At 29.8% G+C, this 57,671-nt stretch carries 52 protein-coding genes, 1 tRNA gene, 2 rRNA genes, 2 pseudogenes and 1 riboswitch (1 of these 58 running past the window's edge); of the genes and pseudogenes, 33 read left to right on the plus strand and 24 right to left on the minus strand.

Annotated features, from left to right (window positions below; translation table 11 throughout):
* Positions 1-125: 125 nt before the first annotated feature.
* Positions 126-902: a ComEC/Rec2 family competence protein gene (locus B2694_RS10795; protein WP_346885741.1), complete on the minus strand. Its 777-nt coding sequence runs from the start codon at positions 900-902 to the stop codon at positions 126-128.
* A 229-nt stretch (positions 903-1,131) separates the two neighbouring features.
* Here B2694_RS10795 and B2694_RS10800 point away from each other — a divergent pair, with 229 nt between their 5' ends.
* Complete coding sequence (locus tag B2694_RS10800; protein ID WP_346885742.1) at positions 1,132-1,833, plus strand: lysophospholipid acyltransferase family protein; 702 nt, start codon at positions 1,132-1,134, stop codon at positions 1,831-1,833.
* 65 nt (positions 1,834-1,898) lie between these two features.
* Here B2694_RS10800 and B2694_RS10805 read toward each other — a convergent pair whose 3' ends face one another.
* The 3 genes from B2694_RS10805 to B2694_RS10815 all read right to left on the minus strand — a co-directional run bounded on the left by B2694_RS10805 (position 1,899) and on the right by B2694_RS10815 (position 4,479).
* Positions 1,899-3,344, minus strand: coding sequence for an NADP-dependent glyceraldehyde-3-phosphate dehydrogenase (locus B2694_RS10805; protein ID WP_346885743.1), 1,446 nt, complete (start codon positions 3,342-3,344; stop codon positions 1,899-1,901).
* An 89-nt stretch (positions 3,345-3,433) separates the two neighbouring features.
* Positions 3,434-4,072, minus strand: coding sequence for a DUF2284 domain-containing protein (locus tag B2694_RS10810; protein WP_346885744.1), 639 nt, complete (start codon positions 4,070-4,072; stop codon positions 3,434-3,436).
* Between the two features lie 182 nt (positions 4,073-4,254).
* Positions 4,255-4,479 (minus strand): DUF378 domain-containing protein, encoded by a 225-nt coding sequence (locus tag B2694_RS10815; RefSeq protein WP_035134290.1) that lies wholly within the window; start codon positions 4,477-4,479, stop codon positions 4,255-4,257.
* A gap of 193 nt (positions 4,480-4,672) precedes the next feature.
* Here B2694_RS10815 and B2694_RS10820 point away from each other — a divergent pair, with 193 nt between their 5' ends.
* Positions 4,673-5,050 carry a hypothetical protein gene (locus tag B2694_RS10820; protein WP_346885745.1) on the plus strand — a complete coding sequence of 126 codons (378 nt, stop codon included), beginning with the start codon at positions 4,673-4,675 and terminating at the stop codon, positions 5,048-5,050.
* An 81-nt stretch (positions 5,051-5,131) separates the two neighbouring features.
* Here the strand turns inward: B2694_RS10820 and B2694_RS10825 are convergent, their stop codons facing one another.
* A complete protein-coding gene (locus B2694_RS10825) occupies positions 5,132-6,736 on the minus strand; it encodes an amidohydrolase (protein ID WP_346885746.1) in 1,605 nt (534 codons plus the stop codon).
* A gap of 483 nt (positions 6,737-7,219) precedes the next feature.
* Between B2694_RS10825 and cysS the strand changes: the two genes are divergently transcribed.
* Complete coding sequence (gene cysS / locus B2694_RS10830; RefSeq protein WP_346885747.1) at positions 7,220-8,626, plus strand: cysteine--tRNA ligase; 1,407 nt, start codon at positions 7,220-7,222, stop codon at positions 8,624-8,626.
* Between the two features lie 51 nt (positions 8,627-8,677).
* Here the strand turns inward: cysS and B2694_RS10835 are convergent, their stop codons facing one another.
* The gene (locus B2694_RS10835) at positions 8,678-9,142 is read right to left on the minus strand and encodes a hypothetical protein (RefSeq protein WP_346885748.1); all 465 of its coding nucleotides are present in this window, start codon (positions 9,140-9,142) and stop codon (positions 8,678-8,680) included.
* A gap of 384 nt (positions 9,143-9,526) precedes the next feature.
* On the opposite strand from B2694_RS10835, the gene rrf (B2694_RS10840) reads away from it, so the two are divergent.
* The 9 genes from rrf (B2694_RS10840) to B2694_RS10880 all read left to right on the plus strand — a co-directional run bounded on the left by rrf (B2694_RS10840) (position 9,527) and on the right by B2694_RS10880 (position 15,854).
* A 5S ribosomal RNA gene (rrf, locus tag B2694_RS10840) occupies positions 9,527-9,643 on the plus strand.
* Between the two features lie 5 nt (positions 9,644-9,648).
* A tRNA-Lys gene (locus B2694_RS10845) sits at positions 9,649-9,724 on the plus strand.
* Positions 9,725-10,135: 411 nt separating this feature from the next.
* Positions 10,136-10,235: riboswitch (glycine riboswitch) on the plus strand.
* 90 nt (positions 10,236-10,325) lie between these two features.
* Positions 10,326-11,063 (plus strand): trimeric intracellular cation channel family protein, encoded by a 738-nt coding sequence (locus tag B2694_RS10850; RefSeq protein ID WP_346885749.1) that lies wholly within the window; start codon positions 10,326-10,328, stop codon positions 11,061-11,063.
* Positions 11,064-11,339: 276 nt separating this feature from the next.
* Positions 11,340-11,672: a hypothetical protein gene (locus B2694_RS10855; protein ID WP_346885750.1), complete on the plus strand. Its 333-nt coding sequence runs from the start codon at positions 11,340-11,342 to the stop codon at positions 11,670-11,672.
* 136 nt (positions 11,673-11,808) lie between these two features.
* Entirely contained in the window at positions 11,809-12,156 is a 348-nt protein-coding gene (locus B2694_RS10860) for a PH domain-containing protein (RefSeq protein WP_346885751.1), read from the plus strand.
* Between the two features lie 79 nt (positions 12,157-12,235).
* A 5S ribosomal RNA gene (gene rrf, locus B2694_RS10865) occupies positions 12,236-12,353 on the plus strand.
* A 348-nt stretch (positions 12,354-12,701) separates the two neighbouring features.
* The gene (locus tag B2694_RS10870) at positions 12,702-13,388 is read left to right on the plus strand and encodes a polyphosphate polymerase domain-containing protein (protein WP_346885752.1); all 687 of its coding nucleotides are present in this window, start codon (positions 12,702-12,704) and stop codon (positions 13,386-13,388) included.
* A gap of 26 nt (positions 13,389-13,414) precedes the next feature.
* Positions 13,415-14,101, plus strand: a complete 687-nt coding sequence (locus tag B2694_RS10875) for a DUF4956 domain-containing protein (RefSeq protein WP_346885753.1) — start codon at positions 13,415-13,417, stop codon at positions 14,099-14,101.
* Positions 14,102-14,120: 19 nt separating this feature from the next.
* Positions 14,121-15,854, plus strand: a complete 1,734-nt coding sequence (locus B2694_RS10880) for a CotH kinase family protein (RefSeq protein WP_346885754.1) — start codon at positions 14,121-14,123, stop codon at positions 15,852-15,854.
* A gap of 96 nt (positions 15,855-15,950) precedes the next feature.
* On the opposite strand, the gene B2694_RS10885 is transcribed toward B2694_RS10880, so the two are convergent.
* The gene (locus tag B2694_RS10885) at positions 15,951-17,159 is read right to left on the minus strand and encodes a HAMP domain-containing sensor histidine kinase (protein WP_346885755.1); all 1,209 of its coding nucleotides are present in this window, start codon (positions 17,157-17,159) and stop codon (positions 15,951-15,953) included.
* Position 17,160: 1 nt separating this feature from the next.
* Entirely contained in the window at positions 17,161-17,832 is a 672-nt protein-coding gene (locus B2694_RS10890) for a response regulator transcription factor (protein ID WP_346885756.1), read from the minus strand.
* Positions 17,833-18,057: 225 nt separating this feature from the next.
* Here B2694_RS10890 and B2694_RS10895 point away from each other — a divergent pair, with 225 nt between their 5' ends.
* The 4 genes from B2694_RS10895 (at position 18,058) to B2694_RS10910 (ending at position 22,775) form a co-directional block, all read left to right on the plus strand.
* Positions 18,058-20,118, plus strand: a complete 2,061-nt coding sequence (locus B2694_RS10895; protein ID WP_346885757.1) for a methyl-accepting chemotaxis protein — start codon at positions 18,058-18,060, stop codon at positions 20,116-20,118.
* Positions 20,119-20,271: 153 nt separating this feature from the next.
* Entirely contained in the window at positions 20,272-20,901 is a 630-nt protein-coding gene (locus B2694_RS10900; protein ID WP_346885758.1) for a lytic transglycosylase domain-containing protein, read from the plus strand.
* Between the two features lie 151 nt (positions 20,902-21,052).
* Positions 21,053-21,496 carry a DUF805 domain-containing protein gene (locus B2694_RS10905; RefSeq protein WP_346885759.1) on the plus strand — a complete coding sequence of 148 codons (444 nt, stop codon included), beginning with the start codon at positions 21,053-21,055 and terminating at the stop codon, positions 21,494-21,496.
* A 166-nt stretch (positions 21,497-21,662) separates the two neighbouring features.
* On the plus strand, positions 21,663-22,775 hold the full coding sequence (locus B2694_RS10910; protein WP_346885760.1) for a sensor histidine kinase: 1,113 nt from the start codon (positions 21,663-21,665) through the stop codon (positions 22,773-22,775).
* 66 nt (positions 22,776-22,841) lie between these two features.
* Here B2694_RS10910 and B2694_RS10915 read toward each other — a convergent pair whose 3' ends face one another.
* The 8 genes from B2694_RS10915 to B2694_RS10950 form a co-directional block, all read right to left on the minus strand.
* Positions 22,842-23,588, minus strand: a complete 747-nt coding sequence (locus B2694_RS10915) for an ABC transporter permease (protein WP_346885761.1) — start codon at positions 23,586-23,588, stop codon at positions 22,842-22,844.
* Positions 23,588-24,241 carry an ABC transporter ATP-binding protein gene (locus B2694_RS10920; RefSeq protein ID WP_346885762.1) on the minus strand — a complete coding sequence of 218 codons (654 nt, stop codon included), beginning with the start codon at positions 24,239-24,241 and terminating at the stop codon, positions 23,588-23,590. The genes B2694_RS10915 and B2694_RS10920 overlap by 1 nt, the downstream gene beginning before the upstream one ends.
* Positions 24,242-24,410: 169 nt before the next feature.
* Positions 24,411-25,535: an ABC transporter permease gene (locus tag B2694_RS10925; RefSeq protein ID WP_346885763.1), complete on the minus strand. Its 1,125-nt coding sequence runs from the start codon at positions 25,533-25,535 to the stop codon at positions 24,411-24,413.
* Positions 25,535-26,644, minus strand: a complete 1,110-nt coding sequence (locus B2694_RS10930; protein WP_346885764.1) for an ABC transporter permease — start codon at positions 26,642-26,644, stop codon at positions 25,535-25,537. The genes B2694_RS10925 and B2694_RS10930 overlap by 1 nt, the downstream gene beginning before the upstream one ends.
* A 9-nt stretch (positions 26,645-26,653) precedes the next feature.
* Positions 26,654-27,586, minus strand: coding sequence for an ABC transporter ATP-binding protein (locus B2694_RS10935; RefSeq protein ID WP_346885765.1), 933 nt, complete (start codon positions 27,584-27,586; stop codon positions 26,654-26,656).
* Between the two features lie 173 nt (positions 27,587-27,759).
* The gene (locus B2694_RS10940; RefSeq protein WP_346885766.1) at positions 27,760-28,386 is read right to left on the minus strand and encodes a response regulator transcription factor; all 627 of its coding nucleotides are present in this window, start codon (positions 28,384-28,386) and stop codon (positions 27,760-27,762) included.
* Between the two features lie 212 nt (positions 28,387-28,598).
* Positions 28,599-29,138, minus strand: a complete 540-nt coding sequence (locus B2694_RS10945; RefSeq protein WP_346885767.1) for a rubrerythrin family protein — start codon at positions 29,136-29,138, stop codon at positions 28,599-28,601.
* Positions 29,139-29,293: 155 nt separating this feature from the next.
* A complete protein-coding gene (locus B2694_RS10950) occupies positions 29,294-29,665 on the minus strand; it encodes a hypothetical protein (protein WP_346885768.1) in 372 nt (123 codons plus the stop codon).
* Between the two features lie 204 nt (positions 29,666-29,869).
* On the opposite strand from B2694_RS10950, the pseudogene B2694_RS17820 reads away from it, so the two are divergent.
* From B2694_RS17820 to B2694_RS10970, 4 genes and pseudogenes are all read left to right on the plus strand, one after another.
* Positions 29,870-29,974, plus strand: a pseudogene (locus tag B2694_RS17820) (CPC_1213 family protein); the annotation flags it as partial.
* Between the two features lie 404 nt (positions 29,975-30,378).
* Positions 30,379-32,310: a cell wall-binding repeat-containing protein gene (locus B2694_RS10960; RefSeq protein WP_346885769.1), complete on the plus strand. Its 1,932-nt coding sequence runs from the start codon at positions 30,379-30,381 to the stop codon at positions 32,308-32,310.
* A 142-nt stretch (positions 32,311-32,452) separates the two neighbouring features.
* Positions 32,453-33,601 (plus strand): DUF3298 and DUF4163 domain-containing protein, encoded by a 1,149-nt coding sequence (locus B2694_RS10965; RefSeq protein WP_346885770.1) that lies wholly within the window; start codon positions 32,453-32,455, stop codon positions 33,599-33,601.
* A gap of 136 nt (positions 33,602-33,737) precedes the next feature.
* Positions 33,738-34,673: pseudogene (locus B2694_RS10970) on the plus strand (glycoside hydrolase family 25 protein); the annotation flags it as partial.
* A gap of 918 nt (positions 34,674-35,591) precedes the next feature.
* Here B2694_RS10970 and B2694_RS10975 read toward each other — a convergent pair.
* From B2694_RS10975 to B2694_RS11000, 6 genes are all read right to left on the minus strand, one after another.
* Positions 35,592-35,942, minus strand: coding sequence for a hypothetical protein (locus B2694_RS10975; RefSeq protein WP_346885771.1), 351 nt, complete (start codon positions 35,940-35,942; stop codon positions 35,592-35,594).
* 92 nt (positions 35,943-36,034) lie between these two features.
* Positions 36,035-36,358, minus strand: a complete 324-nt coding sequence (locus B2694_RS10980) for a hypothetical protein (RefSeq protein ID WP_346885772.1) — start codon at positions 36,356-36,358, stop codon at positions 36,035-36,037.
* Between the two features lie 96 nt (positions 36,359-36,454).
* Positions 36,455-37,210 (minus strand): TSUP family transporter, encoded by a 756-nt coding sequence (locus B2694_RS10985; protein ID WP_346885773.1) that lies wholly within the window; start codon positions 37,208-37,210, stop codon positions 36,455-36,457.
* A 181-nt stretch (positions 37,211-37,391) separates the two neighbouring features.
* A complete protein-coding gene (locus B2694_RS10990) occupies positions 37,392-38,747 on the minus strand; it encodes a radical SAM protein (protein WP_346885774.1) in 1,356 nt (451 codons plus the stop codon).
* A 15-nt stretch (positions 38,748-38,762) separates the two neighbouring features.
* Complete coding sequence (locus B2694_RS10995) at positions 38,763-39,341, minus strand: manganese efflux pump MntP family protein (RefSeq protein ID WP_346879339.1); 579 nt, start codon at positions 39,339-39,341, stop codon at positions 38,763-38,765.
* Between the two features lie 187 nt (positions 39,342-39,528).
* Positions 39,529-40,095 carry a TetR/AcrR family transcriptional regulator C-terminal domain-containing protein gene (locus tag B2694_RS11000; RefSeq protein WP_346885775.1) on the minus strand — a complete coding sequence of 189 codons (567 nt, stop codon included), beginning with the start codon at positions 40,093-40,095 and terminating at the stop codon, positions 39,529-39,531.
* Between the two features lie 564 nt (positions 40,096-40,659).
* Here B2694_RS11000 and rlmD point away from each other — a divergent pair.
* From rlmD to B2694_RS11055, 11 genes are all read left to right on the plus strand, one after another.
* Positions 40,660-42,024 (plus strand): 23S rRNA (uracil(1939)-C(5))-methyltransferase RlmD, encoded by a 1,365-nt coding sequence (gene rlmD / locus B2694_RS11005; protein WP_346885776.1) that lies wholly within the window; start codon positions 40,660-40,662, stop codon positions 42,022-42,024.
* 579 nt (positions 42,025-42,603) lie between these two features.
* Positions 42,604-42,795, plus strand: coding sequence for a helix-turn-helix domain-containing protein (locus tag B2694_RS11010; RefSeq protein ID WP_346885777.1), 192 nt, complete (start codon positions 42,604-42,606; stop codon positions 42,793-42,795).
* 290 nt (positions 42,796-43,085) lie between these two features.
* Positions 43,086-44,636, plus strand: coding sequence for a type I restriction-modification system subunit M (locus B2694_RS11015; RefSeq protein ID WP_346885778.1), 1,551 nt, complete (start codon positions 43,086-43,088; stop codon positions 44,634-44,636).
* The gene (locus tag B2694_RS11020; RefSeq protein WP_346885779.1) at positions 44,637-45,791 is read left to right on the plus strand and encodes a restriction endonuclease subunit S; all 1,155 of its coding nucleotides are present in this window, start codon (positions 44,637-44,639) and stop codon (positions 45,789-45,791) included.
* A gap of 1 nt (position 45,792) precedes the next feature.
* Positions 45,793-46,899 (plus strand): AAA family ATPase, encoded by a 1,107-nt coding sequence (locus B2694_RS11025; RefSeq protein WP_346885780.1) that lies wholly within the window; start codon positions 45,793-45,795, stop codon positions 46,897-46,899.
* A gap of 2 nt (positions 46,900-46,901) precedes the next feature.
* Positions 46,902-50,009 (plus strand): type I restriction endonuclease subunit R, encoded by a 3,108-nt coding sequence (locus B2694_RS11030; RefSeq protein ID WP_346885781.1) that lies wholly within the window; start codon positions 46,902-46,904, stop codon positions 50,007-50,009.
* Positions 50,010-50,241: 232 nt separating this feature from the next.
* Positions 50,242-50,403, plus strand: a complete 162-nt coding sequence (locus B2694_RS11035; protein ID WP_346885782.1) for a type I restriction enzyme endonuclease domain-containing protein — start codon at positions 50,242-50,244, stop codon at positions 50,401-50,403.
* A 30-nt stretch (positions 50,404-50,433) separates the two neighbouring features.
* Complete coding sequence (locus B2694_RS11040) at positions 50,434-50,661, plus strand: YdbC family protein (RefSeq protein WP_346885783.1); 228 nt, start codon at positions 50,434-50,436, stop codon at positions 50,659-50,661.
* Positions 50,658-50,882, plus strand: a complete 225-nt coding sequence (locus B2694_RS11045; RefSeq protein ID WP_346885784.1) for an HTH-like domain-containing protein — start codon at positions 50,658-50,660, stop codon at positions 50,880-50,882. Before B2694_RS11040 ends, B2694_RS11045 begins: the two co-directional genes overlap by 4 nt.
* A 49-nt stretch (positions 50,883-50,931) precedes the next feature.
* Complete coding sequence (locus tag B2694_RS11050; RefSeq protein WP_346885785.1) at positions 50,932-51,942, plus strand: hypothetical protein; 1,011 nt, start codon at positions 50,932-50,934, stop codon at positions 51,940-51,942.
* A 425-nt stretch (positions 51,943-52,367) separates the two neighbouring features.
* A complete protein-coding gene (locus tag B2694_RS11055; protein ID WP_346885786.1) occupies positions 52,368-52,886 on the plus strand; it encodes a hypothetical protein in 519 nt (172 codons plus the stop codon).
* Positions 52,887-53,020: 134 nt separating this feature from the next.
* Here B2694_RS11055 and B2694_RS11060 read toward each other — a convergent pair whose 3' ends face one another.
* A complete protein-coding gene (locus B2694_RS11060) occupies positions 53,021-53,983 on the minus strand; it encodes a hypothetical protein (RefSeq protein ID WP_346885787.1) in 963 nt (320 codons plus the stop codon).
* A gap of 237 nt (positions 53,984-54,220) precedes the next feature.
* Here B2694_RS11060 and B2694_RS11065 point away from each other — a divergent pair, with 237 nt between their 5' ends.
* Together B2694_RS11065 and B2694_RS11070 are read left to right on the plus strand one after the other, a co-directional pair.
* Positions 54,221-55,207 carry a DNA/RNA non-specific endonuclease gene (locus B2694_RS11065; protein WP_346885788.1) on the plus strand — a complete coding sequence of 329 codons (987 nt, stop codon included), beginning with the start codon at positions 54,221-54,223 and terminating at the stop codon, positions 55,205-55,207.
* Between the two features lie 216 nt (positions 55,208-55,423).
* Positions 55,424-56,749, plus strand: coding sequence for an erythromycin esterase family protein (locus B2694_RS11070; RefSeq protein WP_346885789.1), 1,326 nt, complete (start codon positions 55,424-55,426; stop codon positions 56,747-56,749).
* A 137-nt stretch (positions 56,750-56,886) separates the two neighbouring features.
* Here the strand turns inward: B2694_RS11070 and B2694_RS11075 are convergent, their stop codons facing one another.
* Positions 56,887-57,671: the 3' portion of a S8 family peptidase gene (locus B2694_RS11075; protein ID WP_346885790.1), read on the minus strand. 1,093 nt of this gene lie beyond the right edge of the window; the window shows 785 of its 1,878 coding nt (coding positions 1,094-1,878); its start codon lies beyond the right edge, outside the window — the gene reads right to left on this strand; its stop codon occupies positions 56,887-56,889.

The following is a 57,671-nucleotide window of genomic DNA, read 5'->3' on the forward strand; positions in this document are numbered from 1 at the left end:
AATCCTCTTCGCGGAGCCATTTTTAGTCTTACAAAGTAAGGCTTTTTTCATTTTTTGATAATATATTTGAAAAGTATGCAACATAGCTATTAATTAAATATTAGCTATGTTGCATACTTTTAATATTAGATACCTTCATGTTCAGTAGATATCATTAATTTATCATTATTTGTTTTTATTATAATGTTGCCATTTATATCAGTCCTAAGTATTTTAGAATTTAGATTTTCCAATGCTTTTAAAGTATTTTTATGAGGATGACCAAAATCATTTCCCATGCCACAACTTATTACAGCTATTCTAGGGTTTACTTTAGATAAAAATCCTTTGGAAGATGAAGTCTTACTTCCATGGTGTGCTACTTTTAATACAGTAGATTCTAAAGATTTTTTACTAGCTAATAAAATATTTTCAACTTCTTCTTCCATATCTCCAGTAAACAAAAATGAGGTATTTTTATTTGTATATTTAATCACTATAGAATGATTGTTTAAATTATCATCGGAGATATCACCAGTCCATAGAAAATCTATATAATTATCCTCAGAAAGTTGAATTTTAAGATTGTCATTAATATTTCTAATTGTAAGTCCTTTACTTTTAAGTGCGTTTACTAAGTTAGAAAAATTCTTATCTGTGGTTAAAACTTTAGGCATGATAAACTCTTCTATATAAAATTTATTAACTATATCATCCATAGAACCAATATGATCTTCGTGAGGATGAGATGCAATAAGGTAATCTAATTTTTTAATTTTATATTTTTTAAGATAAAAAATTAAAGTGTCTTTAGCGGTATTTGGTCCACTATCTATTAAAATATTAAAATTATTATTCTCAATAAGAATAGAATCTCCTTGGCCAACATTTATAAAATGTATCCTAGTTTCTGAATCTTTCAATTTAGTATTAATACTATTTTTGCTAGTATAACCTAGTAAAAAAAAGGAGACAAAAAATATTACGGATAATATAAATAGGGTTCTATTACTTTTATAAAGTTTTTTCATGAGACCTCCTTAAGTAGTACATGTAATATATAAAGTATTGACAAAATTTCAATATATACTTCACCAGAATACATATTATTGATATAATTAAATGTAAACATTAAAAAAGGACGTGAATTAGTTGAGAAAATTAAGATTTGGAATAAAATTTTCTTTTAAAATGCTTGAAATTGCCATTAAAAGAATTACATATTCAATATGTAAAAATAAATTAACAGAAGAAAAAAGGGAAGAATACCTATATAATTTAGAGAAGGACTGGGCTGCTACTACAATTAAATATTCTGAATTAAAAGTTCATGTTGTAGGTAGTGAAAACTTATTAAATCAAACATGTGTTTATGTTTCAAATCACCAAAGTATGCTAGATATACCTGTAATAATGATGAATATAAAAGATACTGCAGGAGCTGTGGCTAAAATTGAAATGAAGAAAGTACCGGTTATATCCTATTGGATGAAGGAATTAGGATGTGTATTTTTAGATAGAGAAAATGGACGGGAAGGTTTAAAGGCAATCCTTCAAGCTATAGAAATAATAAAAAGTGGCAGATCTATGCTTATATTTCCAGAAGGTACAAGGAATAGAGACAAGTGTGTAGGTGATTTTAAAAAGGGAAGCCTAAAACTTGCAGTTAAGGCTAATGTACCAGTGATACCAATTACGGTAAATGGAACCTATAAGGGGTTAGAGGGAGAGGCAGAAGATTTAAGAGCTCAAATTATTTTCCATAAACCAATTTATATGGAGGACTTGAGTAAAGAGGAAAAAGCTAATTTATCTGAGATATGTAGAGAGATAATAGCAAGACCACAAGATTAGAATGTATAAAATATAAATAAAAAGCTTCAAAGAAAATTTCTTTGAAGCTTTTTATTTAGTTAAATTTAGTCTATGGTTAGTACTATAGATTTAAGTCTAGTCATAGCTTCAATACTATATTTTATACCTTGAGTACCCATACCTGAAGCTTTAACACCAGAGAATGGGAAGTGATCTGGTCCTCTTTCAGATTTATTATTTATTTGAACAGCCCCCACCTCTAATTTGTTAGCTACATAGAAGGCATCATTAATATTTCTTGTAAATACACTAGATTGAAGTCCATATTGAGACTTATTAGCAATTTCAATTGCTTCATCTTTATCCTTTACTCTAATTATAGGTAGTACTGGACCAAAAGGTTCTTCCCATGCAATACGCATATCACTAGTTACCATATCAAAAAGAGTTGGGTGTAGTAAGTTACCCTCTCGCTTATTACCATATAGTAATTTTGCACCTTTACTTAAGGCGTCTTGAATAAGCTCTTCAACAAAATCAGCAGATTTTTTATCAATTAAAGGAGTGATTTTAGCTCCAGATTCAGGAGTACCGATGGTAAGTTTTTTTACTTGTTCCAAGATTTTAGAGGATAATTCATCGGAAACATCTTCTGTAACTAATACACGTTTAATAGCTGTACATCTTTGGCCAGAATAACTATATGCACCTGAAACAATTTCTCTAGCTGTATCATCTAAATCAGCATCTTTTAGTACAATGGCAGCATCCTTTCCACCAAGCTCCATAATCATAGGTACCATACCAGCAATTTTAGCTATATGTTTACCTACTTCTGTAGAACCGGTAAAGTTGATAAAGTTTATATTGTCGTTAGTAACCAGATAGTCACCTATTTCAGAAGATTTACCAGTAACAGAATTTATTACTCCATCAGGAACACCTGCTTCTTGAAATATCCTAATAAGATGAAGAGCACTTACAGCACCTTGTGTAGGAGGTTTAAGAATAACACTGTTACCACCAACTAAGGCAGGAGCAATTTTGGAAGCTGATAGGTTAATTGGATAGTTAAAAGGTGATATAGCAAGGACTAAGCCTATAGGTACTCTTTGAACTAGACTCATCTTATTTTTTTTAAATCCTGGGAAAGTATCAGCAGCTATTGTTTCTCCTTCTAGATTTTTACCAGCATCTGCAGTAAATCTTATAAAATCTGCAGTACGCTTTACTTCAGAAATAGAGGAATTAATATCTTTGCCTATTTCCATCATAAGAACTTTAGATAATTCATCACAATTTTCTTCAAGCAAAGTTGCTGCTTTATGTAAGATTTCAGAACGTTTACTTACAGGTACATCACTCCAGGAATTTTGGCTTTCTTTAGCAAAACTTATTATCTTATCCACATCGTCTTGACTCATTTGAGGTATAGTACCTATTAATGAGTTATCGCTAGGAGAAAAAATATCTATAGTATTTTCAGTTGTCATCCATTGACCATTTACTAAATTACAGTAATGATTTTCTTTCTTTACACATTTGAACAAAGAAAAACCACCTCTTTCATATTTTTTATTTATTAATAATATTATTATCAAAGAGGTAAGTTTAAATACTAGAAATAGAATATTAAGTTTTAATTATTATGTAATATTTGCAAAATTTTATCTTCAGAAATATCTAAATTGGAAAGAAATCCAGATACGCAGGTTACATATTCTGGTGTTGAGTTACTGCTCCATTGAATTTTATCATTAATAATATTTTCAACTATTCCGCATACATCAAAACCAAGACCTTCTAATGAATATCTTAATTTCCTTGGGAATATACAAGGCATGTTATTACTACGAGAGCAGTTGTTGCAAATTAGGCATCTTCCAGAAAATAGTGCAATGCTATCAGTATAATAAGATTCTAAGGAGAGTATTTTATTATCATTAAATTCTCTAAAACTATAATAAAGACCATTAAAAGTATTAGTAAATTCATCAGTGCTATTACTTATATCACTATATTTACTTAGAGAGTAGGTAACAATATTATTTAGTTCTTCCTTTGGAATTTGGTTTATATAGGTTTTACCACTAATTACATAACAATATTTGTATTTAGAAACATAATCTAAATCACTAAAAGAGAGTGGAGGACAAGACCATACCTTATTAAATTTATTACAGCTTTCGCAGTATTTATTTACTATCTTAGGAGAATAATACTTTAATAATTCATTTATACTACATTTTTTAACATTATAAGAAATATATTTTATCATTTTATAACACCTCAGCTAAGTTTTTCATAGGATATTTAAGCATAGAGCATTTTTATATAAGTTAAAAATTTTATTTAAATTATATTATGCTATTACGAACCTATCTAAACTATTATAAATTAAAAACAAAATAAATCATATAAAATTATAAAATAAAAAAGCCGCAATTGCGGCTTTAGAAATTATTCCACATCAGTATATTTACTCTTTGCAAAGAATGATATAGCATAAAGACCTGCTAATCCTACTATGGCATAAACAATTCTACTAAATGTGCTTATAGCACCGAAGGCACTAGAACCTGCAAATAAAATTGCAACTAAGTCAAATTGGAATAATCCTATTAGGCCCCAGTTTACCGCACCAACAATAACTAAAATTAGTGCAATTGAGTCTAATACTTTCATAAAAACATCTCCTTTTAAATAGATTACAGTTGATAGTATTACCATTAGTTTTAAATTTTAAACAAAAAATCATAAAAAATCCTATTATTAATATTTTGTGAACATATGAAAAATCGGTTATAGTAAGTACATTTTTATAAATATATATTATATAATACTATTTAGTTACAATATATTTGAAAGAAGGAATTTTATGAAAAATGTATTAATATTTTTAGGAAGTATTTTATTATTTTCAATTATAGTATTAGGTATATATGCTTTACTAAAGAAATTTGTATTTGACAAAATAAAAATAAACAAATGGTTAGTACTTATAATAGCTTTTATTGTGTTTGTAGTACCACCACTAGTATTTACAACATTACCAGTGTTAGTAACAAATTATGTAATACCAGGTATATTCGTTATATTATTTCTATGGTTTTGGGATTTGTGTGGCTTCATGTCTAAGACTCAAAATAAAATTGCCAAAGCTGCTTATAATAAACCTAAGAGTAAGAAAAATGATATAGTAATAAAGCCAAAGGCAAAACCTAATAGAGTTAAAAATAATCCTAATAATAAATAAAATATAATTGAATTAGATAAAGAAAAGGATGCATGTATAATTGGATACTTACATCCTTTTCTTTATTTTTTTATAAATATGCTATAAAACTTTTATTCCATTAACATAGGTTTCTAAAATTTTGGTTTCTTTAATTTTATTTTTAGGTACAGCAGTTATATCTTGAGATAAAACTACAAAATCAGCTAGATAATTTACTTTAATTTTGCCTTTTATATCTTCATCAAATGACATGTAACTAGGTCCTGTAGTATAAGCTTTTAAAGCATCTAAAGGGGTAACACTTTCATCAATATTAAATCCACCTGCAGGTTTATTATTTAAATCTGTCCTATTTACAGCTCCATGGATTCCCTCGATTATATTAAAACTTTCAATAGGAGCATCAGAGCTAAAGGCTACAGGAATGCCTTTCTGTATCATAGAATTAAAGGCATAACTACTTTTAGTTCTAGCTTTGCCTACAGCTTTTTCAACTATAGGATAATCGCTCATAATAAAAGCTGGTTGTACATTAGCTATTACATTGAGCTCCTTGAATCTATTTAATAAATCTTCATTAGTAAATTGACAGTGAACTATAACAGGTCTAAGATTATCCTCAGTATCTTTTGAAATTTTTTCATAGGAATTTAATATCATTTTACAAGCTCTATCTCCAATACCATGGATAATAATTTGAAATCCTTGTTTAAAACCCTTAGTAACAAAATTATCTAAATCCTCTTGAGAATAAATACTAATACCATTACCAGGAGTATCCTCATAGTTATCTATCATAGCTGCAGTACGAGCACCTAAAGAGCCATCTTGAAAAAGTTTAAGACCTCCAACCTTAAGAAAATCACTACCTACCTTTGACTTCAAACCAAAACTATTAGCTTCCTCTAATAATTCATCAGTATTAAGGCATAGCTGAAGAGTAATTCTTACAGGAAGGTTGCCTTCTTCTTCTAACTCTCTATAACTTTGAATTAAATTAGGTAAACTTCTACAGTGAGTTAAGTCTTCAGTTTGAACAGAGGTTATGCCACATTTAATTAAGTCATCAAAGGTGCTACGGAGAGAAGCTTTTATCCCTTCCACAGAAGTGGGAGGAACCTTACTAAATGCAATATTTAAAGCATTTTCACGAAGAATTCCAGTAGGAACTCCATTTTCTCTATCTATAGCACCACCAGTAGGATTTTCTTTCATTTTATCTATACCTAAGAGTTCAATAGCTTTTGAGTTAATTACCCCTATGTGACCACATATTCTAGAAAATATAATTGGATGATTACAGGAGATTTTATCCAGATCATATCTATTAGGAAGTCGTTGTTCTTTAAAATAGTTATCATTCCAACCTCTAGAAATTATGTATGTACCCTTTGGAATATTGTTTTTATTAATATAAGACTTCACAATACTAATCATTTCATCTATGGAGGATAAGTTATTTAGCCTTACTGCAGTCTTTTGAAATCCATAATTAAGTAGATGCATATGAGCATCATTAAAACCTGGAATTACAGTATTGCCTTTTAAATCTGTAACTTTGCAATTCTCTTTGGAAAATAATGACATCAAGTCTTCGTTACATCCTACTGCTAGAAACTTTCCATCTCTCACAGCAAAGGATTCATAAATCTTATTGTTATCCAAGGATACAACGTTTCCATTAACGTATATATCTATAGACATATAATCACCACCTATTATAATATAGTTACATAATATATATAGTTATTCTTTAGAATAATATAAAATCCTCTTTAAAACTTGTAAAGGTTATAGTTGTTGAGAAATTTTAAATAAATTGTAGGGTTATTTATACATATAACTTGTAAAATTATTATTATATGATAAAATTTAAATATAAATTATTTTAAAGGAGAGCATTATTATGTGTAGATGTTGTTGTTGCTGCTGTAACATATGTATAATTTAACAAGATACTACTGAGCTATAATAATGTAATTAATAATTGATATAAATTTTAATCGTTATTTAAGCTACAGTTGGTTCTGTAGTTTTTTATATTTTATACTAATATGATTTAGAATAAGAACAGTTTAATGTTATGTAAAGTATAAATATAGTTAAGCATATATTATATAGATAAGTTACAGAACAGTAATTATCATTAAAGCATTAGTTATAAGAAATATGTAAAGGAGACATGAGATGAGTTTTTATTTATACAACACCATGACTAGAAATAAAGAAGAATTTATTCCTGCCAATAAAAATAAAGTTGGAGTGTATACTTGTGGCCCTACTGTCTACAATTATGCCCATATAGGAAACTTAAGAACTTATATATTTGAGGATGCATTAAAAAAATCCTTAGAGTATGTAGGTTATAAAGTTAAGCATGTTATGAATGTAACAGATGTAGGTCATCTTCAATCAGATGGAGATGAAGGTGAAGATAAAATGGCTCTAGGTGCAAGTCGTGAGCATAAAACAGTATGGGAAATCGCAAAATTTTATGAAGATGCTTTTTTTGAAGATTGTAAAAAACTAAATGTAAAAAAACCAACAGTGGTATGTAGAGCAACAGAACACATAGAGGATATGATAAAATTTGTTCAAAAGCTTGAAGAACGTGGTTACACATATGAATCAAATGGAAATGTATATTTTGAAATAGATAAATTTGAAGATTATACAAAGCTTGCAAATCTCAGTATAGATGAGTTAGAAGCTGGTAGTAGAATAGAAATAGATCCAAATAAGAAGAATCCTTTAGATTTTGTACTATGGTTTACAAATTCTAAATTTTCCAATCAAATAATGCAATGGGATTCTCCTTGGGGTAGAGGATTTCCAGGATGGCACTTAGAGTGCTCAACCATGAGCATTAAATACTTAGGTGAGAATATTGATATTCACTGTGGTGGAATAGATCATATACCAGTTCACCATACAAATGAAATTGCTCAGTCAGAAGCAGCGTTAGGTCATAAATGGGTAAATTACTGGGTTCATGGAGAATTCTTAGTATTAGATGGAGGCAAAATGTCTAAATCAAGCGGAGACTTTTTAACAGTATCAAAACTTGAAGAAGAAGGATTTAGTCCTTTAGATTATAGATATTTCTGCTTACAATCTAAGTATAGAAAACAACTGGTATTTAGTTTTGAAAGTCTAAAAGATGCTCAAAATGGATATAAGGCATTAAAGAAAAAAATAGGAACTATTTTAACTAATATTGATGAAACCTATAATATGAATAAAGAACTTATTAGCGGATATCAAGAAAAGTTTAAAACTCAAATAAGTGATGATTTAAATATAGCCAATGCATTTACAGTGCTTAATGAGGTTATAAAAGATAGTGAATTAAATAATAAAGAGAAAGCATTTATAATTGAAGATTTTGATAAAGTTTTATCACTTAATTTAATGACTATTGAAAAAGAGGCTATTGAAGTTGATGAGAAGCTAATAAATCATCTTATTGAAGAAAGAAATATTGCAAGAAAAGAAAAAAACTATAAAAGATCAGACCAAATTAGAGCACAGTTATTAGATATGAATATAGAAGTGTTAGATAGTAAAGAAGGAACTTCTTGGAGAGTAAAGTAAATAAGATAAAAACACATGGGGTGAATTTGAAAGTAACTCCATGTGTTTTTGTTAATCCTCACAATTGCATATGTTATTAATAAAGTTATATATTCTAGATTCCAATACAGGATATACACAGTTAATTTGCTCTAGAATTTTATAGGCGGTTTTTTCAGCTTTTTTCAATTTAGAGGTTTTTCTTTTAGTGATAGTAGAATTATTTAATAGTTGTGTTGTGCCCATAGTTAGATAAGAAGTATTAGAAAGCTGAATTAATATTTGAAGCAAAGGCGATATACAATTAGCTACATATAAAACTTCATAATCATTAAGAGCTAATAAGTTAAGCTGAGTTTTTAGAACATTTAGGCTAGTAGTAATTTCAGTTAAAGAAAGCAACTCACTTTTAAGAGAAAGTAAAGTGCTGGGATCAGAAGCAGATTCTGAAGAACTTTCATTTATTTTATCTAGGCTAGATGATATTAGTGCTGTTAAATTATCTATGCTAGTAGATATTTTGCTTATATCCTCCATAAAATACTCCTTGGAAATTTAAAATTCATATATTAAGTATATTAAATAGAGTATATATATATTCATTTTACATGTGATTTCAACTATGGCAAAATATATATAGGCAGAAAAATGGGTAAAAATATAGATAATATTATTGACATGGGATAAATAATCGAGTAAAATGATAAAAGTCATTGAGAGTATTTGATGATAAAGAAAATAGTTATTTTCTTAACTGGGCGATGATATTGCAGACTTTTTCTATATGAGCAATATCCGTATATCAACAACTAAGTTAGTAGTATTATCGCAATGCTAATGAAAAATTTAAAAATTCTTCATTAAAGACAAACTTATTTAGTTTGTAGAAGTACAAAGATAATTATAATGTCTATGTACTTATCTGGTAAGCATATCTTGAAGGTAACACCCGTAACCATGCCGAACACGACGGTTAAGCTTCAAAGAGCCAAAAGTACTGCACGGGAGGCTGTGTGGAAGGATAGGTTATTGCCAGGTAGTTTGTTTCACTAGCTCAGTCGGTAGAGCACATGACTTTTAATTATGGTGTCCGGGGTTCGATCCCCCGGTGAGCCACCAAAACACCTTATTTTATAAGGTGTTTTTTTTATAGGATGATTACAAGCTCTTTACTCCTATCTCTTTCAAAGTGAGAGTAAAAAGGAGTTAGTACCCTAGATAACCGTTGCTCCTAAAGAACAACGAGTTCTAAGTATGGAAAAAGCTCTGTTGAAAATTACAGGGATATAATACATTGCTTTTAAATTTTGAAATCGTATAGATAATCAATTTAGTATTTAATATTATAAAATATCTTGATTTATATGAAAAATTGATATAAGTTAAGTAGGGAAGAAAATTAAACTTAATATTGTATGGATGAATGTTATTGAAGATACTTAATTTTTAAAAAGACTAAGTAACCGTAGGAGAAAGAGTTAATTACAAGCTTTTAATTAACTTGAAACTTTCAGGTTGAATACAATAGCAGGACATAACCCTGGAGAGACTCTTTACATTAATAATTAAAGAGCATCAACGAAGCAACCTTTATAGGGAATCTTTCAGATAAAAGGACAGGGAGTAAAAAGCATTTATTAATTATGTTTTTTACTCCTTTTATATTGCAAAATATTAAATTGGAATATTATTACATAAAAATAGGGAGGAGAATACAATTATGATATTAATTATTTTTGAAGTTGTTGGAACAGTTGCATTTGCAATTTCTGGAGCTTTAGTAGGAATGCAAAAGAAATTAGACTTATTTGGAGTTATATTTTTAGGAATTATTACAGCTATAGGGGGAGGAATATTTAGAGATATAACCTTAGGACAAACACCACCAGCTGCTTTTATAAATCCTACTTATTTTATTATAAGTATAGTGGTATCTATTTTGGCTTTTTACGGATATCCAAAATTATCTACCATGTACACTACATCTAAAAGAAAAGAAATTATTTCTGAATCTCATGGGAATAAATATATGAGTGAGGAACAAATACTTAAAATAGCTAATAGAAGAAAGCAAATAGCTATCTTAAAAAAAGTAATATTAATTTTAGATTCAATTGGACTTGCTACATTTACAATATTAGGTGCAAATCTAGCTTTTAAGCAAGTTCATAGCAATATATTTTTAGTAGTTTGCATGGGATTAATTACAGGTGTTGGAGGTGGAATTTTAAGGGATACCTTTGTTCAGGATACTCCAATGATCTTTAAAAAGGAGATTTATGCCGTGGCATCAATACTTGGAGCATCGGTATTTTACTTATTTAACTTTTATGGAGTGAATTACGATATAAATTTTTGGGTGTGCTTCACAATAATATTATTATGCAGAGCTGTATCTATAAGATTTAAATTAAATTTACCAATATTTAATTCAGACAAGTATGATATAAACTTATAGAGCAACATTTAAGGAAAGAATAAGATCATATAGATTTTGATAATATATTAGAGTATTAAAAATAGTAATTTTATTTCTAATAATTTTATAAGTATACATCACAAAATTATTATGATTACATATTATATTATTAAGAACAGCTTTGAAGCTAGTCTTTAATAGATACACATCATTATATTAGTTCTAAAAAAAATATTTTATATACTATAAGTTACTATAAAATGTTTAGAGATTAAAACTATTATAAAACTGATTAAAAAGTGGGGAGAATATAATATGTTAAATAATAATGAATTCTTTAATTATAATGAACAAGACTATTCAACAGAAATGTTTGCTCAAGATTTTAGATATGGACAACCGGATGGAGTAGATTTTGAACAAGAGTACTTTAGAGGTAAAGATGGAAACTGGGGACATGATTGTAAGCCATCACATCATAGACCATGTCCACCATGCCCACCATGTCCAAAACCATGTCCACCATGTCCAAAACCATGTCCAAGACCATGTCCACCATGCCATTGTCAATGCTCAAGCGGAGATGATTCGTGGATAATTTTAATACTATTATTCTGCATATGCCCATTTGGTGGATTTTTCTGGTAAAATATAGTATTATAAATAACTTAAATGCAAATATTTATAGATAAAATATTAAAATAAACATGTATCAAATATAGAAATGGTCATCACTGTATATTAATATATATAGTGATGACTATTATTTTAGGAGGATTGTAAGATGAATAGACAAGAAAAATTGATAAAACTAATTGAAGAGAGGCTTAATAAAAATGAAGTTATAGATTATTATGTGGAAGGTGCTTTTGAAAGTACTGTAAATAGGAGACAAAATACAATGACGGGGATACTAGTAACCACTAATGAAAAAATCAGATTTTGTGGTAAAAGATTTTTCTTAGTTTATGATGATATTATAGAATATAAAGATATTGAATATGTAGAGGCTAATGAAGAAAAACTTGGTCATAAAATTTTTATAGTTGGAAAAGAAAAATCTTATTCAATGAAATTTATCATAAGTAAAGATGTACATAGTTTTGTAGATAGTATAAATAAAAATTTATAATAAAATAAGTAGCCAAAAGAAACTTCAAGATATAATGATTATTATCTATAATTATAGTAAATAATAATAATAATTTTAATCTGGTGAGTATACTATTAGAGGCTACACCCGTATCCATTCCGAACACGTAAGTTAAGTTCTAATAGGCTATATATACTACATTAATGAAAATGTGGGAAAAGTAGTTATTGCCGGGTATAAAACAGAAGCTAAAAACTTTAAAGAAGCAAGATAAAAAGGATGTATAATGATTTATTATTACTATGCTTAACATATTTATTAATGAATCTATTATAATCTTGAATTAACTAAAGATATAATATATGGTGACTTTAAAATATAAAGAAGAAGAGATAGTTTTTTATCTCTTCTTTTTTGTGTAAAATTAGCTATTATTAGCCAAGTTTATGTTATTAGACAATGATTGGTAAATAAAGATTAAAAACTAAATATATAGGTAATGTAGATAAAAATAAATTTAAGATAAATTTAAGCTAAGTAATTTATTATAGGATTGTACTAGATGACACAAGGAGGTGATTTATATGAAAAAAGTTAAATTTAGACATGAGATAAAGCATTTAATAAATATTTCAGACTATTTGGCAATTAAAAACAGATTAAAAAATATTGCACAGTTAGATGAGAATGCAGGAGATAAGGGTACTTATACTATAAAGAGTCTATATTTTGACAATATTAATAATAAGGCATTAATGGAAAAAATTAATGGAGTAAATAATCGAGAAAAATTTAGATTAAGAATTTATAATGATAACCATTCTTTTATAAAATTAGAGAAAAAAAGTAAAGTTAATGGATTATGCAGTAAGATTTCAACAAGTATATCTATGAATCAATGTGAAGATATAATTAAAAATAATATTGATGACATATTTAAATATAAGGAGCCTATTTTAACAGAGTTATACTCAAAGATGAAATATGATTTATTACGTCCTAAGACTATAGTTGAATATACAAGGGAAGCATATGTATTCAAACCAGGAAATATTAGAATTACCTTTGATAGTAATATTAAGAGTGGTTTATATTCACAAAATTTTTTTAATGATAACCTTGCTACCATAGGAATGCCAGCAAGGAATCCTATAGTTTTAGAGGTTAAGTTTGATGAGTTTTTTCCAGAAATTATTAGAGATATAATTCAAACAAAAGATAGAGAAAGCTCTGCTTTTTCAAAATATGCAGCTTGCAGAATTTATGAATAAAATTAAGTTATTTGGAGGAGATAAAAATGGATAAAGCACTAAGTTTTAATGATATTTTAAAATCAAGTTTTTTAGAAAAGGCATCTAGTTTTTCAATTGTAGATGTGGCTATAGCCCTAGGACTAGCTCTTGCTATTGGACTATTCATATTTTTGGTATATAAGAAAACTTTTAAAGGCGTAATGTACTCAGAAAGTTTTGGTATTTCACTTATTGCAATGAGCTTAGTTACAACATTAATTATTCTTGCAATTACTTCTAATGTAGTACTTTCACTTGGTATGGTTGGTGCTTTATCAATTGTAAGGTTTCGTACAGCAGTTAAAGAACCTATGGATATTGCATTTTTATTTTGGTCAATAAGTGTAGGAATTGTTGTAGGAGCAGGATTAATACCTCTTGCGGTATTTGGCTCAGTATTTATAGGAATTATGATTATGGTGTTTGCAAATAAGAAAAGTACTGATAATCCTTATATCTTAGTTGTAAGTTGCAAGGGAGATAGCAGTGAGAATAATGCAATGGAGCATATTAATAAATATGTTAAAAAATATGTAGTTAAGTCTAAAACCGTTTCTGCAGGGAGCAATATTGAATTAACAGTAGAAATAAGATTAAAAGAAATGTCTACTCAATTTGTAAATGAAATTAGCAGTATATCAGGAGTAAACAATGCAGTGTTAGTAAGTTACAACGGAGAATACATGTCTTAATATTTAGGTGGTGTATGAAGTGATTTCAAATAAGTATATAAATATTTTTATAACAATGATTATGACATTAAGTCTAGCCTTGGCTGGAGTAATGGCAACTATTGATATGTCTACAGTTGAAGCAAATGCTACAGAGAAAACAACCCAACCAGAGTATATAACAAATCTTTTTAACAAAGATGATATTATGGAAATTGATATAGATATAGATGAGAAACTTTGGAATGAACTAGCAGATAATGCTATGGAAGAAGAATATTATAGTGCCAATATAACTATTAACGGAGAAATATACTATAATGTTGGGCTTCGAGCTAAGGGAAATACAACATTATCACAAATTGCTAATGATGATACTACAGATAGATATAGTTTTAAAGTTAAATTTGATGAATATATCGATGGACAAACTCTGAAAGGCCTTGAGAAATTAGCATTAAATAATATGATGCAGGATACAACTTATATGAAAGAATATCTTTCCTATGGTCTATTAAACAAAATGGGAGTTTCTACTCCAGCGTTTCAGTATGCGAGCATCACCTTAAATGGAGAGCCTTGGGGTTTATACTTAGCCCTTGAGGTTATGGAAGAAAGCTATATTGAAAGATACTATGGAACAACAGGTGGAAATTTATATAAACCTGAAACTACTAATATGGCAAAAAACAATATGCCTATGGAACAAGGCAAAGAAATCAATGGACCTATGGGAAGAAATACTGGTGGAGCAGACTTGGTATATTACGGAGATGAGCATTCTAATTATTCTACTATATTTGAAAATGCAATTTTGGATTATACAAATGAAGAAGACTACGATAAAATCATAGCCATGATAAAAAGCCTTAATGAAGATATTAATAACATAGAAAAACATTTAGATGTAGATGAAGTATTAAGATATTTTGCAGTAAATACTTTTGTTGTAAATTTAGATAGTTATGCATCGAATATGAAGCATAATTATTATCTATATGAACAGGATGGAATATGTTCAATACTTCCTTGGGATTACAATTTAGCCTTTGGAGCATTTCAAGGAGGAAGTGCAAGTAATGTTATAAACTTTCCCATTGATAATCCTGTAGGTGATAGTTTAGAAAGTAGCCCACTTATAGGAAAACTTCTGGAAGTAGAAGAGTATAAAGAAAAATATCATGAGTACCTTAATGAAATAGTTCAGGATTATGTAAATAGTGGAGTATTTACTGAAACAATTAATAATATAGATAATTTAATTGGTGACTATGTGAAAAATGATGCTACAGCCTTTTATATCTACGATGAATATGTAGCTTCTATTCCTGAGTTAATTACCTATGGAGTAGACAGAGCTAAGAGTATATCTGCTCAACTTTCTGGATCTCAGTCCTCTACTTCTACTGGAAATATGGCTACTAATTTAAATATATCTGCCCTTGGTAGTCAAGGTGGTGGAGGTAATAGAGAGGGAAATGATATTCCTAAAGATATAAAAGAGAATAATAATCCTGAAAGGGGAATGGGGATTGGAGAAAAACCCAACAATATGCAGAATAATCTTGAAAAAGGAGCTCCTCAGGGTACCTTTAAGCCAGGAAATAATCCAGGTGATATTAATAGAGAAAATTCTCTAAATAATATGAGGGGAAATACGTCAAATGATACAAACATTAAATCTAATTTGATAATATATTGCATATGTCTCCTAGGAATTATTTCAGCAATAATAGTAGCACTAAGGTTTAAAAGAAAAAAATATCATGTATAAAATACTAAAAGCTATCTAAGAGTATATATCTAAGATAGCTTTTAAACTTATATAATTTAGATTATAGTACGTTTCTGTGTTTAATTACAAATTCTCTTATTCTAAAATAGGAAGTTCAATAATAAAGGAAGTATCTTTTCCTGCATTACTTCTGGCATAAATCTTTCCTTTATGGCTTGTTACTATAGAATTTGCAATAGCTAAGCCTAAACCATAACCACCAGTTTTCCGTTGTCTAGACTCATCAGAACGATAAAACCTTTCGAAAATTTTTTCTAGGTCTTTATCAGGAATTCCTTCTCCAGTATTAGTAATAATGATTTCCATCTTAGATTTTAATTTACTTGAAGTGATGGTAATAGTTCCATTTGGGAAAGTGTGTTTAATAGCATTATCCATTAGAATATTAAAAAGCTTTTTAATTTCTTCTAAGTCACCATTTATAAAAAAATTATCCTTTAAATTGTTTTGTAATTCTATTTTATTTTCAAAGAAAACTGCTTCAAAGGACATAAGTAAATTTTCTAGTATTTTATTTATATTTATAGGTTGTAGGTTAAGTACTTTTTTATCTTCATCAAGCTTTGCTAAGGAAAGCATATCATCTATAAGATGGGACACTCTATCAGTTTGTAGATCTATATAATTCATCCATTTGCCTTGACTTTCAATAGTTTTATCTTTATTAGATGAAACTAAAGCTAAATTAGTTTTAATAATAGCAATAGGCGTTCTAAGCTCATGGGATGCATCTGCAATAAATTGTTTTTGTTTTTCGAATACCTCTTTAATTGGCGCTATGGTTTTATAAGCTAGGTAATAGCTTATAGTAAACAATATAATCAAACTGATAAAGCCAGTTATGAAAAAAGTCTTCAAAAGGTTTTTTAATAGATTTTGCTGAGGTGACTTATTTATTAAAGCAATTCTATTAATTTTACGATCTAAGCTTTTTAAGTATGCAAAATCAGTATCTTCAATTTTTACAACTCCTGATGAAGACTCTGTAGATAAAATGTTAACTGCTGATTCAATAAGAATATCTTTATCAACATTATATGGAGTCATAATATTTATCACGTTTAAATTATGGTCAAGATTTATTAGTATACCATTATTAAGGGGACCACCTTTACTGGGTCCACCATTGTTAGGTTCATGGATTAGTGCATTAAGAGAAAAGTTAATCTGTCTTTCTCCACTATTCCAAGTTATAAAGTATATGACTCCAAATATACAAAAAAATACAAAGGTTAAAAGAGACATATTTATAATAATAAATTTATATTTTAATTTTTTAAACATACTACTCCTCCAATTTATAACCAATACAACGAAGGGTGGATATTTTGGATTTAGAGCCCACATAGGATAATTTTTTTCTTAAAAAAGATATATAGACCTCGATATTATTATATTCAGCATCAGAGTCATAGCCCCAAACCTTTGTAATTAAATCATCTTTAGTAACTATTAAAATAGGCCTTTCTATAAAGTATTTTAGAATTTCAAATTCCTTTGAGGTAAGTCGGACAGAGTTACTATTTCCTTCAAGTTCATAGGTAGATAGATTTAAGGCAAAGTCACTAAAATGAAGAGAATTATCATTTATAACTTCAGCTTTTCTTCTACTAAGAGCTCTTAATCTAGCAAGAAGTTCTTCATGAGAGAAAGGTTTTACTAAGTAATCATCTGCTCCATAGTCTAATCCCTTAACTTTATCTTGAATTTCACCTTTAGCAGTGAGAAGAAGAATAGGAGTAGATACATTATTAGCTCTTAGTTCCTTTAAAATCTCTAATCCATTAACTTTGGGGAGCATTATATCTAATATAATCAAATCATATATTCCTGTAAGACCATAATCAAGACCTGCTTCACCATCATAAACGCTATCTACTATATATTTATTTTTACTGAGAATTTCTTTTAGAGCTTCAGCAAGGTGTATTTCATCTTCAACTAATAATAATTTCATAATTCATCACCCTTTAATTACAAATTTTTAGATAATATTACGTTTTTTTATTTAATTTTATCATACAAATCTTAAATTCATATTAAAATTATTATTTATTTTTAGAAAATAGTAAAAGTACCATATTGTGTAGTAAAGGATACTATTTTTTGTTTCGATTATATTTATGTACACAGTGTATATATAGCTGTAAATTTTTTTTGTATATAGTAAGGTGGGGAAGATATGAAAGTCAGGAAAAGGGCAAAGAATGAACTAAAAAGTAAGAAAATTAAAAATACTAAAAGAGGAAACCAGAAAAGGATTAGAGGAATAGGAATGCAACTTATGTTAAGTTTTACAGTAATCATAGTATTAGTTGCAGCATTTCTATCTGCTTTTTCTCTTTATATGAATAAAAAAATTATTACTGATAAATCAAAAAGTCTCCTAGAAAATGTAGCTGCATCTATGGCAGGAGAAATAAATCAATTGACAGATAGTTATGGAGTTATAGTAAATCAAATAGCAATAAATGATTTTTTAATAGATGATACAGTAGATATGAAAGAAAAGTTAACAAAATTAAAGAATATAGCTGAAAAAATAGAGTTAAAAGAAATTGCTATAGTAGATGCTGAAGGGAATTGTGTAGATACTTCAGGAGAAAGTACTAATATTAGTGATAAGGACTATTTTTCAAATGGATTAAGTGGGCTTACATTTGTTAGTGAACCATACTTAGGTACAACTGATAATATGCTAGAAATAGCTATAAGTACCCCTATAAAAGAAAATGGGAATATAAAGGGTGTTTTAATAGCTTACCTAGATGCTAGTAAATTATCAGCAATAATATCAAAGGTATCCATAGGTAAAAGTGGAAATGCTTATTTAATAAATAGGGAAGGAAATATAATAACTCATAATGATTCCTTGCTTATAGGAACTAAACTATTAGATACAGTAAAAGATAAAAATGGTTCTGAAAATATGAAACAGATTTTAGGAAAGATGACATCGGGAGAAAGAGGAGCGGGTGAGTATAGAGTAGGTGCTAATGAAAAATATATTGGATTCGCATTTATAGAATCAACAGGATGGTCTGTAGGTGTAGAAGTAAGTGGAAGTGAGCTATTAGCAGAAATACCAGAATTTCAAATAAAAGTAGTAATTGTATGTATTATTTTTATAGTGTTAGGTCTAATATTTGGATACCTAGTAGCTAAATCTATGACTAAAAGATTAGGCAGAATAGGTACTATTGTAGAAGATATGGCAAAGGGTAACTTCACTAAATCTAATATAGGCAAAATGAAAAATGATGAAATCAAATATATATATACGGCTGTAGAAAAAAGTAAGGAAATTATAGGTGGAATGATTCTAAATGTTAAAGATAGTTCCATGGTTATTGAAAGTGAGGCTTCATCTCTAGCTGCTTTGGCAGAAGAATTTGTATCAGGAGCTCAAAGCATAAGTGAAAGTATAGAAGAAACTGCTACAAGCTCACAAAGGCAGGCAGAAGAATTGGAAGATGTAACTAAAGAACTAGAGGAATTCGATAATAAACTATCTAACAATATAAGTGACATATATAATATTAGTGATATGGCAGAAAATATTAATAACAAAGCGGATAAGAGTAATGAGGATATGGAAAATTTAGCCATGGCCATGAATGAGTTAAGTAAATCCTTTAAAGAGTTTAACAGTTCTATATATAGTATGAAATCTAGTATGGAGACTGTAACAGAAATAACAGAAATTATTAATAGTATATCTGAACAGACAAATCTTCTAGCACTAAATGCGGCTATAGAGGCTGCAAGAGCTGGAGAGGCTGGAAGAGGTTTCTCAGTAGTAGCTGATGAAATTAGAAAGCTAGCAGAGCAAAGCAAGGAATCTACACAAAATATTTATAATGTAATAAATAATGCTATTAAAGAGAGTGAAACTATAGAAATTAAAAGCAATAAAATAAATGGTGAATTAAATAATGGATTAATTAGTGTAGATAATGCTATAGAGTCATTTAAAAATATTGCAGCATTAGTTTTAGATATGGTACCTAAAATAGAACATGTAGCAGTTAGCTCTAAAGAAATTATAGAAGAAAAAAATTCTATTACTGAAAATATAGAAAACTCAACGCAAATATCTTCTGAGGTTTCAGGAAATACACAACTAATAGCTGCATCTACAGAAGAACTTACAGCTTCTAGTGATGAAGTTGCAAATGCAGCAGAAAAATTACTTGGACTTACAGAAAATATGAAAGAGTTTATGGAACAATTTAAACTTTAGTATAAGGGTAGTCATCACATAGAATGAGACTTTAAAATAAATTAATTTTTATTTTAAAGTCTTTTTTGTTTATTTTATGCTAAAGGTGAAATACTAATTAATACATGAATTTTGATTTAAATAATAAAGTTATACATTGTTAGCGGAGGTATAATGGAAATATTAGAAGAAAAGCAGTTAAATCTTAAGTTTATTAGTATAACGGCTATTTTATTTATAGCAGGAATATGTATTAATTTATATTTTATGAATTTGCATGAAAATGAAAAAACTAAGGAAGTAGGTATTAATGAAAAAGATGTAGTAGAGAATCATATACAAGTACCATATAGTGAAAAGATTGAAGCATATAGTGAAATCTATGGATTAGATCCTTATTTAGTTGCAGCTATAATCAAAACAGAAAGTGGGTTTGATAAGGATATTGTTTCATCTATGGGAGCTGTAGGACTAATGCAGATAATGCCAAGTACAGGAGAATGGATAGCCAGGCAACTAAATATAGAAAACTTCTCTATAGAAATGCTGAAGAATGAAGATGTGAATATAGAAATGGGGTGTTGGTATCTAAATTACTTAAAAAATCAACTTAAATATACAAATGAAATGCTAGCAGCTTATAATGGTGGCATAGGGAATGTATGTAAATGGCTTCAGGATCCTAGATATTCCAAGGATGGAGAAGTAGTTCATACAATACCATTTAAAGAAACAGTAAATTATATAGAAAAAGTAGTTGTAGTTTATAAAGAATATGTAGACTTATATAAAAGTGAAAAGTAATATTTATATAGAACTGTGTTGTAGTGTTAAAATAAACCTCTGGAGATTATTAAAATAATTTCCAGAGGTTTATTGATTTTAGTTATAATATTTGAAAATGTGTATAGAATTATAGTAGGCTACTGTAAAATACTGTTAATGAGGTGATAAAATGAGCGATGACTTATTTTTACTTAACAAAGGAATAGGAAGAAAAAAATATAGTATATATGTACTGGCTTTCTTAATAGGATTTATAATTTTAGAGATTATTGGAACCTTTATTACTTTTGAACTTGAAAAAACTGGTAATGGATTGTTAATAGCGGCTTCCATGTCTTTTCAGATTACCCTGATAGTTTTTATAAATATAATGTTATTCATTTTAAGTTATAAAAGATTTAAGGATATAAATTTATCAGGTGTGTTTGGAATACTTGCAGCTCTTATATTTGTTCAAATCCCAGTGATAATATTTCTAATGCTTTTTAGAGGAAAAGAAAAATATGAAAAACAAAAGGAGGAAAGTATGGTAAATACCCTTGAGGAAAATGCAACCATAACTCTATGTGAGGGAGAAGAAATAGAAGTCACAGAATCTAACTTAAGTCAATAATAAAAATGATTTTCACAAAATAAATTCATATAAATAAATGTTGAGCATGTATTTTAATAATATAAGTACATGCTCAATATTTTATCCCAGATTAGGATATATTTTGTGAAAGACCTTATTATTGTGATAATATAAAGATATAATATTTAGAAAAGGTGGAAATTGCATGCTTAACAACAGGGATGATTATTTTCTCACTATAAAATTACTTGGGCTCATATTTAGTATGTATGTATATATAAATTATGGCTCCTTCCAAACCTCTATAATTATAGGAATATTGTGTTTTATAATAATAAACATAGCTTTTTATTATTTAGAAAATATTAAGATTAGAGTATGCTTATCAGCCATATCTTTCTTTATTTCTTATGGACTAGGTATAAAATACAACAGCATATTTTTCATATTAATACCATTTACCTTTTTTGACACAGGTATACTAATGAATATAAAGCTTATCTATTCTTTTATAGGGAGTATCATATTTACAACCATGATACCAAAAGACATAGTTATGAATTGTTTATTGATTGCAATATTTTACTATATAGTAGCAAAGATATTAATTAATAAAGTAAGTAAAATAGATAAAATATGGAAAGAAAACTTAATGTTAAGAGAGAAAATAGACAAGTATACTAAAGAGGTAGAAAAAGAAAAAAATTATTCAAAACAGATAATATATACCACAAAGTTGGAAGAAAGAAATAAGCTATCAAAGGAAATGCATGATAAAATTGGGCATACTATAGCTTCTAGTTTAATGCATCTAGAAGCCACAAAGGTAGTAATAGATAAAGATAAAAATGAAGCTAAAAATATGATAAATACAACTATTCAAGTTCTAAGGGAAGGTATGGATGATATTAGAAAAACTTTAAAAATAATTAAGCCTTCCGAGGAACAATTAGGTATAAATAGAGTGAAATCTATAATGGATGATGCTTTTAGTCATAATAGTTATGGATATACCTTTAATCACTCTGGAAATATAGACAAGCTTACCTATAGTCATTGGAAGTGTATAATTAATAATCTAATGGAGGGAATTACAAACATAAAGAAACACTCTACGGGTAACAGTGTTTCTTTTAATATTGAAGTCCTAAATAAAATTGTAAGAGTCTCTATAAAAGATAATGGTGATGGAGCAATGAATATAAAAAAGAGCATTGGACTTAAGGCGATGGAGGAGAGAGTAATAGACCTTGGAGGAAATATTAGTTTTAATGGAGAAGATGGATTTACTATAATAATGATCCTTCCTTTATCATAACAAAGCAATTAATAAGGGATTGCCTAAATAACTATTTAATTTATTTGGACAATCCTTATATTAATACTATACTTTTAATTGAGATCTTTCATTAAAGAAGCTTTTGTAGGAGATATAGGTTGCTATTAAGGTAGCAATGGAGGTTGAAGATAATATCATAAAGGTAACCATTATTTGAAATTTAATTGCCATAAGTGGAGATGATCCAGCTAAAATTAATCCAGTCATCATCCCAGGAAGAGATACAATGCCAAGGGTTTTAGCAGAATCAATGGAAGGCATAATTGAGAGTTTTATACTATCTTTAAGAATCTGTTTAGATGCAACCTTAGCTGTAGCTCCAAGTGCAAGTTTAACTTCAACTTCATTTCTCTTGCTACTAAAGGTAGTATTAAGGTTTTTGTAACTAAGATTTATGGCAACCATAGAATTACTCACAACCATACCGGCTACAGGTACTATTTCATTAGGAATAAAGTTAATAGCGCCAGAAAGTACTAATATAGAAAGGGTTATAAAAGCACCTGAAAATAGAGCAATAAAGGATGTTCTAACAGGTTTTTTTATGTTCTCACTACGCTTTTTGGTGTTAAGTGCTGCGTTGATAATCATTAGTGTAACTAATAAAATAGTGAATATAGGATTTTCTAAGCTAAATACAAATTGAAGTATATAGCCTACTATAACTAATTGTATTATGGCCCTAACCATGCTAATAAGTATATCTTTACCTAGTCCTAAATCTTCTTTATAGGAGATGAAAATAGGAATGCAAATCAATACTGAAGAAACTATAAGGGATAGAGTACTCATTAAAATCCCTCCTTAGAAATTATTGTTCCATCCTCTATAATAATCTTTTTATTGCTTAAGTCCTTTATTTGAGATAAATCATGGGTAATCCATAAGATTGTATGACCTTTCTTATTCATATCCTTCATAATATGTTCAACTAAAAGTTTATTTTCTTTGTCCAGTGCTGAAGTAATCTCATCTAGTAAGAGAACAGGACCTGCATGGAGAAGAGAGCGAATAAGGGAAATTCTTTGTTTCTCACCACCAGATAATTTGTTTATATCTTTACTTAAGTATTCCTTGTCTATATTAAACTTTTCTAAAAGCATATATATTTTCCTATCATCTATATTTTTCTTTCTAATTTCATAGGGAAAAGAAAGATTATCATAGACAGTATTACCAAACAAATAAGGTTGTTGGAAGAAATAATTTATTTCACTGCGCAGTTTAAGAGGGGGGATTTCAGAATAATCCTTATCTCTCAGGTATAAATGACCAGAAGTTGGTGAAATTAAGTCCCCTAAAATTCTCAGTAAGGTTGATTTGCCACCACCAGAAGGCCCTGTGATAGTTATAAAATCCCCTTCATTGATTTCTAAATTAATATCCTTTAGAACTTTTGTATTAGCATCTTGAAAAGAAACATTTTTTAAAGATAATATACTCATTATATCCCTTCTTTCAAAGTAAAATTAAAAAATATTATTGCTTAATTATATCATTGAAAGGAAAGAATACATAGATAAACCCTCACAAATAATTTAAATTTCTTAGTGAGGGTTTATTATAATGGTCTTTAATACAGTATTTATAATAATTACATTACATATAAAACTTTTATTGAAGTTTTAACTTAAGCTTATAGGCTGCAGCTAAAAATAGTGCAATGGAAAAGAGTAATAATATTCCCAAATTAATAATAATAGAATTCATTCCCATACCCATCTGAAGTTTAGTTATCCCATTCATTACCCAGTACTGAGGAGTGAAGGGAGCTATAAATCTAACACTTTCAGGTAAAAAATTAATGGAAGTAAAAGCACCCGATACTATAGTAGTAATAGTAATTACAATGTTAGAAAACATACCGTATCCCTTAGAATTAAAAAATAAAGCTATGGAAAAAGTACCAAAGGCCACGGTAACTAGAGCTATTCCTAATAACAAAAGAAACAGAGGAATAAACCCTACCCAAGTATATATATCTACAAAATAATTTAGAGTTATAAGGGTAATTAGAAGTTGAAAAGCTAAAAGTGAAAAGTTTGCTAAAATATTTCCTCCAATATATTGAAAGGAGGTAACTGGCGTAGTAAATATTCTATAGTAAGTTTTATTCCATCTTTCTGATAATATTATATAAGATATAGAAGATGCCCTCATCATGAGAAAGAAAATTACAAAGGCAATTGCAGTTTGAGTTAAATCAAAATCATTCTCTAAATCTGATAAGGTTTTAGAGGTTATTTTAACTGGATCATCACTATATTTTAATAAAAGTTTTTCATATTCATCATTGCTTTTATTAGAATTAATGCCCAAGTTATATAAATCTTCTACTTGAAGATTTACTATGGAGGTAATAGCATCACCCATAGAACTGTCTTTTTCAGAAAGTACGTTAATCTTTTTAGGAGTTCCATTTATAATACTTTCTTCAAAATCTTTAGGGATTTCAATGGTGACAGGAATAGATGTCTCCATCATAGTTGATTCAGCAGTAGAGATTTCAAGAGGTACTGTACTAATTGAAGAATTATTACTTAAACTACTTATTAAAAGCTTTGATGAATCGGAGCAATCTTCATCTATAATCCCGATTTTTACAGTTCCATTGCTGAAACTAAATAATTTTATACTAAACATTATTATTAATATAGGAATAAATAGCTGTATTATAGAAAGCTTATCTTTAAATATAAGCCTTAGATTTTTTTCAGCCATAACTAATAAAATCTTCATTAATAAGCCTCCTTTTTATTTGATATAGAGAAAGTAAAAGCTAAAAATAAAATTCCCAGTGCTACAGAGTAGAGAATACTTATATAAAACTTAGAATAGTCCTCATAAAAAGCTATGGAAAGAATAGATTTATTTATTAAGGTTAAAGGTGAAATATAGCGTACTATATCAAGGAGCTTATTACCATCTTCTAAATATATATATCCTCCACCTAAAAAGGTCATAACAGGTATAATTAAGGTATTAAGAAAGAAGGAACCATGTTTTTCTTCCTTAAAAATATATCCAAGTAAAATCCCAAGGGTAGTGCCAAAGAAATTTAAAGATAAAAGGAGTGCTATAACAGAAAAGTAATCCTCACCCCAATAAGCTTTTAAAACAAATATGGAATAAAGCATTGCAGGAATTAGTGATATCACAGTTACAATAAAAGTTGAAGTAACTTTAGTTATTATATAGGAATTTTTAGAAAGGTTCCCTTGAAAGCACCTAGCTTCTATTTTGTTTCTTCTATTATTATAAATGGTATAAAACCCATAGCCCGAACCATAAAGGACCATCATGGTTATTTCTACGATGCCATAATAATCATAGGAGGTAAATCCTTTTTTAGGTTGAAATTCAGTAGCAGTGGTAAAGCCTTCTTCTAAGGTTTCAATATTACCATTTGTGATACTTTTTAGAGTGACTTTTTTAGATATGGAAGTTAGCATACTTATAACTATATTTGTGGAATATTTATTCTTAGAATTTTTATAAACTATAATATTTTTATCCCTAAGTTCGAGGAATATAGAATTAGCAGTTTGAACTTCTTTTTGACCTTCTTCTACAGATGAAATTTCTTTAAAGGTTATATTATTTTTTTTCCCCAGTTCTAAGAAATTATTTAATATAAGTTTTTCTTCACTATAATCAGAAGTGGTAGAAAGATTGTTCACATATATCACTGTTTTAGGTTTGAATTCATAGCTTGAAGAAAAGGCTCCACTTAAAGTTATTCCAAGGGTAGTCATAAATAATATAGGGAAAATTATCATGGATAACATTGAGGTCTTATCCCTAAGGAGGTCTAATATATCATAATAAACAACATTTAAAAATTTCATAATTTCCTCCTAATCCCTAAGCTTTTTGCCAGTTAAAGTTAAGAATACATCTTCTAAATCTAAGGTTTTGTAACCCATATTTCTAATTTCTATATTATTAGAAGTAAAAAAGTTAATAATGGAACTTAAATTTGATACATCTTTACTGGAGGTTATCAGTACTTTGTTTTCATTTAAGGAATAACTGTTTACTCCCTTTATTTCCAAAAGCTTTTCTAAAACAGATTTATTAATATCATAGCCTTCAATTTCTAAAGTGGAGTTATCAGAAATTAAAGAGATTAAATCATCCTTAGTTCCCTTTGCTATTAGCTTTCCATTATCCATAATAACAATTTTATTACACAGCTGTTGAACTTCTTCCATGTAGTGAGAAGTATAAATAATAGTGCAACCTTCTTTATTAAGCTCCTTTGCCATATTTAATATATGATTTCTAGATTGAGGATCTATTCCCACGGTTGGTTCGTCCATAATTATAATTTCTGGCTTATGAGCTATGGCACAACCAATATTTAATCGACGCTGCATTCCACCAGATAGATTTTTACACTTAGTTTTTTTATGATCCTGTAAAGAGGTAAAATCTAGAGCATAGTTTAAACCATCTCTTAAAAAAGCTCCCCTTAATCCATAAAGTTTTGCAAAAAAACTTATATTTTCTTCTACTGTAAGATTTTCGTATAAAGATATGCATTGAGGGACAATACCCATACGAGCCTTTATTTCTGGTCCATACTTATAAAGGGACTTTCCAAAGATTTCTACATTACCTTTAGTAGGCTTTAGTATGGAGGTGATTATATTTATAGTAGTAGTTTTACCTGCACCGTTAGGACCTAAAAGACCTAGAATTTCACCTTTTTCAATGGATAGAGTTAAGTTATCTACAGCAATATTATCACCAAAGTTTTTAGTTAGATTTTCTATATTTATTAACATTATAACAACCCCTTTTTTAAGCTAAAAAATTATTAAGTATTTTCTAAAAATCTTATTGATATTTCTTAGCTGAAATTTAAATATAATTAGAATATCCTATAATTAAATTATATAAAAAACCTTTCCCACTAATAAGTGGAAAAGGTCATAACTTTATATGACTTTCGTCATACTTAAATTTTTCCTTTTAAATAATAAACTGCAATTTGGGTTCTATGCTTTAAATTAGTTTTAGTTAATATGTTTGTAATATAATTTTTCACAGTACCTTCAGAGATATATAGCTTTTCAGAAATTTCCTTATTACTTAAACCTTCAGCAATGGATTCTATAATTTCCACTTCTCTTTTAGAAAAATTATTCATATTAGGGTTAGGACATACTGGAGAAGTTTTAGAAAGAAGCTTATCTATAATTCCATTTTCCACTACGTCACTTCCATTATGAACTACTTTTATGGTGTTAATAATAGTATTAGGAGAATTGCTTTTTAACAAATAACCCTTTGCGCCATTCCTTAATGAAGAAGAAATATATTCATCTTCATCAAAGGTGGTTAATATAATGACTTTAGTTGATGTGACTTTACAAATCTCCTTAGTTGCCTCTACACCATTTAATTCAGGCATACGAACATCTAAAAGTGCCACGTCCACAGAGTTATTACAGCAATATTTAACAGCTTCCAAACCATTTTCACAAATGTGTACAACATTTAACTCCTCATCCATGGATAATATAATTTTTAAACTTTCTCTTATCAGTGCATCATCATCACAAATTAAAATTTTAATACTCATAATAACTCCTATAATAAATAAATTTAAATTTTTAATAAAAAATATGATATGTAAAGTTAATACATAGTAGGAGATTAAATTTAATATGCATAAGTTTAATATCCTACTATATAAATAAATATTTCTATAAAAATCATTAAAAACCTTTATATAATAAAAATAAAATAGCAAGATTACCCTGGGGGATAGGCATCTACGCTATTTTAAAGTGGTTAATCTAGAGGGTTACAATATGGTTCAAACCATCCTTGAGGGAATTTACAAAGCGGACATACTTTAGGTGCAGTATAACCTTCATGTATATATCCACAGTTAGTACATTGCCATAGAGAATCAGAATCTCCTTTATACAAGGTACAGCTAAGTATTCGGTTGTAAAGAGCACGGAATCTTAAATCATGCTCAGCTTCCACTTCTGCAAGTTCTTTATAGAAGTCTGCGATTTCTTCGAACCCTTCCCTTCTTGCGACTTCTTCATATTCTTTGTAAATTGCAGTTGCTTCAGCAGTTTCGCCCATAAAGGCATTCATTAAGTTTTCTTCTGTAGAGTTTACTTCACCTAAAAATTCACCAAATACTCTTCTAGCATGGGCAAGTTCATTAAATGCAGTTTCATCAAAAACTTGAGCTACATAGTGAAGACCTTCACTTCTAGCTTTTTCTGCATATAATGTATATTTAGTGTTAGCCTTACTCTCACCAGTAAAAGTCTTTTTCAGATTTTTTTCAGTTTGGCTTCCGTAAAATTCCATGTAAATCTCCTAAAAAGTACTTATCTATATATAATATATTAGTAGGTACTTTAAAGGTTACAAAAAATAGACTATGAAACAGGAAATTAAGTTTCATAGTCTATTTTTTATTTATGCACTCATCAATATCCATAATAAATCCTTACATAAAAGTTTTACTCTTCATAGTAACTAAAACAATAAAATAAGCAATTTTTATAGTGTGGTAGATCACTTTCAAGGATAACATGACCATTGTCAGGCATCTTTGAATAGAATTTCTTAGTACCATCTTCAAATCTAATCTCTATAGTTCTAAGCTTTTTGAAAAGCTCATTGGCTAGTTCATAATCAATAGGCTTAATTATTCTCCATGTATCATTAAGACTTACATGCTTATCTTTTGCAAGTTTTACACGTCTATGAATGATAAATTTTTCTGGACCTCTAAGTTCTAAAGTATGACCTTCAGAATTAATAGCTCTGTAAGTTGGATGGGAATCTAAAACTTGAAAAGCTTCTAAAGTTGATAAAGTGTATTCCATCATATAATATCCTCCTTTAAATTATTTTTATTATAATAAGTTTACTCTTAATATATGAGTATAATACTATAATTATATCATAATATGATTATAAGTTCAGGTAAATATTAGAAAATATATTATCCTTAAATATAAGAAGTTTTAAAAAGTATAAACTAAAGATTTGTGGTTACTCTAATATTACAAAGGGGTGATACTGTGACAAATATGAAAAGAACACAAAATAATAAAAAAGAAGATGGACATTTTAAGAAAAAAAATATAAATCATGATCCACAAGTAGAAAGTGCTAAAGCTGTATTTAATGGACCTAAGGCTGAATACAATGGCCCTAAAGCAAAGGAGCATGATCCAAAGGATTTTATTATTTAAAGTAAGAATTAAAAGGTATATCATAGTTATGAAAGTCATTAGGATATACCTTTTATAAGTTATAGCTCTAATTAAATCCATTACTAATAGCTTTAATAATCCATCTGAAGCTAAGAACTCTGTTTACCAAGATTTAAATTCATATTAATTATTGCATGAGGAAGCTATATTATAAAAGTTTACAAATTACTCCCAATTTATATGTTATAATGTATAAGTAACATTGTAAAAGTAAAAATTCCACATAATTTATCAAAAATCAAAAGGATATGAATGATATATGTAGAATAAAATTAAGGATGACTATATTTTAGTGATAAAATGTATAATAGGGGGAAAGAAGAGTGAAAAGAAGTAAAAGTCGTATTAGAAAGCTACTATGTGCAATAACTGCAATGTTAACAATTACTATGGTATCTCCAGTTAGTAGATTAGCTGCAGCAGAAGATGGCGGTAATGGTGGTATAAGTAATACAGAAAGTCAATTACAAACTATACTAAGTGAAAATGAAGAGGCTAATGTACAAGTGAAAAATGGATTATCCATTGATGTTGGACAAGCAATTGACCATACTAGCCTTTTAGTAGAAGAAGAAGCTTCAATTCCTTTTAAATTAAGTTCTAGAGATGAAAGTATAGTCAAAGTAGACGAAAATGGGAAATTTGTGGGTGTAGCTACAGGGGAAACCTTTATAACCCTTGAAAGTGAAGGCGGTACTTATGTTTATCAAGTATTGGTAAAAGAACCAACTCAACAAGTAATGGCAGCCAGAACTTTAACAGCAACTACTACAAAAACTATTACAACTAACAGCAATTATAGAGTATTTATTGATGCTGGACATGGTGGTGATCCGAGATATGGTGGTGATCCAGGAGCTTGTGCAAATGGGTTAGAAGAAAGACATTTAACTTTAGCGATAGCTCTTAAGGTTCAAAGAATTCTTCAATCTCAAGGAATAGAAGTAGTAATGAGTAGAACTACGGATAAGTTTTTGGAGCTTAGAGAAATTAGTTCCCTTGCTAATAATTCAGGGGCTGATGCCTTTGCATCTATTCATATAAATTCAGCAACTACAACTGCTGCCTATGGAATAGAAACTTATTATTATCCTAATAGAATGGATTCAAAGCCACTGGCAGATTCTGTGCAAAAACAATTAATAAGCAGTACAGGGGCTTATGATAGAAAAGTAAAGACTGCTGATTTTCATGTGGTTAGAGAAACTAAAATGCCATCAATTTTAGCAGAATGTGGTTTTATAAGTAATAAAAGTGAAGCAATTAAAATGAGCACTAATGCTTATCAAGAATTATTAGCTAGTGGTATAAGCAAAGGTATCGTTAATTATTTAGAAGCTAATGTAACCATTTCTTCAACCCAAGGAGAGAGAATGTATGGAGCTACAAGATATGAAACTTCTTATTTAGTAGCAAAGAAGGGGTGGACTTCTTCTGATACAGTTGTAATAGCACCTGGAACAGATTATCCAGATGCTCTATGTGCAGGTCCGTTGGCTGCTAAAAATAAAGCACCAATACTATTAGCTAGGAATCAATCTTTAAATGAACAACAAGAACTAAAAAATTTATTATCTAACCTAAAGGTTAAGAATGTATATATAGTAGGCGGAACCGGTGTTCTTTCATCTACCTTTGAAAATCAAATTAAAGCAATGAATATAACTACAAAAAGGTTAGGTGGGGCCAATAGATATGATACCTCTGTAAAAATCGCACAGGAAGTTGGAACTACAGGTGAGGTAGTAATTAGTACTGGATTAAATTTTGCAGATAGTCTTTCTATATCATCTGTTGCAGGAATTAAAGGTATGCCAATACTTCTAACTAAAAATAGTGAATTCCCAAGTAGTGCAAGAAACTATTTGAATAGTAAAAATATTACTAAGACTTATATAGTAGGTGGTTCTGGAATAATATCAGATGCTTTATTTAATACTTTTAAAAATCCAGAAAGGCTTGGAGGAACTGATAGATATGCAACTAATGAGAAAATCTTAAATAGGTTTAAAAGTAGTTTAAATATTTCACAAATGTATTTGGCTTTAGGGACTGATTTCCCTGATGCTCTTTCAGTGTCAGCTTTAGCTTCTAAAAACTCATCTTTTGTAATATTGCATAGTAACAGTGAAGTTAAAGCACCTACTATGAATATAGTTACACAAAATAGAGATAGTATAAATAAGATCTATGTAATAGGAGGACCACAATTAATAACAAGTACTGCATTAAATAAATTAAGAATTAAATTATAAAAAAATTAATTTTAAAAAATGTCTTAACTAAAGGTTAAGGCATTTTTTTATTAAAAATTAACAGGTGTACACAGGATTTATATGGGCAAACTAATATAAAGTTATTTTATTTAAAATATATTTTGTAGAAGGGAGAAATGTTATGAGGAAAGTTATATATTTAATTTTAGTTTTATTATTAACTACTAATTTTCATGGAGCATTTGCCATAGATGCACACAGTGATCCTGATTCCGTAGAGATATCTTTACCAAGAATGGTTAATAATATACTGAAAGATGAAGAAGGTGCCACAATAGAAAACGAGGAAAAGGTATATTCTAATAAGTATGTATCTGTAAATATCAATAAGCCAAGTGTAAAGATTGCTAAAAATAAAGAAGCAGAAGGGATTATAAATAATAACATATCAAAAAGAATTAGTGACTTTGAAGAATATATAACAAAACTATCTATTAGAGACAATGAATATAATATAAAAGTTGGATTAGAACCAAAACCCTATGTAATTAATGTAAACAATAATGTGACTTATAATAAGAATAATATCCTTTCAATAACACTAAACCTATATAGTTATACAGGTGGAGCTCATGGATCATCAGTAGATGAGTCCTTTAACTTTGATATAAATACAGGAAATAGAGGAGTCATTGAAGATTTCTTGGGGAATAATAGGAATTATAATAAAATTATTTTAGACAATGTGAAAGCTACTATAAATAAAAATCCTGAATTATATTTCAAAGAAGCTGTAGATAAACTAAATGTAATCCCTTATAATCAAAAATTTTTCTTAACAGATAAAGACTTAGTCATATATTTTGATGAATATGAAATTGCTCCCTACGTAGCAGGAATTCCTAAATTTTATATACCCCTAAGTAAATTTCCTAAAGGTTTAAATAAAGTAAATATTCAAGTGGAAGCCCCAATAATAAAAACAATAAATTATGAAGAAAGTAGTGAAGAATTTAATCAGTATTTATGTTATCCAAAAATTGAAAATATGATAAACAAGGATATAGAGATGAAAATTAATAACTATATTGAAGAGGAAGTTTTTAAATTTATAAAAGATATAAAGGCATCAAACACTCAAAATAAGGATTCAGATAAATATGTAAAAGGAGTTACCACATACTACAAGAGCTTATTTAAAGATAAAAATAGCATAATTCTCTATATAACCTATTCAGGAAATAATAGAAAGGATGAAAATATTTTGTTAAACAATAAAGTATATGAGGTAAACTTACAGAGTGGAGAAATTAAAGTAAAGAATCAGTAGATAATTAGGTTCTATATATTAAAATCTAATGAGAGGAATTTTAAAAAAATCATATAAATTCAAATGAAAATGTTGTAACACATTGGATATATGACTAGTAATATAATAAGTGAAGCATTCAATTTCGGAGGAGAGTATGCAAAATAAAACTAGTCGTAACATAATAGGTCCTGATTTAAATGAATATAGGGGCGATGTAAATTATACTCTACTTGCAACACAAACCCCATATGCTTATTTACGTGGTTCTGGTTATGGTACTGGTAGAATGAGAATAGACAGAAAATTTATTGAGTATGTAAACGGATTAAGAAATGTGGGAGTAAGAACAGGTGCATATCATTATGCAGTACCTTCTACAGATTTAACTACCGCAGATATTCAATGTGATGGATTTATAGACATACTACAACAAGCCTATGGACCAGGAAGATATGGAGATCTATTCCCTGTAATTGACATTGAAGCACCACTAGATAAATCTATATCTACAGATGCATTACTAGATTGGGTAGACAGATTTAGAAAGAGATTTGAAAGAAAAACTAGAAGAAAAATGATGTTATATACTGGAGCATTTTTTATTGATTTATATAACAATTTCTATCATACTAAGAAAGGTTTTATCCTAGCAGATATGCCTCTTTGGATTGCTATGTATCCAGAATTACCAGCAAATCCTCCATATCCAAGGGATCAAGGTGGATGGACTAGATGGAGAATGTGGCAATTTACTGAGAATGGAACCATGCCTGGAGTAAATCCACCAGTAGACTTAAACTATGGACCAGAAAATTTAGATTTATTAATGCAGCCTAGAAGTGTAAGAGATTTTAGAGCAGTAGCAACAGGCCAAGAAATAAGAATGAATTGGACACCAAATACTGATATAGATTTAGGTGGATATAATATATTCATAAACTCCAACTATGTAACTACATTAGGCAGAGATGCTAACTCCTATGTTTTAAAACTAGCTAACAAACCAAGTCTGGGAGAAAGGTATATAATGTCTATTGAAGCCTTTGATACCGACGGAGATTTTTCACAAGAGAGAGCTAGTGCTAATGTTACTTTTGGCAGGGATATAGTATTTGATAATGAAAATACTCATGAATGTCAATGTAATAACAGATGGGATGTAGAAGCTCATGCTGATGTAAAATCTGTAGAATTTAAGGATCCTGTAGATGGTTTAGCAAAGAGATTTATTAAACCTGTTGAAAGAAAAGAAGATTTTGATATCTATGATGATTTTGTAGAAACAGATGATGAATTTGATGATATTTTATATATGAAGAGATTAGAAGCTGAAAGAGCATATAAAAAATATTATGATAATAGGGAATCTAGGGACAAATTTGGTCTTTCTGAAATTAATAGAGAATGTAGAAGAGAGAATCCTTATAAAAAGTTAGATAAAAAATGTGAAAATCCTTGTCCAAGATGTAATAAAAACGATGAGGAGCATCACGAGGAATATGATAAGTGGAATGAAGATCAGTATGATGATATTGAAAAAGAAGTCCATGATGACAATGATATAGTAGATAGAAATAATTTTAAAGAACACATAGACTATGAAGAAATAGATACAAAAGGTATAGATCAAGAAGAAAATGATATTTTATTAGAAGATGTTGAGAATAGTAGAAGATATAAAAAACCAGTATATGATGACATCCTAAGAGAAGAATATGAAGGAGACCGTCGTAGATTAGAAAATCGTGACCCAGAAAGTTATAAGGTATGTGAGGAATGTGTGCAGCCTAAGAGCAACTGCATGAAGTGTGAATATTTACTTCAAAACATGTATCTAAATAATTGTGATTATGGACACAAACACCATAAAAAGAAACACTATGATTATAAAGAATTTGATGAATGTTATCCAAGTAAAAAGAGCAAGAAGAACAAAAAACACCATAAAAAACATCACAGATAATTAAAAAGTCCACTTTCTTTTAAGGAAGGTGGACTTTAATACATATTATACTTCTTTTGGTGTATCCGTAATAGGTTCAGTTTTTATAGCATACTGAAAAGCACTTTCGTCACTATCTTCATATTGTTTTATGTCAGGGAAAGCTTCATAATCAATTTCAGAATCTTCACCACAGTGACAAGCATTTAGATTTTCTTCATAGTCATCATCTAAAAAGCTACATTGACATAGGTCTGAATCTTCATCTCTATCTTCGTCTTCATTTAAATCACCCTTCATAAGAGCCTCACTTATAGACTTTATGCTCTTGTTTGAAACGGCATTTACAATTTTATCTACAACCACAACAGCACCTACAATAGCTAAAGTATTTGTTATTAATTTTTTAAAATTCATAATATCATTCCTTTCTTAAGATTCCCATTTAGTTTATGTATAATATGAGAAATTATATCTAAATATTTATTAAAATATTTTTTTAATGTTTTTTATTGCATTATATTAGTTTTTTGTGCCCTTATTTTTTTCATAATAGACTCTAGATTAAACATATGACTTTGAAGTATGTTAAGATTCTTACCTAAAGTCATGCTTCTAGTTATTATACCATCAAATAGATCCGATTCCTTTTGAGTAAGAGAATTCTTAAACTTCCCTCGTTGTTCAAAGTTAAGTTTTTCAAATTCTACAACAATGTGATAGCAATACTCTAATAAATTGCCATTAATATGACTAGCTCTATTTTTATAATTTCTTTTACAAACTAAAAATCCAATAATAATTATAATAATTACAACAACAAATGAATACATGAGCACAAAGCCTCCTTTTTAGCACACATTAATAAGTATAGGCTAAGGATAAGTTCCTGTAAAGAAAATTATTCCTAATATATAAAATATTTAATATTAGAATAGTTGTAATAACATTTTTATAGCTACCGCAAGGGACATAGTAACAAAAATAGGTTTAATAACCTTTGACCCCTTATTAATAGCTAACTTTGTTCCTAGTTTAGCTCCTAATATCATAAATACACAAACAGGTATACCAATTAGGTAATTTATGTTACCACTAAAGGCAAAGGTAACAAGAGCAGCAATATTACTAACAAAATTTAAAACTCTAGCATTTGCTGAAGCTTTAAGAAAATTAAAACCTAAAATATTAATAAGACCAAAGATTAAAAAGGAGCCTGTACCAGGTCCAAAGAATCCGTCATAGAATCCTAGTGAAAAAGCAAAGATTATAGAAATAGTCATATTTCTTTTATTTAATCCCTTAAAATTATCCTTTTCCCCAATGGATTTAGAAAAGAATGTATAAACACCTATGGCAAGAACTAGCACAAGAACTAAAGGTTGAAGAAAACTTTCATCCAATAGAAGTACAGCCTTAACGCCTAAAATAGAGCCTATTAAAGTGAAAGGTGCTACTATTTTAAGAAACTTAAAATTGCAGTTACCTGACTTTATAAAATTAATAGAACTAGTAAGAGAGCCCATAGAAGCTGTAAACTTGTTAGTTCCAAGAACCATGTGAGGAGGCAACCCAGCTATCATATAAGCAGGAACGCTTATTATCCCACCACCACCAGCAATGGAATCTACAAAGGCTGCCAGAAAACCTGCAAAGCATAAAAAAATAAAAGTAAGTGTATTCATAATTCCTCCAGAAATTTAATTTTTACAAGCTTCATATTAAAGAATATATTATAAATTTATGAAGCATAATCTACTCTTATATTATAAGGGGAAAAGGAAGAAAAAGAAACAGAATTACTTTATTATTAATAAAAGTACCCCATAGGCAAGGAATAAAATTCCTTACCCAATGGGGCATAGTTTATTTATTTTTACACATTAAATTTTCTTCCCATAATGGCTCAGCTCGTTTAGCCCAAGTTTCACCATAGTCTATGGTTTTAGCTACTAAATCTTCTACATTCTCAGGATCTACATACTCTGTAGACTTAGCCCCAGAAGCCTTAACCATCTCTGCAATCTTTGGAGCATTATCAAGAATTGGGCAAGGTCTAAATTGATTATTGTTAAAAGGTTGATTTTTTTGATACTCCATAAACAGTGGCTGTCCTAGAGCTTCAATTAAAGGAACGTCCTTTATATTAGCACTGGAGTAGTGGCAGAATACACAAGGTTCCACATCACCATTAGCATTAATATGGCAGTATCTTCTTCCACCAGCCACACAACCACCAACATATTCAGCATCATGCCAGAAATCCATATTAAAGATTGGTTTAGTAGAGCGCCAACCTCTTATAGTACGATATAGTTTCTCTCTTTGATCAGGATTAGCCATTAAGGAAGTATCTGTTTTGCAGCCTATAGGCATAAAAGTAAAGTACCAAGAGAAATAAGCACCCATATCTATCATCATATCTATAAACTCTTCAGATAAAACGCTGTCACAGTTATTAGTTGTAAAGCAAGTTGAGAATCCAAAAGGAACTCTATTTTCTTTCATAAGATCCATAGCACGAGTAATATCCTTCCAAGAACCATCACCACGTCTTGCATCAGTAGCATCATCAAAACCCTCAACACTAATAGTAGGAACTATATTTCCAACTTCACATAGGTCTTCACAGAAAGCCTGGTCAATTAAGGTTCCATTAGTAAATATCATAAACACACAATCATTATGTTTCTTAGCCAGTTTTAAAATATCATTCTTTCTAACTAAAGGCTCACCACCAGTCATTATATAAAAGAAGATACCCAAATCCTTACCTTGAATAAGTAAACTATCTAATTCATCATAGCTTAAATTTAAAGCTTTGTTATAATCAGCAGCCCAACAACCAATACATTTCTTATTACAAGCAGTAGTAGGATCTATAAGTAGAGTAAAGGGAATTTCATATCCATACTCCTTAGATTTTTTCCTAGATTCACTCCAACCTCTAATAGAAGAATTAAGAAGAAAGTTACTAAACACAGTTTCTAAAATATGAGGATTCACTTCTTTGGCTAATTTAGTCATAAGCTCTACCCAGTTATTATCCTTCTCCTTTAAAAATCCTTCAATGGCATCATATTGAGGTGTATATAAATTTTCTGTATCAAACTTCCTTAACCAATGAACAATTTTCTCAAAGTTTTTCTCAGGATTTTTCTTTAAGTATCCAAGTCCCTGCTTTAAAGCAGCCTTTTCAATTTTATATTTTACATTTAACATAAGCCAACCCCCATTTTAAATAATTTTAAAGTAAGAAAGTATCATTTTCACTCCCATAATAAGTAATATAACGCTACCACAGATATTAACTGCAACTCTGTACTTATCACCCACACGGTAGCCTACCCTTAGTCCAATAATAGATGAAATCCCTGTTATTACAAATATGATAAACATATCTATAATAATTTCAGTGCGCAGTAGAGCAAAGCCAATTCCTAATACTAAAGCATCCAAACTAGTTGCAAAGGCTAAGGAAAAAATATTTCTATAATTAAAACTTTCCCTTTGCTCATTGATGGATTTAATAGTAAGTGCATTTTTTATCATCTTCAGTCCTAAGAAAATGAAAATAATTGCAGAAAACCATTGATTGATGGATTTAAAAGTTTCAGAATAAATTGAGCTTACTGGAAACTTTGTAATCATCATTCCAATAGTAAGCATAATAGCTTGTATTCCTCCAAATGCAAGGCCAACAATAAAATCCATACGCTTTTTAAGATAAGGTTGAGTTGCACCTGTACATACTGTCACTGTAAATGCATCTAAAGACAATCCTATTGATACTATGATTACTTCCAGAACACTCATAAGCATCTTCCTTTCATAATCTGTTTTCTTAAATTATAGTCAATATAGATTTTTATGTAAAAATACACTTTGCCCTAAATGTATATCAAAAAAAACAAAAAGCAACTTATGTAGTTGCTTTAAAACAAATCTATTTAATTGTTTTATATAAGATTAGTAATATACTTTGCTAAAGCCCCATAGCTTTTTATAATGGCTTGAACACAATATCTTCTAAGGAATTAGAAAGCAGTAAATAATATTTTTCAGCTAACTCATGAGCAGGAACTTGTACACCTTTCTTAAGCCAAGTAATTAAAAAATAGGTTAGACCTCTAGAATAGTAATTAGCAATTTCAGAAGCGGTGAGAATTCCTTCAAAATTCATATTTTCTATATCTAGCACAGAAAATAATTCTTCAAACATCTTAAGAAGAAATTTATATATTATACTCTCAAAGGAATTTTGTCCTTCTATTTTCATAGCTTTAGTATAAAACTCTTTATTATTTTCTATCCTAGTAAGAATAAAAAGAATTGTCTCATTAAACATTTTATTATCTATAAGAAGGGTCGCTCCTTCAAATATATCCTTATAACAAATCCATTCAAGCAGTTCATACTTATCAGCAAAGTGGTTATAAAAGGAAGGTCTTATTAACTTTGACTCATCAGTAATCATTTTTATAGTTATCTTATCAAAGGAATGTTGAGTCATTAACTTTTTAAAGCTATCAACTATCAGTGCTTTAGTATTTTCTTTTTTAGATCTCACAGTATAACCTCACCCCTTTAAAGATATTCTAAAAGTTAACTCAAAGTTTTCCACAGTTTTAATCATTATATCAACTTCCTATATTTTATGTCAATTAAACCACATATATGCCATAATACTAAGAGTTGCCACATTCAATGCACGGAGAAGCTTTAAAATTCCTAGGGATATACCATAAAAGCCTAGATAAAATCTGGGGGATAATATATAATAAACTAGGTAATTTCAAATAAACATACACTTATTTAACTAGGAAACAATATATCTAGAAAACTATAAGTCTATATAAATATGAAACTATAAAAATATTAAAATAGTTAAATAGGGAACAATAAAACAATATACCTATATAAATTTTTAACTAGGAAACTATATAACTAGTTAACTATTTGTTCTGTTTATGCGGGTTTCAGAGGTTTTGGTGATTTTAAGAGTCATATTTTAAGCCCCAAAATAGAGGGTAAAATAACTTTAATAAAACTTAAAGATATACCTAATAAATGAAATTATTTTATAATGAAAAATTAAAACTAACATAGAATTTTATTAGATAAGGAGATAAAAATGAGAAAGAGAAAAGAATATGAATTTATCATAGAGGGTACAGAATTTCCAGGAAAGGGAGTTGCCTTCCATGAAGGAGAAAAAGTAACTATAAAAAATTCATTGCCCGGGCAAAAGGTTAGAGCAAGAGTAACTAAAAAAAATTCCAATGGAGTAGAAGCTAAACTACTTGAAGTTTTAGAAGACGTAGACTACAAAGTAAAGCCAGCCTGTGATATCTTTGGAATTTGTGGAGGATGTAGTCAAGGAGACTTATCACTAGACACTCAACTTAAATTTAAAGAAGAACAAGTAAAGGCACTATTAGATAACAAGGGTATAACAGATTATGAGTACCTAGGAATAGAAAGCAGCCCACTTCACTATGAATACAGAAATAAAATGGAATTCACCTTTGGAGACTTTGAAAAAGGTGGAGAACTAACCCTAGGCATGCATGCTAAAGGAAAAAGCTTTGCCATAGTATCAGTACATAACTGTCAAATAGTAGACGAAGACTTCAGAGCTATAATAAATGCAACCATAAACCACTTCAAAGGAGAAAACCTTCCTTATTATAGAATCTTAAAACATGAAGGCTTTTTAAGAAATCTAGTAGTAAGAAAGGCTATAAATACAGGAGAAATATTAGTTAACATAGTTACAACTACCCAAGTAGAATATGACTTCACAGCCTTTGTAGATGCTTTAAAAGGATTAAATCTAAAAGGAGAACTCACAGGAATAATCCATACCTTAAATGATTCTCTATCAGATGTAGTGCAAGCAGACTCTGTAGAAATACTACATGGAAAAGACTATATAATAGAAAATCTTCTAGGATTAAAATTTAAAATAAATCCCTTTGCCTTCTTCCAAACTAACACTAAAGGAGCAGAGAAGCTTTACTCTATAGTAAGAGACTTCATAGGAGAATCAGAAGACAAAGTAGTCTTTGACCTATACTGCGGAACAGGAACCATAGGACAAATAGTAGCTCCAAAAGCAAAAAAAGTAGTAGGCATAGAGCTAATAGAAGAAGCCGTAGAAGCTGCAAAAGAAAATGCTAAAATCAACGGCCTAAACAACTGTGAATTCATAGCAGGAGATGTAGCAGTAACCATAAAAAATGTAACAGAAAAACCAGACATAATAATCCTAGACCCACCAAGACCAGGAGTACATCCAGTAGCATTAGACTACGTAATAAAGTTTGATGCCAAAGAAATAATCTACGTATCCTGTAACCCTAAAACACTAGCAGTAGATTTAGAAGTATTAACTGCTAATGGATATAAGGTGGAGAAGGTGAAAGTTATGGATATGTTCCCCCATACTCCGCATGTTGAGGTGGTCACAAAACTTACTAAGAGCAAAGCGAATTAGAAAGTTTTAAGAGTGCCACCCATGCAAGGCTTTCCCATGAAAAGGAGTCACAGACGAACTTTGAATGGCAGAAAGCTACTGCTGAGGCGGTTGTGAAGCTGCAAAGGAAACACAGTTAAGGAATTGGTGTTAATGGGATTAGAAATCATATAAATCTCATATGTTTCGTAAGACATGATTAGGAAACAGTAAGTATAATACCCAGCGTCTCCACCAAATAAGAATTACAATATTGATACATAACGAAACCCACTGATTTTCAGTGGGTTTTCGAACTTTTGGATTTGAAATATATGGTGAGTAGGCTGAACTTTTAGAGAGTAAATGTTAAAAAATTTAAATAAATGCACCGGGAGGCGAAATGGACAAGGGGTCTGCACTTATCATTGGAACTAGAGTTTAATAGCGTAAAAACGAGTATTATGGGATAGAAAGTATAAGTTAAATTGTTAGAACTAGGAGAATACTATAAAAGTATTATTGCAGACTTATGCAGATTAAAACTGATTAAAACCATATACTTAGATAAAATTATATGTTAAAATATAGGAAGTGGAATCTGTGTAAGGAGGTAAGGTTATGAAAACAGAAGAAACTGAAAAATGGTCATCTCTAGATGAAGTGGCACTACATTTAGGCGTTAGCAAAGATACCATTTACCGATGGATAGCAAACAAGCAAATGCCTGCCCATAAGATTGGCCGACTCTGGAAATTAAAATTAAGTGAAGTAGATGAATGGGTAAGGAGTGGGAACGCCCTCGAAAAATAAATTAAAAGGGTAATTAGAGAAATCATTTGTGGTTTCATAAATTGCCACCAAAGCATGAATATCAAGGTAGGACACCATTTCAAACTCATTATCGGGTATGCCGTTTATTTTGAGAAAAAAGTTAAAAAAACAGCAAATTATTAGAGTGAGTAATTTCTAATTTTAGAAGCAAAAAAAGAAAAAACTTCTTACAAAAAAGTGTAGGATAAAAATATACGTGTTAATTTAAAGCCTTGAAAAAACACGCCGGGTTATTACGAGAGGTTATTACAATAATTGGAGGAACAAAAATGTCAAGTACAACACAAAGAGCTGAATTACAATCACAAATTTGGAAAATAGCAAATGATGTCCGTGGATCTGTTGATGGTTGGGATTTCAAACAATATGTTTTAGGAACACTTTTTTATCGTTTTATTAGTGAGAACTTTTCTAATTATATAGAAGGCGGAGATGATAGTGTCAAGTATGCAGAAATTGATGATAAAATTATAACCAGTGAAATTAAAGATGATGCAATAAAAACAAAAGGCTATTTTATTTATCCAAGTCAGTTGTTCGCAAACATTGCAAAAAATGCAAATACAAATGAAAGCTTGAATACAGATTTAGCGGCTATATTTTCTTCTATTGAAAGTTCTGCAAATGGATATGCATCAGAACTTGATATTAAAGGATTATTTGCTGACTTTGATACAACAAGCAATAGACTAGGAAATACGGTAAAAGATAAAAACAGTCGTTTGGCAGCTGTTATTAAAGGTGTTGAAGGACTTGATTTTGGAAAGTTTGAAGAAAATCATATTGACCTATTTGGTGATGCTTATGAATATCTAATTTCTAATTATGCTGCTAATGCAGGTAAATCTGGAGGGGAATTCTTCACACCACAAAGTGTATCAAAACTTATTGCTAAACTTGCAATACAAGGTCAAACCTCGATTAATAAGATTTATGATCCGGCATCAGGTTCGGGTTCACTACTATTACAAGCAAAGAAACAATTTGATGATCATATTATTGAAGATGGTTTTTTCGGGCAAGAAATTAACCATACAACTTATAACCTTGCTCGTATGAATATGTTTTTGCACAATGTTAACTATGACAAATTTAACATTGCACTTGGGAATACACTTTTAGACCCACACTTTGGAGATGATAAACCTTTTGATGCTATTGTATCAAATCCCCCCTATTCAATAAATTGGATTGGTAGCGATGATCCAACGCTTATTAATGATGAACGATTTGCACCAGCAGGTGTTCTTGCGCCAAAATCAAAGGCAGATTTTGCCTTTGTACTTCATACGCTGAGTTATCTTTCTAGTAAAGGACGTGCAGCTATAGTTTGTTTTCCTGGTATATTTTACCGTGGAGGTGCAGAGCAAAAGATAAGAAAATATTTAATTGATAATAACTTTGTTGAAACTGTTATTTCATTGGCACCAAATCTTTTTTATGGCACTTCAATCGCTGTTAATATATTGGTTCTTTCAAAGCATAAGACGGATGCTAAAACTCAGTTTATAGATGCAAGTGGTGAGGAGTTTTACAAGAAAGAAACTAATAACAATGTTTTAACTGCAGATCATATTGAAGCAATTATGCAATTATTTGTTAGTAAAAAAGATATAGATCATATTTCAATATCTGTAGATAACGATAAGATTGCAGAAGAAAATTACAATCTTTCTGTAAGCTCTTATGTAGAGGCAAAAGATACAAGAGAAGTTATAGATATAAATGCTTTAAATGCAGAAATAAAAACAAATGTTTCAAAAATTGATGTACTTCGTGCTGAAATAGATAAAATTATTGCAGAAATTGAGGTGGAATAAATGAGTAGATTAGATGAGCTTATAAATGAGTTTTGCCCTAACGGGGTAGAGTACAAGAAAATCAAGGATTGTTTTAAAAGATTAAAAGGTACACCTATAACTGCTGGTAAAATGAAAGAAATTGAATGTGAGGATGGAGAAATTCGTATTTTTGCTGGTGGAAAAACAGTTATAAACGCTAAAGAAAAAAACATCCCTAATGCAAACATTACAAGAGTTCCTGCGGTTTTAGTTCAATCACGTGGGGTTATAGACGCTGTATATTTCGATAGTCCATTTACATTTAAAAATGAAATGTGGGCTTATACACATGATGAAAAAGCATCAGTAAAATATTTATATTATGTTCTTAAAAATAATATTCAAAGTTTTAGAGACGCTGCTTCAGGAATGGGTTCATTACCACAAATATCCTTACCTATAACAGAGGAATTTTTAATTCCCCTCCCACCCTTGCCAATCCAGAGTGAAATTGTCCGTATTTTAGACAATTTCACAGAGCTTACAGCAGAGCTTACAGCAGAGCTTACAGCAGAGCTTACAGCAAGAAAAAAACAGTATGAGTATTATAAAAACAAGTTGTTTAGTAAAGCTGGGGATATTCAAATAGTAACTTTGGATATGATAGCTGAGAATTGTGATTCAAAAAGAAAACCTGTTACAAGTGGAAGTAGAGAAACTGGAGAGATTCCTTACTATGGCGCATCTGGAATTGTTGATTATGTAAAAGACTACATTTATGATGGGGATTATCTCTTGATATCTGAGGATGGCGCTAATCTTTTAGCACGAACTACGCCAATTGCATTTTCTATTTCCGGCAAAACATGGGTAAATAACCATGCACATGTGCTTAAGTTTGATGAATATGCAACAAGACGATATGTTGAAATGTATTTGAACTCAATTGATCTAACACCTTACATTACAGGAGCTGCTCAGCCTAAATTGAACCAAAAGAATCTCAATAATATTGAAATACCACTCCCGCCACTCCCTGAGCAACAACGCATAGTGGACATTCTTGACCGTTTTGATACTCTTTGTAACGACATTTCAAGCGGTCTACCTGCAGAAATTGAGGCAAGACAAAAGCAATACGAATATTATCGTGATAAACTTCTTACTTTTCCAAAAGCAGAGATAGAGGTGTAGTATGGGGAAAAGTTTAAATGAAATTGCAGAGCAATTAAAGAATAGTGATAAAAAAGTACAACTAATTTATGCCTTTAACGGGAGTGGCAAGACGAGACTTTCAAGGGAATTTAAATGCTTAGTTGCACCAAAAGGTGATGGCGAAACAGAAGAAATGGGTTTGGCTAGCAAGAAAATCATATATTATAATGCTTTCACTGAAGATTTGTTTTACTGGGATAATGATTTAAAAAATGACATAAATTTAAAACTTAAAATACACCCAAACTCTTTTACAGAATGGGTGTTTAAAGAGCAGGGACAAGAACCAAATGTTATTAGTCATTTTCAAAATTACACAAATCGAGCATTAACACCTAAGTTTAGTCCTGATTTTTCAGAGATTACATTTTCTTTTGAACGAGGAAATGAAGAAAGTACCCAAAACATAAAGATTTCTAAAGGTGAGGAAAGTAGTTTTGTATGGAGTGTTTTTTATAGTTTGTTGAAACAAGTAATAGACATTTTAAATGTACTTGATCCAAGTGAGAGAGAAACTGATAAACTTAATCAGTTGGAGTATGTATTTATTGACGATCCAGTAACGTCACTAGATGATAATCATTTGATTCAAATGGCTGTCGACCTAGCTGAAATAATTAAAAAAAGTGAATCCACTTTGAAATTTATCATAACAACACATAATCCAATTTTTTATAACGTACTGCATAATGAAATAAATAGGAAAGCTTGTTATAGGATAGAGCGTTTTGAAGATGGAACTTTTGAATTAGAAGAAAAGCATGGAGATTCAAATAAGAGTTTTTCATATCATTTGCATTTAAAAACGACTCTTGAAGAAGCTATTGCAAATGAAACAATAGAAAAATACCATTTTACTCTTTTAAGAAACCTTTATGAAAAAACAGCCAGCTTTCTTGGGTTTCCAAGGTGGTCGGAATTGTTACCAGATAATAAAGAAACCTATTATAATCGTATTATTCAATTTACAAGTCATTCCACTCTAGCAAGTGAGAGTGTAGCGGAACCTACGCCACAAGAAAAGCAAACAGTAAAGATATTGCTTGAACATTTAACAAATAACTATAGATTTTGGAAGGAGGCATAAAAATGTACGATTATAAATCTATTGCAGAATCAAACAACTTCATAGTTCTAGATAAATACACAAAATATTCAGTGCTTCATGAGGCGCCTGTTGTTTATCAAACAGAATCATCCCTTGAGAGAGAATTTATACAAGATCTAATCAATCAAGGATATGAGCATTTGCCAAAAGTAACCTCACCTAAAGCAATGCTTGAGAATGTACGAGTACAGCTGCAAATACTTAATGATGTCCAGTTTAGCGATGCAGAATGGAGAAGGTTCTGTGAGGAATACTTAGATAAACCAAGTGATAATCATATTGATAAAACTCGCAAAATTCATAATGACTATATTTATGATTTTGTATTTGATGATGGACATATAAAAAATATTTATCTGGTAGATAAAATAAATATAACAAAAAATAAAATGCAGGTAATTTCACAATTTGAACAAAAGGGCTCTCAAGCTAACCGATATGATGTTACTATTTTGGTTAATGGGCTACCTTTGATCCAAGTGGAACTTAAAAAACGTGGAATCGCCATCCGAGAAGCATTTAATCAGGTAAATAGATATAGTAAGGAGAGCTTTAATTCAGAAAACTCTCTGTTTAAGTATTTACAGATCTGTGTCATTTCTAATGGTACGGATAGTCGCTATTTTGCGAATACTACCAAACGAGATAAAAACAGTTTTGATTTTACTATGAATTGGGCAAAATCAGACAATACACTTATTAAAGATCTAAAAGATTTTACGGCAACATTTTTTCAAAAAAATACGTTATTGAAAGTGTTGTTGCATTATTCAGTTTTTGATACCAGTGATACTTTGCTAATTATGCGTCCTTATCAAATAGCTGCAACAGAAAGAATTTTGTGGAAAATCAAAAGCTCATTCGAAGCAAAAAAATGGAAAACCATTGAAGGCAGTGGGTATATTTGGCATACAACAGGTTCAGGCAAAACGCTAACTAGTTTTAAAGCAGCTCGATTAGCAACTGAACTTGAATTTATAGATAAAGTGTTTTTTGTGGTAGACAGAAAAGATTTAGATTATCAGACGATGAAAGAGTATCAACGTTTTTCGCCGGATAGTGTTAATGGTTCGGAGAACACTGCAGGACTTAAACGAAACATTGAAAAAGATGATAACAAAATTATTGTTACTACTATTCAAAAGCTAAACAATCTTATTAAAAGCGAAGCAGATTTACCAATTTACAATAAACAAGTAGTTTTTATTTTTGATGAGGCCCATCGTTCACAGTTTGGTGAAGCACAAAAAAACATTAATAAGAAGTTCAAACAGTACTATCAATTTGGATTTACAGGTACACCAATATTTCCGGAAAATGCTCTGGGTGCTGAAACTACTGCTACAGTATTTGGTCGAGAGTTGCATTCTTATGTTATCACCGATGCCATTAGAGATGAAAAGGTCCTTAAATTCAAAGTTGATTATAACGGTGTGCGTCCAAAGTTTAAATCTATTGAGATGGAACAAGATGAGAAAAAACTATCAGCAGCAGAAACCAAAGAAGCTTTATTACATCCTGAAAGAATTAAAGAAATTTCACAATATATTCTTAATAATTTCAGAGTAAAAACTCATCGTTCACATATAGGGGCAAAAGGCTTTAATGCAATGTTTGCTGTGAGCAGTGTTGATGCAGCAAAGCTCTACTATGAATCGTTAAATAACTTGCAAAAAAATAGTGAAAAGCCATTGAAAATAGCGACTATATTTTCTTTTGCTGCTAATGAACAGCAAAGTGCTATAGGTGAAATTCTTGATGAGACTTTTGAAACATCAGCAATGGATAGTAGTGCAAAAGAGTTTTTAATTTTAGCAATTAAAGATTATAATGAAATGTTTAAAACTAATTTTGGTGTAGATAGTAAGGAATTTCAAAATTATTATCGTGATCTTGCTAATAGAGTAAAAAAGCAAGAAGTTGATCTATTAATTGTTGTCGGTATGTTTTTAACCGGTTTTGACGCACCAACATTGAATACACTATTTGTTGATAAAAACCTTCGCTACCATGGCTTAATCCAGGCCTTTTCAAGAACGAATCGAATTTATGATTCTACAAAAACATTTGGTAATATTGTTACTTTCAGAAATCTAGAACAAGCGACAATTGATGCTATTACTCTTTTTGGAGATAAAAACACTAAAAATGTAGTACTTGAAAAAAGCTATAGAGAATATATGGAAGGTTTCACCAATATTTCTACTGGTGAAGCACGTCGCGGTTATATAGATGTAGTTAAAGAGTTGAATTTACGCTTCCCTAATGTTGATGATATTGTTACTGAAAAGGATAAAAAAGAGTTTGCCAAACTATTTGGTGAATACTTGCGAATTGAAAACGTATTACAAAACTATGATGAGTTTACCAACTTGAAAGCATTGCAAGAACTTGATGTAAATGATCCAAACGCGATGGAACAGTTCAAAGCAACTTATTATGTAAGCGATGAAGATATAGTAGCTATGCAAGAAATCGAAATGCCAGAAGATAGAGCAATTCAAGACTATCGTTCTACATATAATGATATTCGTGATTGGCTTCGTCGAGAAAAAGCTGGAAAAGATAAAGAAAAAACCTCTGTTGATTGGGATGATATTGTCTTTGAGGTAGATCTTTTAAAATCACAAGAAATAAACTTAGACTATATTCTTGAACTGATCTTTGAAAAGAATAAAAAAGTAAAAAATAAAGAAACCCTGGTTGAAGAAGTACGTCGTTTGATTCGATCTAGTACAGGGAATCGTGCAAAAGAAAGCTTAGTCATTGATTTTATAAATCAAATAGATTTGGACGAGATTCAAGATAAAGCAAGCATTATAGATGCCTTTTTCTCATTTGCACAAAAGGAGCAAAAAAGAGAAGCAGAAGAATTGATTAACTCAGAAGAGCTTAATATAGATGCTGCAAAGAGATATATTCTTGCTTCATTAAAAAGAGAATATGCAAGTGAAAATGGAACAGAACTTAATGAAATTCTTCCTAAGATGAGCCCACTTAACCCTAAATATTTAACAAAAAAACAGAGAACTTTTCAAAAAATATCAGCTTTTGTAGAGAAGTTTAAAGGAGTAGGTGGAAAAATTTAATTTAAATGAATAGATTTTCTTAAAAGGCAGAGATTTGATGAAATAAATTTTACTCATATCCGTCCTTGTGGTTTCAAAAAAAGATACAATAAAAGATTGAATGATTAGAAAGGCTGTGAGATATCTGCGGCAATTCCAAAATATCATGAGTTTATGAAACCAGTTCTGTACGAAAAGTTTGCTCATCAATTTCATTTAGCAGAAGAAGAGAAGGAAAAGCGCTTAAGCAGGTATGAGAAAAATAATAAAGAGACTATTAAAGAAATATGATTATCCACCAGAACAAGCTACGCATGTACTAGAGGTAGTTATGAGACGGGCAGAGCTTATGTGTGGAAATGTTGATATGTATGAGATAGTTTTTGATAGAGTTGCTGAAGGTAGAGAAGAGTAATTAGTTTAGAAAGTAAGGAGAAAAAATAATATGGCGGATATAAAATTTGAAATTAAAGAAACTACAGGAGTTCTTTCAGAATCAGCTAAGGGATGGAAAAAGGAATTAAATTTAATTAGCTGGAATGATAAAGAGGCTAAGTTTGATATTAGAGATTGGGACTCAGAGCATAAGAAAATGGGTAAAGGTGTAACATTAAACATTGATGAGTTAAAAGTTCTTAAAGAAATATTAAATGGGATGGAGTTGCTAAAATGACTGAAAATGAATTAGGCAGAATCTTAAAAGAAATGTATGAAAATGTACCAGAAGGGTATCAAGTTGCTAATATTCATTTATTCGGGGTTAAATATGCGGATATAATTCTTGACAATAATTACAAAGCCACAGATATAGTTAGAGATTCAGGCTTAAACCAATCTTATGCTACAGAAGTAAGTAAAGGAATTAAGCTTTCAATGTATGTAATGCCTAAATAAATGGCAATAATTATGATAGGTACTATAAGAATAATTTTCCTTGGAGGTGTTGAGAATACTTATTCCTGTTAAAATTAATAAATCTATAGATATACGTGATGTTGAGATAACAAATACTAATTTCAAAAGTTTAAATTTAAAAGAAGAGCAAGTTGAGGAATTTTTACGCTCAAATATAGAGGTAATATTCCAGGATGAAACGCTTCTTGTTGTTGGCAAACAGGTTACCAATAAAGAAAATGGTAGAAGTGATTTGACTGCAATTGATGAGAATGGTAATTTGGTTCTAATGGAAATTAAAAGAGATGTAGAAGATATTAAGCAAAGAAAAGAAGCATTTGAGTTTCAGGCCATAAGATATGCAGCAAGTTATGCCAAGATAAATACTCCAGACGAGCTTGTAGAAAAAATATTTGCCTCCTATATTGAGAAATATAAAGATGAATTTGAATTGGGAGAGCTAACTGCTTATGAAAAAGCAACAAGGATTTTAAATGATTTCCTTGAAAAGAATAATGCAGCTAAAACATTTAATTCTAAGCAAAGAATTATACTTATAGCATCTTCTTTTGATAATCAAACTCTTTCTGCAGTTGCTTGGCTCATAGCTAACAATGTGGATATCAGTTGTTTTGAATTAAGTCCAATGAAAATAGGGGACAATTATTTCATAGATATTAATAGAATATTACCACCACCAGCTTTAGAAGATTTCTATGTTGAAGTTGATGATAAGAAAAGACCAGTGTATTCAGAAAAAAGAAATACACCTATTACAAGATCTTATCTTCCAAGGATGGATAAGTTATTTGAATGGGGAGTTATTAAAGCTGGTGATGCTGTTGTAATTAAGAATTTTGAGAACTCACAAGCTGTAGTTATTGATACTAAAACTGTAGAATATAATGGACAAAAACTTACATTTAATCAATGGGGAGAAAAGGTTACAGGATGGTCAGCTCTAAGTGTTTATGAGTGGACCATAGTTAAAGGTAGTGAAAAGACTTTACATGAAATAAGGAAAGAAAAACTGTTGTCTGTTGAAAATGAAACAGAATAAAGAAAATTAAAAAACAAGGGCACTATGTGGAAAATCACACAGGTATCCTTGTTTTTATATATACCTTAATAAGGAGTGGGGTAGAGTATGAAATACGAATTGTTACTACATCAATTTGAAGCAATTGAAGCCATTGGAAAGAGTTTTTGTGATAGAAATCATAAAGATTGTGGGTATGGTCAATAATATGTTTGCGGAAAGCAGGAATGATGACTATGAATAGGACACTCTTGCAACGCAGGAAGATTTCGATAAGTTTTAGAGAAACTAGATAAGTTGTTAATAAGCTAGAGGGTGAATGTTGTTTAATATAAAAAAGTTTGAGGAATATTGAAAACATACTATTGACATACGAAAAACATGCTAATATAATAACATACAGAAAGCTCTTGATAAAACTATAAATAACATACGGAGGTGCTTTTATGTTAAAGACAATTGCAGTAAGAGGTAAAAAGGATATTGTAGCAGTTTTTGCAAAGTATGCACAGATTTCTGGACAACAGGACACAAGTAGGCCAAAAGCAACAGCAGATTTCATTGATTATGTAAGTAAGATGGCATTGAATGAGAAAACAGTGGTAAAGCTAAAGAATGCATCTAAGCAACGTATTGATGAAAGTGAAATATCTGAGGATTCTGTGCCATCATCTATCAAAATACCTATAGATATCGATGAATTAACATGGGAGAAAGCAATGAGTGTTTTCAAATATGCTTTTTCCCTTAAGGGCAACCCACAAATGCCTTATTTTCTCAGAGTAGCTGGTATGGCATATATTAATGAATTAGAAGAGCGGGAGTCGGGAATTGTGGCAAATATACAAAAGATTTCTAATAAAACAAAGATTGACAGTATTATGACTTTCGAGGAGTTTAAATCTTTAGATATTGATGATAAACTTATTGAAATTTATAAGTTGTTGATTGACAGGAGTGTGTAGTTTATCATTAAAATTATAGAAGTTTATCAACAAAAGCCTGATACAGGTGATGGTCATCATCACCTGATTAAAGCTTGCGCTAACCACATTATATAAATTAATATAAGCACGACAAGACATATACATATCCATAATTAATTATTAACTATAAACTCCACAGCCTTTAAAGTTTTTTCATCTAAATCTTCTGGGTACCAGTGTCCAATTCCTTTATTAATATGGTATTCATGAGCAAGTCCAACTTCCTTAAATATCTTTAAGAGATGCTGAACAACTGGGTCAGTGTCCTGGTCCCCTTCAAGAATAATTATTTTTGTTTTTCTTTCTGCTAATTTCCTTGTATCTTCAAGTCCGATGATATCTAAGTAATCACCAGGGCATAATGCAATAGCTCCTTTTATTGGAATAGTGTTATGAAAAGTCATATCAATAGAGGTAGTTGCACCACCAGAGAAACCTCCAAATAATACACAAGTTTCATCAATGGAATAGTCTAATAATAATTGTTCATAGCAATCTTTCAGTTCTTTTCTTGATAGAGTGGGATCAGTGAGCCAGCCAAAGCTGTTATGGAAATACATTTGCGATGATTGAGGATATACAACTATGTATCCTTTTTCTAAAAGTGCATCAGGCTTCCAATACCAGCTAGTATTTTTTATATTGCAATGAAATCCATCACCATGTAGACAAAAGAATAATGGATATTTTTTTGTTGGATCATAAGATTTTGGAAGGTGAACTTCATATTCAAGCTTAGAGTTTTCTTTAGCTTGGTGAAGTAGTTTTGTATTTAAATTGTTAATAGACTCATATTCAGGGTGGTTTCTTAATAAATCAAAGTTTGGCCAGTGTAGGGGAAAAGGATAACCTTTTTCAAGTGATTTTTTTATAAGATTAATACAGCTCTCACTATTATTGGTTTCAGTATATACCCTAGATTCATCGATGATAAGCTCAAATAGATTTTCTTCATATTCATCCTTTGGTAAGAGTTCATTTGCATGAAGGAGTATATTTAAAACTTCATCATACTTTTTTTCAGAGAAGAGTATTGAATAGTATTCTTCAAATTCATAAAAATTTCTATATTTCATAGGGATCTCCTTTAATTAATATTTATTTTAAATTATTATCAATAGGTTAATTATAACAGATAAGGGATTATAGGTATATGGAGAGATTGGTTATAAGTGTAACATATTGATAAGTCATGCAGTTTGTGAAGATAAATAGAAATAACCTTAACATAAAAACTAATGTAAGTAGCTTTATCCATGCCTGGATGGTAAAATAATAGAGAACTGAAGATGATTAGGGGGAATTTTTAAGAAATGAAGAAATTTTTGTCAGGCTTAATTGGAATACTATTTGCTGTTTTAATTTTTGGCATGACCATGATGCCAAGAGATACAAAAAATCAGCAAAATATTGCAAGTAATAAAATTGAAGCTAAAGAAGAGAATAAAATTGAAGATACTTCAGTGTATAAATCAACTGAAGCAGATAAGGAAACTGCAAGTAATTTAAAGGAAGAATCAAAGAAAGAAACTTCAGCTGTTATCACAGAAGATATATTTTCAGGATATAAGCTGATAGTAGTTGATGGTGGAAATCTATCTGGACACAGAGAACCTAATGTTGTAGTAGACATAGGATTTGGAGATAGAGAATATTATGCTTTTACCAATGAATACGGTCAGCTTGTTAAGGTAATAGCAAGGGAGATAATCTTGCAAGATGATTCAACAGAGCCTGTTAATTCAAGTGGAAGATATTATCAAGATGAAGCAAAAGTGCCAGGAGTTGAAAGTAGGACCTTGGATGAGGGACATGTTATAGCTGATTCACTTGGTGGAGTTTCCAATGCATACAATATAACGCCTCAGAATAGTATCCTTAATAGGCATGGTGACCAAGCTTATATGGAAAAGGTTATTCGAGATGCTGGAGGTTGTACAGAGTTTGTTGCAATAATAACTTATCCAGATACAACTACGCAGATACCAAGTCACTACAGCTACACCTATACAATTAATGGCAATGTAATTAATGATGAATTTGATAATGTGAATCCTGATGAATATAATGCAAGTTTAGAAACGAATACTTCAACTAACAACTCAAATTCTAGTAATAATACAAATACTACTATCAATAATTCAGGTAGTACAAGCAGTCCAGGGAAAGTATATTGGACACCTAATGGAAAGAGCTATCATACTACAAAGAGTTGTTCTACTTTATCTAGAAGTAAAACTATTTTAGAGGGAACACTACAAGAAAGTGGAAAGAATGACCCATGTGATAGATGTCATTAGTGAAAAGTAACTTAAGAGATTAGATTAAATTCTAGTCTCTTTTATTTTCCACAAAATACATAGCTTGATGAAATATATGGTATAATTTCTATATATTTATTGAAAGCCAAGTGTTACTTGGTCAAGTAATAATCAATAAGCCTTTGCAACTAATATAGCAAATCAAAGAAGTGTAAAAGAAATTACACCAACAGATGTTTTTGGGGGGATTAAATTATGAGTAAAGTGAAAAAAGTCATTGTATTACTAATTATTATAATGGGTTTATTAGGGGGAACTATTATTTATATAAGGCCTATCAGTGAAAAACAATATGTGCAAAAGAATGCTGATGAATTAAATTTACAGAATTATGAGGATTATTCTGATTTAAACTTTCTAGATGAAGATATAAAAGATAAGAAGGTTGTATTTACAAATGAGGTTCATGGAGCTGATGAAAATGCAGACGTTCAGTATAAATTTGCTAGTTATTTGATTGATAATTGGGATTGTAGATATTTATTATTAGAAATGGGATATGCAGAAGGCGAAATTATTAATAAATATATTCAAACAGGAGATGAGGAATTATTAAAGAATTTCTTAAATATATGGCAATCTAAGTTTAATAATGTTTCATATATAGAGTATCTAAGAAAGCTTCATGCAAAAAATAAAGATCTTCCACAAGATAAAAAGATAATAATAAAGGGAGTAGACTCCATTGAAAATTCAGAAGCCACTGGAATGTATATTGATTTACTTATACAAGATAATCCTAATTTAAGCAAAGAGCAAATTGCTGCCTTAAATAGTTTTAAAAAACAAATTACAGAGTGTATTATAAGTGATCAGCGTGGATGGGGTGGAGAAGAAAATATAAAAAACATATTAAGTGCCGTAAAAGAAATAAGTGATATAATAAATGAAAACAATAAAAGCTATAAGGAAGCATTAGGTGAGAATCTGTTTAGTATTTCCTTTATATTAAATAATATTAAAAATTCACAAGACTTTAATTTTACAACTGCTGCAAGTGTAGACTCTGATAAGGAGTGGTATGAAACTAGAGATAAGTATACTTATGAAAACTTTAAGAAGTTAGATGAATATTTTAAAATGGATAAATGCTATATGCATTATGGAATTCGACATGCTTATCAAAAGGAGATTAATGGTGTTAAGTTTTTAGCGGCTTATTTGGCTGAAGACGAAAAATTAAAGGATAAGTTATATAGTATTAATACTATATATGGAGACGGAACAATTTTTGAATTTCAATCATATTCACCTATTCAATATTTTAGTATAAGCTATGAATTGAGAGAAATACTTAATGGTTCTAAATATGAAGGAAAAGATATATTTATAGATTTAAATAATAGAAAAAGTACATTTTCAAAAGAGCTTACACCTACAGTATTTACTTATTATGATAGTGCAATGGTTGAAAAAGAAGTATTTTATAGTAATAAAGGAGTTACAACAGATTATTTTCAAGGTGTTATTTTAATTAATAAACCTACTAATGTTGAGCCAACTATTCCTCTTGGAAATTAATTTAATGTAAGTTTGATTGAGTAGACTGAGATAGAAGTTGTAACTGAATAGATATTAAGGTTTGACCGCTAACTGAGTAATCTAATATTCTTAGTTAGCGGTCTTTTTAGCTTTATAAGATCCAGTGGTTTCATCGCTTACTCTATAATATCAATAGAATCATCTATTCTTACATATAATTCTTTAGGCATTCTTATATAAAAATCAGATGGCAGGTTATTCTCGTTTTGAGTATTGAGTCCATCATAATGTGTAATTAGTTGAGATGACCTAAGATTTTCGAAAGAGCCTTGAAGACTTAACATGCCGTAGCCCCATTGTGGATTAGGATATATATCACCAGACCTTTTACTAGTACCCCTTGTGAAATAGGAAATAGCTGTAGGACCATATATGTTAGTGTCATTTCCAAGGAGTATTCCCCATTCTAGCAGAAGCAGTGTAGCACCGCACAGTACGGCTCCAGCTACAGATCCACCAGAAAGTAATACATTTTCATTATTTAGTCCTGTAGTTAAAGCCATAACTCCACCTGTAGTTAAGTTAGGTTTTACTCTATTATCTGCAGTAAATCCTCGACCGGATTCTACAGCTATAGTATTATTATTTTGATTGTAAAAAGAGGTAGTTATAGATTTTTGGGCATTAGCTGGTGCTTGAAGTGTGATATAAGGGTTAGGATTTATTACTCTAGTAGTTAATTGTATAAGTGGCCTTTGAGGCAGCCACAGATTATATACTCCATTAACTACATAATCTCCTTTAAGTCTTAATTGCCAAAGTCCAGCTTTGGGATTTTTAATAGTTATATATATAGATTCATTTCCACTAGCAAATTCAGGGTTTAAAAAAGAAATGTTAATTATACTATTTTCAAGAATTAAATTAACTTGCTCAAACTTACTAGATACAAGGCCAGATT

This window comes from Clostridium sp. UBA4395 (genome assembly GCF_002390995.1).
GTDB classification, from domain to species: domain Bacteria; phylum Bacillota; class Clostridia; order Clostridiales; family Clostridiaceae; genus Clostridium_J; species Clostridium_J sulfidigenes.

Bases quoted from the DNA above. Each gene is read 5' to 3' on its own strand.
- B2694_RS10810 (WP_346885744.1), bottom strand. From the start codon at position 4,072: ATGATAAAATATATTTCTTATAATGTTAAAAAATGTAGTATAAATGAA.
- B2694_RS10815 (WP_035134290.1), bottom strand. From the start codon at position 4,479: ATGAAAGTATTAGACTCAATTGCACTAATTTTAGTTATTGTTGGTGCG.
- B2694_RS10820 (WP_346885745.1), top strand. From the start codon at position 4,673: ATGAAAAATGTATTAATATTTTTAGGAAGTATTTTATTATTTTCAATT.
- B2694_RS10825 (WP_346885746.1), bottom strand. From the start codon at position 6,736: ATGTCTATAGATATATACGTTAATGGAAACGTTGTATCCTTGGATAAC.
- cysS (WP_346885747.1), top strand. From the start codon at position 7,220: ATGAGTTTTTATTTATACAACACCATGACTAGAAATAAAGAAGAATTT.
- B2694_RS10835 (WP_346885748.1), bottom strand. From the start codon at position 9,142: ATGGAGGATATAAGCAAAATATCTACTAGCATAGATAATTTAACAGCA.
- B2694_RS10850 (WP_346885749.1), top strand. From the start codon at position 10,326: ATGATATTAATTATTTTTGAAGTTGTTGGAACAGTTGCATTTGCAATT.
- B2694_RS10855 (WP_346885750.1), top strand. From the start codon at position 11,340: ATGTTAAATAATAATGAATTCTTTAATTATAATGAACAAGACTATTCA.
- B2694_RS10860 (WP_346885751.1), top strand. From the start codon at position 11,809: ATGAATAGACAAGAAAAATTGATAAAACTAATTGAAGAGAGGCTTAAT.
- B2694_RS10870 (WP_346885752.1), top strand. From the start codon at position 12,702: ATGAAAAAAGTTAAATTTAGACATGAGATAAAGCATTTAATAAATATT.
- B2694_RS10875 (WP_346885753.1), top strand. From the start codon at position 13,415: ATGGATAAAGCACTAAGTTTTAATGATATTTTAAAATCAAGTTTTTTA.
- B2694_RS10885 (WP_346885755.1), bottom strand. From the start codon at position 17,159: ATGTTTAAAAAATTAAAATATAAATTTATTATTATAAATATGTCTCTT.
- B2694_RS10890 (WP_346885756.1), bottom strand. From the start codon at position 17,832: ATGAAATTATTATTAGTTGAAGATGAAATACACCTTGCTGAAGCTCTA.
- B2694_RS10895 (WP_346885757.1), top strand. From the start codon at position 18,058: ATGAAAGTCAGGAAAAGGGCAAAGAATGAACTAAAAAGTAAGAAAATT.
- B2694_RS10900 (WP_346885758.1), top strand. From the start codon at position 20,272: ATGGAAATATTAGAAGAAAAGCAGTTAAATCTTAAGTTTATTAGTATA.
- B2694_RS10905 (WP_346885759.1), top strand. From the start codon at position 21,053: ATGAGCGATGACTTATTTTTACTTAACAAAGGAATAGGAAGAAAAAAA.
- B2694_RS10910 (WP_346885760.1), top strand. From the start codon at position 21,663: ATGCTTAACAACAGGGATGATTATTTTCTCACTATAAAATTACTTGGG.
- B2694_RS10915 (WP_346885761.1), bottom strand. From the start codon at position 23,588: ATGAGTACTCTATCCCTTATAGTTTCTTCAGTATTGATTTGCATTCCT.
- B2694_RS10920 (WP_346885762.1), bottom strand. From the start codon at position 24,241: ATGAGTATATTATCTTTAAAAAATGTTTCTTTTCAAGATGCTAATACA.
- B2694_RS10925 (WP_346885763.1), bottom strand. From the start codon at position 25,535: ATGAAGATTTTATTAGTTATGGCTGAAAAAAATCTAAGGCTTATATTT.
- B2694_RS10930 (WP_346885764.1), bottom strand. From the start codon at position 26,644: ATGAAATTTTTAAATGTTGTTTATTATGATATATTAGACCTCCTTAGG.
- B2694_RS10935 (WP_346885765.1), bottom strand. From the start codon at position 27,586: ATGTTAATAAATATAGAAAATCTAACTAAAAACTTTGGTGATAATATT.
- B2694_RS10940 (WP_346885766.1), bottom strand. From the start codon at position 28,386: ATGAGTATTAAAATTTTAATTTGTGATGATGATGCACTGATAAGAGAA.
- B2694_RS10945 (WP_346885767.1), bottom strand. From the start codon at position 29,138: ATGGAATTTTACGGAAGCCAAACTGAAAAAAATCTGAAAAAGACTTTT.
- B2694_RS10950 (WP_346885768.1), bottom strand. From the start codon at position 29,665: ATGATGGAATACACTTTATCAACTTTAGAAGCTTTTCAAGTTTTAGAT.
- B2694_RS10965 (WP_346885770.1), top strand. From the start codon at position 32,453: ATGAGGAAAGTTATATATTTAATTTTAGTTTTATTATTAACTACTAAT.
- B2694_RS10975 (WP_346885771.1), bottom strand. From the start codon at position 35,942: ATGAATTTTAAAAAATTAATAACAAATACTTTAGCTATTGTAGGTGCT.
- B2694_RS10980 (WP_346885772.1), bottom strand. From the start codon at position 36,358: ATGTATTCATTTGTTGTTGTAATTATTATAATTATTATTGGATTTTTA.
- B2694_RS10985 (WP_346885773.1), bottom strand. From the start codon at position 37,210: ATGAATACACTTACTTTTATTTTTTTATGCTTTGCAGGTTTTCTGGCA.
- B2694_RS10990 (WP_346885774.1), bottom strand. From the start codon at position 38,747: ATGTTAAATGTAAAATATAAAATTGAAAAGGCTGCTTTAAAGCAGGGA.
- B2694_RS10995 (WP_346879339.1), bottom strand. From the start codon at position 39,341: ATGAGTGTTCTGGAAGTAATCATAGTATCAATAGGATTGTCTTTAGAT.
- rlmD (WP_346885776.1), top strand. From the start codon at position 40,660: ATGAGAAAGAGAAAAGAATATGAATTTATCATAGAGGGTACAGAATTT.
- B2694_RS11010 (WP_346885777.1), top strand. From the start codon at position 42,604: ATGAAAACAGAAGAAACTGAAAAATGGTCATCTCTAGATGAAGTGGCA.
- B2694_RS11015 (WP_346885778.1), top strand. From the start codon at position 43,086: ATGTCAAGTACAACACAAAGAGCTGAATTACAATCACAAATTTGGAAA.
- B2694_RS11020 (WP_346885779.1), top strand. From the start codon at position 44,637: ATGAGTAGATTAGATGAGCTTATAAATGAGTTTTGCCCTAACGGGGTA.
- B2694_RS11025 (WP_346885780.1), top strand. From the start codon at position 45,793: ATGGGGAAAAGTTTAAATGAAATTGCAGAGCAATTAAAGAATAGTGAT.
- B2694_RS11030 (WP_346885781.1), top strand. From the start codon at position 46,902: ATGTACGATTATAAATCTATTGCAGAATCAAACAACTTCATAGTTCTA.
- B2694_RS11035 (WP_346885782.1), top strand. From the start codon at position 50,242: ATGAGAAAAATAATAAAGAGACTATTAAAGAAATATGATTATCCACCA.
- B2694_RS11040 (WP_346885783.1), top strand. From the start codon at position 50,434: ATGGCGGATATAAAATTTGAAATTAAAGAAACTACAGGAGTTCTTTCA.
- B2694_RS11045 (WP_346885784.1), top strand. From the start codon at position 50,658: ATGACTGAAAATGAATTAGGCAGAATCTTAAAAGAAATGTATGAAAAT.
- B2694_RS11055 (WP_346885786.1), top strand. From the start codon at position 52,368: ATGTTAAAGACAATTGCAGTAAGAGGTAAAAAGGATATTGTAGCAGTT.
- B2694_RS11060 (WP_346885787.1), bottom strand. From the start codon at position 53,983: ATGAAATATAGAAATTTTTATGAATTTGAAGAATACTATTCAATACTC.
- B2694_RS11065 (WP_346885788.1), top strand. From the start codon at position 54,221: ATGAAGAAATTTTTGTCAGGCTTAATTGGAATACTATTTGCTGTTTTA.
- B2694_RS11070 (WP_346885789.1), top strand. From the start codon at position 55,424: ATGAGTAAAGTGAAAAAAGTCATTGTATTACTAATTATTATAATGGGT.